The sequence below is a fragment of the Collinsella sp. LCP21S3_D3 genome (assembly GCF_052118305.1).
GTDB lineage: Bacteria > Actinomycetota > Coriobacteriia > Coriobacteriales > Coriobacteriaceae > Collinsella.
The window spans coordinates 1-53,889 of the sequence record NZ_JBQKHK010000014.1 but is presented as its reverse complement, the minus strand read 5'-3'; the positions used below and the strand labels follow the sequence as shown (position 1 = coordinate 53,889).

The 53,889-nt window shown below is 59.3% G+C and carries 41 protein-coding genes, 1 tRNA gene and 1 pseudogene; 29 read left to right on the top strand and 14 right to left on the bottom strand.

Annotated elements, in window-relative coordinates; translation table 11 throughout:
* Nucleotides 1–205: 205 nt before the first annotated feature.
* The 6 genes from ACTQ1S_RS07315 to metK all read right to left on the bottom strand — a co-directional run bounded on the left by ACTQ1S_RS07315 (nt 206) and on the right by metK (nt 8,858).
* Nucleotides 206–1,420 (bottom strand): ABC transporter permease, encoded by a 1,215-nt coding sequence (locus ACTQ1S_RS07315; protein WP_441547408.1) that lies wholly within the window; start codon nt 1,418–1,420, stop codon nt 206–208.
* The gene (locus ACTQ1S_RS07310) at nt 1,417–2,190 is read right to left on the bottom strand and encodes an ABC transporter ATP-binding protein (RefSeq protein WP_427717357.1); all 774 of its coding nucleotides are present in this window, start codon (nt 2,188–2,190) and stop codon (nt 1,417–1,419) included. The genes ACTQ1S_RS07315 and ACTQ1S_RS07310 overlap by 4 nt, the downstream gene beginning before the upstream one ends.
* Nucleotides 2,190–3,623, bottom strand: coding sequence for an efflux RND transporter periplasmic adaptor subunit (locus tag ACTQ1S_RS07305; RefSeq protein ID WP_441064220.1), 1,434 nt, complete (start codon nt 3,621–3,623; stop codon nt 2,190–2,192). The genes ACTQ1S_RS07310 and ACTQ1S_RS07305 overlap by 1 nt, the downstream gene beginning before the upstream one ends.
* 129 nt (nt 3,624–3,752) lie before the next feature.
* Nucleotides 3,753–5,210 (bottom strand): L,D-transpeptidase, encoded by a 1,458-nt coding sequence (locus ACTQ1S_RS07300; RefSeq protein ID WP_441547407.1) that lies wholly within the window; start codon nt 5,208–5,210, stop codon nt 3,753–3,755.
* A gap of 416 nt (nt 5,211–5,626) precedes the next feature.
* Entirely contained in the window at nt 5,627–7,234 is a 1,608-nt protein-coding gene (gene sdaAA / locus ACTQ1S_RS07295) for an L-serine ammonia-lyase, iron-sulfur-dependent, subunit alpha (RefSeq protein ID WP_441547406.1), read from the bottom strand.
* Between the two features lie 343 nt (nt 7,235–7,577).
* Nucleotides 7,578–8,858, bottom strand: a complete 1,281-nt coding sequence (gene metK, locus ACTQ1S_RS07290; protein WP_427747377.1) for a methionine adenosyltransferase — start codon at nt 8,856–8,858, stop codon at nt 7,578–7,580.
* Between the two features lie 407 nt (nt 8,859–9,265).
* Here metK and gltX point away from each other — a divergent pair, with 407 nt between their 5' ends.
* From gltX to ACTQ1S_RS07265, 5 genes are all read left to right on the top strand, one after another.
* Nucleotides 9,266–10,741, top strand: coding sequence for a glutamate--tRNA ligase (gltX, locus tag ACTQ1S_RS07285; RefSeq protein WP_441547405.1), 1,476 nt, complete (start codon nt 9,266–9,268; stop codon nt 10,739–10,741).
* Between the two features lie 70 nt (nt 10,742–10,811).
* Complete coding sequence (gene priA / locus ACTQ1S_RS07280) at nt 10,812–13,283, top strand: replication restart helicase PriA (protein WP_441547404.1); 2,472 nt, start codon at nt 10,812–10,814, stop codon at nt 13,281–13,283.
* 18 nt (nt 13,284–13,301) lie between these two features.
* The gene (def, locus tag ACTQ1S_RS07275; protein ID WP_118449363.1) at nt 13,302–13,838 is read left to right on the top strand and encodes a peptide deformylase; all 537 of its coding nucleotides are present in this window, start codon (nt 13,302–13,304) and stop codon (nt 13,836–13,838) included.
* 327 nt (nt 13,839–14,165) lie between these two features.
* A complete protein-coding gene (gene fmt / locus ACTQ1S_RS07270) occupies nt 14,166–15,086 on the top strand; it encodes a methionyl-tRNA formyltransferase (protein ID WP_441547403.1) in 921 nt (306 codons plus the stop codon).
* Nucleotides 15,083–16,483 (top strand): RsmB/NOP family class I SAM-dependent RNA methyltransferase, encoded by a 1,401-nt coding sequence (locus ACTQ1S_RS07265; protein ID WP_441547402.1) that lies wholly within the window; start codon nt 15,083–15,085, stop codon nt 16,481–16,483. The genes fmt and ACTQ1S_RS07265 overlap by 4 nt, the downstream gene beginning before the upstream one ends.
* A 460-nt stretch (nt 16,484–16,943) precedes the next feature.
* Here ACTQ1S_RS07265 and ACTQ1S_RS07260 read toward each other — a convergent pair whose 3' ends face one another.
* The 7 genes from ACTQ1S_RS07260 to glgB form a co-directional block, all read right to left on the bottom strand.
* Nucleotides 16,944–17,180 carry an FmdB family zinc ribbon protein gene (locus ACTQ1S_RS07260; protein WP_154518065.1) on the bottom strand — a complete coding sequence of 79 codons (237 nt, stop codon included), beginning with the start codon at nt 17,178–17,180 and terminating at the stop codon, nt 16,944–16,946.
* 88 nt (nt 17,181–17,268) lie between these two features.
* On the bottom strand, nt 17,269–20,565 hold the full coding sequence (locus tag ACTQ1S_RS07255) for a 4-alpha-glucanotransferase (RefSeq protein ID WP_441547401.1): 3,297 nt from the start codon (nt 20,563–20,565) through the stop codon (nt 17,269–17,271).
* A 219-nt stretch (nt 20,566–20,784) separates the two neighbouring features.
* Nucleotides 20,785–23,205, bottom strand: coding sequence for a glycogen synthase GlgA (gene glgA / locus ACTQ1S_RS07250; RefSeq protein WP_441547400.1), 2,421 nt, complete (start codon nt 23,203–23,205; stop codon nt 20,785–20,787).
* A gap of 90 nt (nt 23,206–23,295) precedes the next feature.
* Nucleotides 23,296–24,423, bottom strand: coding sequence for a glucose-1-phosphate adenylyltransferase subunit GlgD (gene glgD, locus ACTQ1S_RS07245; protein ID WP_441030892.1), 1,128 nt, complete (start codon nt 24,421–24,423; stop codon nt 23,296–23,298).
* Nucleotides 24,424–24,427: 4 nt separating this feature from the next.
* Complete coding sequence (locus ACTQ1S_RS07240; protein ID WP_154518056.1) at nt 24,428–25,576, bottom strand: glucose-1-phosphate adenylyltransferase; 1,149 nt, start codon at nt 25,574–25,576, stop codon at nt 24,428–24,430.
* Between the two features lie 105 nt (nt 25,577–25,681).
* Nucleotides 25,682–28,108: a glycogen/starch/alpha-glucan phosphorylase gene (locus tag ACTQ1S_RS07235; RefSeq protein WP_427747385.1), complete on the bottom strand. Its 2,427-nt coding sequence runs from the start codon at nt 28,106–28,108 to the stop codon at nt 25,682–25,684.
* Between the two features lie 94 nt (nt 28,109–28,202).
* On the bottom strand, nt 28,203–30,482 hold the full coding sequence (glgB, locus tag ACTQ1S_RS07230) for a 1,4-alpha-glucan branching protein GlgB (protein ID WP_441031236.1): 2,280 nt from the start codon (nt 30,480–30,482) through the stop codon (nt 28,203–28,205).
* 331 nt (nt 30,483–30,813) lie between these two features.
* On the opposite strand from glgB, the gene ACTQ1S_RS07225 reads away from it, so the two are divergent.
* From ACTQ1S_RS07225 to ACTQ1S_RS07110, 24 genes are all read left to right on the top strand, one after another.
* The gene (locus ACTQ1S_RS07225) at nt 30,814–31,503 is read left to right on the top strand and encodes an HAD family hydrolase (protein WP_441547399.1); all 690 of its coding nucleotides are present in this window, start codon (nt 30,814–30,816) and stop codon (nt 31,501–31,503) included.
* A 9-nt stretch (nt 31,504–31,512) separates the two neighbouring features.
* Entirely contained in the window at nt 31,513–32,154 is a 642-nt protein-coding gene (locus ACTQ1S_RS07220; protein ID WP_441547398.1) for a thiamine diphosphokinase, read from the top strand.
* A gap of 384 nt (nt 32,155–32,538) precedes the next feature.
* Nucleotides 32,539–32,614, top strand: a tRNA-Ala gene (locus tag ACTQ1S_RS07215).
* Nucleotides 32,615–33,403: 789 nt separating this feature from the next.
* Nucleotides 33,404–33,949: an antiterminator LoaP gene (gene loaP, locus ACTQ1S_RS07210; RefSeq protein WP_441547397.1), complete on the top strand. Its 546-nt coding sequence runs from the start codon at nt 33,404–33,406 to the stop codon at nt 33,947–33,949.
* 66 nt (nt 33,950–34,015) lie between these two features.
* Nucleotides 34,016–34,765: a sugar transferase gene (locus ACTQ1S_RS07205; RefSeq protein WP_441547396.1), complete on the top strand. Its 750-nt coding sequence runs from the start codon at nt 34,016–34,018 to the stop codon at nt 34,763–34,765.
* Entirely contained in the window at nt 34,765–35,928 is a 1,164-nt protein-coding gene (gene cps2T / locus ACTQ1S_RS07200; protein WP_441547395.1) for a beta 1-4 rhamnosyltransferase Cps2T, read from the top strand. Before ACTQ1S_RS07205 ends, cps2T begins: the two co-directional genes overlap by 1 nt.
* A gap of 7 nt (nt 35,929–35,935) precedes the next feature.
* The gene (gene rfbA / locus ACTQ1S_RS07195) at nt 35,936–36,835 is read left to right on the top strand and encodes a glucose-1-phosphate thymidylyltransferase RfbA (RefSeq protein ID WP_441547394.1); all 900 of its coding nucleotides are present in this window, start codon (nt 35,936–35,938) and stop codon (nt 36,833–36,835) included.
* 19 nt (nt 36,836–36,854) lie between these two features.
* Nucleotides 36,855–37,913 carry a dTDP-glucose 4,6-dehydratase gene (gene rfbB / locus ACTQ1S_RS07190; RefSeq protein ID WP_441547393.1) on the top strand — a complete coding sequence of 353 codons (1,059 nt, stop codon included), beginning with the start codon at nt 36,855–36,857 and terminating at the stop codon, nt 37,911–37,913.
* A 95-nt stretch (nt 37,914–38,008) separates the two neighbouring features.
* Complete coding sequence (locus ACTQ1S_RS07185; RefSeq protein ID WP_441547392.1) at nt 38,009–39,280, top strand: glycosyltransferase family 4 protein; 1,272 nt, start codon at nt 38,009–38,011, stop codon at nt 39,278–39,280.
* Nucleotides 39,273–40,103 carry a LicD family protein gene (locus ACTQ1S_RS07180; protein WP_441547391.1) on the top strand — a complete coding sequence of 277 codons (831 nt, stop codon included), beginning with the start codon at nt 39,273–39,275 and terminating at the stop codon, nt 40,101–40,103. Before ACTQ1S_RS07185 ends, ACTQ1S_RS07180 begins: the two co-directional genes overlap by 8 nt.
* Nucleotides 40,076–40,840, top strand: coding sequence for an IspD/TarI family cytidylyltransferase (locus ACTQ1S_RS07175; protein ID WP_441547390.1), 765 nt, complete (start codon nt 40,076–40,078; stop codon nt 40,838–40,840). Before ACTQ1S_RS07180 ends, ACTQ1S_RS07175 begins: the two co-directional genes overlap by 28 nt.
* A gap of 8 nt (nt 40,841–40,848) precedes the next feature.
* Nucleotides 40,849–41,901, top strand: a complete 1,053-nt coding sequence (locus ACTQ1S_RS07170; protein ID WP_441547389.1) for an NAD-dependent epimerase/dehydratase family protein — start codon at nt 40,849–40,851, stop codon at nt 41,899–41,901.
* A 2-nt stretch (nt 41,902–41,903) separates the two neighbouring features.
* A complete protein-coding gene (locus tag ACTQ1S_RS07165) occupies nt 41,904–42,491 on the top strand; it encodes a serine O-acetyltransferase (protein WP_441547388.1) in 588 nt (195 codons plus the stop codon).
* Nucleotides 42,492–42,538: 47 nt separating this feature from the next.
* Nucleotides 42,539–43,504 carry a glycosyltransferase family 4 protein gene (locus tag ACTQ1S_RS07160; RefSeq protein ID WP_441547387.1) on the top strand — a complete coding sequence of 322 codons (966 nt, stop codon included), beginning with the start codon at nt 42,539–42,541 and terminating at the stop codon, nt 43,502–43,504.
* A 3-nt stretch (nt 43,505–43,507) separates the two neighbouring features.
* The gene (locus ACTQ1S_RS07155) at nt 43,508–44,500 is read left to right on the top strand and encodes a glycosyltransferase (protein ID WP_441547386.1); all 993 of its coding nucleotides are present in this window, start codon (nt 43,508–43,510) and stop codon (nt 44,498–44,500) included.
* Between the two features lie 10 nt (nt 44,501–44,510).
* Nucleotides 44,511–45,725, top strand: coding sequence for an O-antigen ligase family protein (locus ACTQ1S_RS07150; RefSeq protein ID WP_441547385.1), 1,215 nt, complete (start codon nt 44,511–44,513; stop codon nt 45,723–45,725).
* The gene (locus tag ACTQ1S_RS07145) at nt 45,722–47,125 is read left to right on the top strand and encodes a PIG-L family deacetylase (RefSeq protein WP_441547384.1); all 1,404 of its coding nucleotides are present in this window, start codon (nt 45,722–45,724) and stop codon (nt 47,123–47,125) included. The genes ACTQ1S_RS07150 and ACTQ1S_RS07145 overlap by 4 nt, the downstream gene beginning before the upstream one ends.
* Nucleotides 47,118–47,558 carry a hypothetical protein gene (locus ACTQ1S_RS07140; RefSeq protein WP_441547383.1) on the top strand — a complete coding sequence of 147 codons (441 nt, stop codon included), beginning with the start codon at nt 47,118–47,120 and terminating at the stop codon, nt 47,556–47,558. Before ACTQ1S_RS07145 ends, ACTQ1S_RS07140 begins: the two co-directional genes overlap by 8 nt.
* Nucleotides 47,539–47,898: a hypothetical protein gene (locus tag ACTQ1S_RS07135; protein ID WP_441547382.1), complete on the top strand. Its 360-nt coding sequence runs from the start codon at nt 47,539–47,541 to the stop codon at nt 47,896–47,898. Before ACTQ1S_RS07140 ends, ACTQ1S_RS07135 begins: the two co-directional genes overlap by 20 nt.
* A 41-nt stretch (nt 47,899–47,939) precedes the next feature.
* Nucleotides 47,940–49,421 (top strand): lipopolysaccharide biosynthesis protein, encoded by a 1,482-nt coding sequence (locus tag ACTQ1S_RS07130; protein ID WP_441547381.1) that lies wholly within the window; start codon nt 47,940–47,942, stop codon nt 49,419–49,421.
* Nucleotides 49,418–50,338, top strand: coding sequence for a capsular polysaccharide synthesis protein (locus ACTQ1S_RS07125; RefSeq protein WP_441547380.1), 921 nt, complete (start codon nt 49,418–49,420; stop codon nt 50,336–50,338). The genes ACTQ1S_RS07130 and ACTQ1S_RS07125 overlap by 4 nt, the downstream gene beginning before the upstream one ends.
* Nucleotides 50,335–51,630, top strand: a complete 1,296-nt coding sequence (locus ACTQ1S_RS07120; RefSeq protein ID WP_441547379.1) for a CDP-glycerol glycerophosphotransferase family protein — start codon at nt 50,335–50,337, stop codon at nt 51,628–51,630. Before ACTQ1S_RS07125 ends, ACTQ1S_RS07120 begins: the two co-directional genes overlap by 4 nt.
* A gap of 3 nt (nt 51,631–51,633) precedes the next feature.
* A complete protein-coding gene (locus ACTQ1S_RS07115) occupies nt 51,634–52,353 on the top strand; it encodes an IspD/TarI family cytidylyltransferase (RefSeq protein WP_441547378.1) in 720 nt (239 codons plus the stop codon).
* Entirely contained in the window at nt 52,346–53,398 is a 1,053-nt protein-coding gene (locus ACTQ1S_RS07110) for an NAD-dependent epimerase/dehydratase family protein (RefSeq protein WP_441547377.1), read from the top strand. Before ACTQ1S_RS07115 ends, ACTQ1S_RS07110 begins: the two co-directional genes overlap by 8 nt.
* A gap of 192 nt (nt 53,399–53,590) precedes the next feature.
* On the opposite strand, the pseudogene ACTQ1S_RS07105 reads toward ACTQ1S_RS07110, so the two are convergent.
* Nucleotides 53,591–53,788, bottom strand: a pseudogene (locus ACTQ1S_RS07105) (transposase); the annotation flags it as partial.
* Between the last annotated feature and the right edge of the window lie 101 nt (nt 53,789–53,889).

Genomic DNA, 53,889 nt, shown 5'->3' with positions numbered 1-53,889 from the left:
TTGCGGACAGGGTCGAGGCGGCATAGGATATCAACCGTATTCCAGATTCTGGGACGCCGGGCCGACTCGCTTCGGATCGGGCACTACACCAACTTTCTCGACACTACCGCCTTATCCCCTCCGAGTTGCGGTGAAATAAGGACTGAATAGGCCTTTTAACGGCTAAAACACTCCCTATTTCACCGCAACTCAGGGGGGGATTGCATTACTGGTAGCGCAGGCACTCCACGGGGTCGAGTTTTGCGGCCCGGCGGGCGGGGTAGAAGCCAAAGATTACGCCGATGCCGACGGAGACCGCAAAGGCCAGCAGCACCGTGGCGATCGAAAAACTCGGCGTTATGGTACCGCTGGCACCGAGTTCGCCAAGCGCGCCGGAACCCGCGGCGAACATCGCTAGGCCCCAGGCAAGCAGGTAGCCAATCAGGACACCTAGCAGACCGCCGGTGATGCACAGCGCCGAAGACTCGGCCAAAAACTGTGCGGTGATATCGCGACGGCTGGCACCCAAGGCTCGACGAATACCGATCTCGCGGATGCGTTCGGTCACATTGGTGAGCATCATGTTCATGATGCCGATACCGCCCACGAGCAGCGAAATGCTGGCAACGGCGCCCATGATGAGCGAAAACGCGCCCATAAAGGAGTTGAGGGCGTCGATGGCGCTTTTCATTGAGGTCGCCGACACGCTGTCATATTCGTCGTCATCCGCGATGTCCTTCATGCTGCGCACCTTGGATTCAATCATCTTGCACAGCTCATCCATGTCCGTACCCTCGGCGGCGAGCGCCGTTACGCTGGGAAAAGACGGGTTCTCGTCGCCAAAGAGGCCCGAGATGGTCTCGCGCGGCATGTAGAGCGTGAGTGAGCCCATGGAGTCGCTGCCGCCGTCGATAACGCCGATAATCTGCACCTCGCCGTTCGACACCTTGATGGTCTTGCCGAGCGCGTCCTGTTCGTTGCCGTACAGCTGGTCCGCGCCGCCGCGGCTGATGAGCGCCACGCGTGCGCCAGATTGGGACTCAGCCTGGGTATAGGTGCGCCCCGCGACGAGCTTGCTGGCTCCCACTGCGTCGAGCATGTCGCTATCGACGCCCTGCGCCATGACGTTATAGCTTTTGTCACCGGCCTTGTACTCGGTATAGGCACTGTCCACGATACCGATCTGCTCGATCTGCGGCACCATCTTGCGAAGCTTCTCAACGTCCGACTCGGTGAGCTCTTGCGACGAATAAATCTGCACCATACGCGCGGCGTTGAGGCCCAGGCTGTTGACCAGGCTGTTTTGGATACCGCCGATAAGCGAGGTCATGGCAATGACGGAGGCGATGCCAATAACAATGCCCAGGATGGTGAGTAGGCTGCGTCCCTTGTTGGCCTCGAGGGAGTGAAGGGCTTCTTGGATAAGGTCGCACGTGCTCATGCCTTCACTCCTTTCGTCGGATTGGCGTGTGCGGAAATCATGGGCAGGTTATCAATGGCGCCGTGCAGGGTCTGCGGTGCGTGCGCGATGTACGCGCCGTCGTGGATTCGGCCGTCGCGAATGGTTACGGCACGGTCGGCCTCGGCGGCGATACCGGGATCATGCGTGATGAGCACAATGGTCTTGCCACGTTCCTGGAGTTTGTGGAAGGTCTCCATCACGAGCGCTCCGGTGGCGGAGTCCAGGTTTCCCGTCGGCTCGTCCGCCAGGATGATGGGCGGGTCGTTGACGAGGGCGCGCGCGATGGCAACCCTCTGCATCTGTCCGCCTGAGAGCTCGGAGATGCGGTGGTCCCAGTGGTCGACCGGCAGCGTGACGGCTTGCAGCGCATGAACGGCGCGCATCTCACGCTGAGCCCGCGGCACGTTGGTGTACGACAGCGGCAGCATGACGTTTTCGATGACCGATAGGCGCGGCAGCAGGTTAAAGCTCTGAAAGACAAAGCCGATGCTCAGGGCGCGGACTTCGGTGAGCTCGTCATCGTCGAGCTCCGCCACGTTGAGGCCCTGCAGGTAATAATCGCCTGCCGTTGGCTTGTCCAGGCAGCCCAGGATGTTCATGAGCGTTGACTTGCCCGAGCCAGAAGGGCCGGTAATGGCCACGAATTCGCCGGGATTCACTGCCAGGCTCACGTTATGCAGGATATGGGCGCAGCCGGCCTCGCTCTCAAAAATGCGATGCACGTTGCGGATGTTGATGACGGGACGCATTACAAGCCCTCGTCGGCAGACATGCTGCCAGAGTCGTCGCCGTCGGCCGTCATGCCTGCGCCGGTGTCCACGATGAGGGTGTCGCCGTCGCGCAGCTTGGTAACCGGTACGTCTGCGTTGATCTCATTGCCCTGGTCGTCGCGCTTGACCTGCGTCTTGCCGACCACGGCGTCGTTTTCGTTTTGCGTCACAATGGTCACCTTCACGCGGCGCATCTCCTTGCCTTCACCGTCGGTTGCCACGTTGACGTAATAGTGCTCGCCATCCTCGGTCATGAGCGCCATGGTCGGCACCATCACCACATCGTCGAGCTGCTCGGTTACCACCGAGACCTCGGCGGTCATGCCCGGCTTGAGGCGCGCGTCGGGCGCGTCAATCAAAATATCGACGTTATAGGTCACGCTACCGCCGCCACCGTAGGTGGAGTCGGAGTTTGCCACCGAAGCGATTGTCGTGACCGTTCCCTGGCTCACGATATCGGGAAAGGCCGGATAGGTAACGTTGGCGCTCTGGCCCACTGCGATCTTGGCGATATCCTTTTCGCCCACCTGAACGGTGACCTTCATCTTGGAGAGGTCAGCGATCTGCATGCACTGCTTGCCGCCGGTCGTATCGCCTTCGCCCATAATCATGCCGCCCGTCACCGTGGCGCCGACCTTGGCGTTGAGCTCGACGATGCTGCCCGAGCTGGGCGCGGTCACAGTGCGCTCGGCGGCTTTGGCGTTGGCCTGGTCCAGGGTCGCCTGGGCCGAGGCCAGGTTACGTTGGGCGCTCGAGATGGCGCTCGTGTCGGCACTCGTGCCGGTGCTACCGCTGGCGCCACTTGCGCCTGCCGCATCTGTGTCAGTCGCCGGAGCGGCTTGGGCGGCAGCTACCGCTTTCTGCGCGTTGGCGAGGTCTTCCTGTGCCGCCGCCACCGCGCGCTGCGCCTCGGCAACGTTGCGATCGAGCTCGTCATTTTTAATGGTCATGAGCACATCGCCCTCGTTAACGGACTGGCCGGCTGATACGTTGATCGATGCCACCGTGCCGTCGACAGAAGGGGAGACCACCGAAGCCGAGATAGGCTTGAGCTGGCCTTTAGCCTCGACGGTGGTCGTAAATGTACCCTCGGTGACCATGTCGGTCACCGGCCCGTTGGTACCTGCGGGCCGTGCGTTAATGACGAAGGTTACGACAACGGCGATGAGCACAATGGCGGCCACGACGCCGGCCGCAATGCCGCGTCGGATGAGCTTTTTGCGCCGACGCTCGGCACGCTTCGCCTTGAGCTTGGCGTAGGCCTCTTCGTCAGAAATCTCGGTTGCATCGCTTGTGCTGCCGTTTTGCTGTGTGGCGCGCATGTTTGTTATGAGGGGAAGCGTTTCGGTGGCACCCTCGGGCGCTCGCTCGGTATCATTCGGTCCCGGGGTGATGGTGGGGACATTCGACATGGCGTCTCCTTTATAGAAAGTTCTTCGATAAGTATATGCGCCCGTCGCGAGAAGCGGGCGCATATGGCGGATTCTTTCGGAACTGTTAGATTGGAGCGTCAGTTCCCCGTTGTGCGAAGGCGTGTTTCCCTACGAGTGCACGACCACGCATAGGCCTACGTTGATGCAATCGTGGAGTGCCTTGGCATCGGCCAGACGCAAGTTGATGCAACCGTGGCTGCCGCACCATTTGTAGGAATTTGGGTCGTCAAAGCTCTGATCGTTTTGCCATGTTGCATCATGGAAACCAACCATGTTGCCTTCAAACGGCATCCAATACGACACGGGGCTTTCGTATTTTGGTTTTCCGGTCTTTGGGTCTTTGGCACCGATGAGCTTGCTTGCGCCGTCATTGCTATTGATCTGCCAAACGCCCTCGGGGGTGGCATCCTCTCCCGGTTTGCCCGAGATAAAGTTGGCTTCCCAAACGATATTACCGTTCTCGTCATAGTAGCGCGCGTGCTGCTCGGACAGGTCGACGTCGATATACGCCTTCCAGTCGGGCTCTCCCTTTGCGGTATAGGTGTCGGCCTTCTGGGAGTACTTAATCTCGATTTCGCCGGTCTGCTTGTTGTTAATGGCGTCCTCGACCTGCTTGGCGAGTGCGTCGCTATCGACGGACCAGCCAAAGTCACCGCCCTCGACGGCACATTCTTTGCCGTCGGCACGCGTCCACCAGCGGGTGGTGCCCACGGTATTAAAGCCGTTGGCGAGCTCGGCTGCCCAGCTACCGATCTGCGACGTATCGAGTGTGGGGTTGGCCGGATCGGCAAAGCTGATCCACTGCAACACGGAGCTGCCGTCGACCTTGCCGGCATCCTCGCCGTTGAGCTTGAGGGTCACGTTGACGCCCAAGAAGTTGTTGGCGGCATCGCATGCGGCCTGAATCTGATCATTGGTCAGCGTTTCATTGAGCGGCTCATAGGCATCGTTGCCGAGCTTGGAAAGATCTACGGTCTCGGCCAGCGAGGCAAGCTCGAGCTCGGCATACTTAATGACATGCTCGCGGTTGAGTTTTTCGTTGGAGCGCGCCTTCTCGACGGTAAACTTGCCGGCTTGCTCGTCATAGGAGCTATTGGCCTCGAACGTACCCGAACGGCCCTCGTTAAACTCGTCAATGGCGGCGCCCAGATCCTCCTCAAACTTCTTTTGGTCAAAGGTGTCAGAGAGCATGGACAGGTCGACGTCTTGTTCAAGATCGACTTCGTTGGAGGTAGCGGTTGTTTTGGTCTTGCCGCTTAAGGATTCCACAAGGCGGACCGGCCATATAAAGGCTTCGTTGCGGCTGATGATTTCTTTTGCGGCAGCTTCGCCGTCGACGATGGGTTCATCGGACTCGGGCTGATAGGTCCAGTTAAAGTCATCGCCTGCCACGGTGAGCTTATAGTGCTTCCATGCCGAGTTGACCTTGGTGGCAGCAGACGAAGCGTTGGAGAACGAGACGTCGACGCCGGCAATAGTGGTGTTGGGGTAGGCTACCTGCGAAAATGCGACAACGCCAACAATGTAAACGACAACAATGAGGCCCAGAGCAACGAAAAGGGTCATTTTGGCCCCGGATTTTTTCCCGTTGGCGTGGTTCTCTGACCCACGGGGGCCCTTGTGATGGATTTGCGTGTGTGAAGGCGCGTGCTTAGTCGCTTTATTGCTCTGACGCTGCTGATACGCATGAGGGTTCTGGCGCTGTGAGGTGTTTCCCGAACCATGCTTTGTGCTACGCGTTGGCGTAATGGGGCGCGGCGACTGGACGCCGCCGGTAGGCCTAGAAGGCTGCTGCGGATCGGGAATCAGTTGGGTGCGGTCGTTTTGCGACATCGTATGCATATCCTTCGAATTTCGCCTTGCGGCTCATCGTGTTTTTACTGGGCTTGCATTATAGCGATTACCTAGTTGTTTGTGGTATTGAAACGGTGGCATTGGCAAGAGGTTGGACATTTGTCCCACCTCTTGTTTTGGACTGCTCTTTATCCGCACACACCGCATTTTGCACAGGCCGAAAGCGCGGCCGGAGCCTGCGCGATGCCGCCCTTGGCCGTCTCGCGCAGCGTGGCCGGCAGCGCGTGGCCCACCGAGAGCATGACGTGTGCCATCTGGTCAAACGGCACCAGGCTCTTAATGCCTGCAAGGGCGAGCTGCGCCGAGCTAAATGCGGCCGCCACGCCGATCGCGTTGCGGTTTTGGCATGGCACTTCGACAAGGCCGCCCACGGGATCGCATACAAGACCAAGCAGATTGCTCAGTGCGATAGAGCTAGCGTCGAGTGCCTGCTCGGGCGTGCCGCCCAGCATCTGGACTAGCGCGGCAGCGGCCATGGCGGCGGCGCTGCCCACCTCAGCCTGACATCCGCCTTCGGCACCGGCGACGCAGGCACTTGTGGTGAGGTTGAGACCAATCGCGGCAGCGCAGTAGAGTGCGTCCATGACCTGTTCGTCATCGAGCTGTAGATGGTCGGCGAGCGCCAACACGCAGCCGGGCACGACGCCCGCAGAGCCGGCCGTGGGGGCGGCGACGATGACGCCCATGGTGGCAGAGCGCTCAAGCACGGCCATGGCGCGGGCTACGGCTTCGGTTTGGACGGCGCCCATCAGGTTTGTGCTCAGATCGTTGCGGCATGTGGCGTCGACGAGTTTTGCCTCGCCGCCGATAAGCCCGCCGAGCGAGCGCTGCGGTGCGGCGATGGGCGCCGTTGTCTCCTCGCGCATGACCTCGAGTACGCGGCGCATGGCGGCGACGGCGTGCTGCTCGCCGGTCAGGCGGGCTTCGCGTACGGCCATGACGGCGCCAATGTTGAGGCCCAGTTCGGCGCAGGCGTCGAGGAGCTGTTCGCCATCGTCGAAGATTTCCTTGGCGGAAACGCCGGGGGAGAGCGATGAGGCCGAGCCGGGAAGCTCAATGAAGGTGGCGTAATCGACATGGTCGAGCATGCGTAGCATGGGAACGACGATGTCATCGGGGGTGCCGTCAGTCTCAAAGACGGAATAAGCTTGGCCGCCCACCTCGGTGCGGTAGGTGCGGCAGAAGGCAATGTTTACGTGTGCGTAGGCGAGCTGGTTCGTGAGCGCGGCGAGAACGCCGGGGACGTCCTGGTGCGCCACAAACAGGGTAGAATACATGCCCGAGATATCGACGCCGACGCCGTTGATGCGGCTGATGCGCATCTTGCCGCCGCCAAGGCTCTCGCCGCGGACCTGCGCCGTGGCGCCCGTGTCATCGACCATGTCGATGTCGACGGTGTTGGGGTGGATGGAGGCGTCGTCGCCCTTAATGTCAAAGTGATAGCTGAGGCCCCGCTCGCGCGCGAGGTCAAAGGCCTGCTTGATGTTCTCGTCGTCGGTGTCGAGGCCCAAGATGCCCGCGACGAGTGCGCGGTCGGTGCCATGGCCGCGGTAGGTGTGGGCAAAGGAGTTCCACAGGCCAAAGGTGACCTTGGTGATGCGGCCTTCCAGCAGACTGGCGGCAACTTGGGCGCAACGCAGGGCGCCGGCGGTGTGCGATGAGCTGGGGCCGACCATGATGGGGCCCAAGATCTCGAATGCCGAGGTCGTAGCTAGTGTTTGCGGCTTGCCTGCCATGGCTGCTCCTTTTCTATCCCGTCGTCCCGAGGGGCGGGGCAAACGCTGTCCCGTCGTTCCGAGGGCTTTAGTATTTGGTCGCCTGCTCGGACAGTCCTGCTCGCACGGAGAGCACATTAAGTGCTCTCCGGCTCGTGCGGAACTCGCGATCGACCAAATACTAAAGTCCTCGGAACTTAGGATACATTGTTGGAGTCGCTCTGCTGCAAAATTTATCGGCCTGTGACCTATTCCATGTCCCAGGTCGGCTCATCTTCACCACCTTTAAATAAAAAAGAGGTACCGGTTGTTCCGGTACCTCTTTTTGGTGCGTTTTTATTTGGATGTGGCTTTTCTCGTTAGCTTACAGGCCGCAGGCTGCTTTGAGTTCGTCGATGCGGTCCGTTTTCTCCCAGGTAAAGTCGGCGTCTTCGCGGCCAAAGTGACCGTAGGCTGCCGTCTTTTCATAGATGGGGCGACGCAGGTCCAGGTCGCGGATGATTGCGCCCGGGCGCAGGTCAAAGGTCTTCTCCACGGCCTCGACGATCTTGTCCTCGGCAACATGCGCGGTGCCAAAGGTGTCGACCATGATCGACAGCGGCTTGGACACGCCGATGGCGTAGGCCAGCTCGACCTCGCAGCGATCGGCCAGACCGGCGGCGACTACGTTCTTGGCGACCCAGCGAGCGGCGTACGCGGCAGAGCGGTCGACCTTGGTGCAGTCCTTGCCGCTAAAGGCGCCGCCGCCGTGACGGCCGTAGCCGCCGTAGGTGTCGACGATGATCTTGCGGCCGGTCAGGCCCGTGTCGCCCATGGGGCCGCCCACGACAAAGCGTCCGGTGGGGTTCACATAGATATCGGCGCCATCCCACGGCATGTTCTCGGCATCCATGACGGGTGCGATGACATGCTCGATGAGGTCGGCCTTGATCTTGCCCATGTCCTCAACTTCGGCAGCGTGCTGCGTGGAGATGACGATGGTTGTGACCTCCACGGGCTTTCCGTCCTCGTAGCGCACGGTGACCTGGGTCTTGCCGTCGGGGCGCAGATAGGGCAGGGTGCCGTCGTGGCGCACGGCGGACAGGCGTTCCGCCAGGCGGCTTGCCAGGTAGTGCGGCATGGGCATGAGGGTCTTGGTCTCGTTGGAGGCGTAGCCAAACATCATGCCCTGGTCGCCGGCACCGATCAGGTCGATCGGGTCGGTGGTGGCGCCGGTCTGGGTCTCAAATGACTCGTCGACGCCCTGGGCGATATCGGGGGACTGCTCGTGGATGAGGCTCATGACGCCGCAGGTATCGCAGTCAAAGCCAAACTTGGCGCGGTTGTAGCCGATGCGGCGGATGACGCCACGGGCGATTTCCTGCACGTCGACGTATGCCTGGGTGCGAATCTCTCCGGCGACGATGACGGTGCCGGTGGTCACGAGGGTCTCGCAGGCGCAGCGGACGTTTTCAACGTTGGCGGGCACGCCGTTGGGCGCAATATAGCCCTGCTCCTGCAGCTCTATTTCTTTGGCGAGGATTGCGTCGAGGACGGCATCGCTGATCTGGTCGGCGATCTTATCGGGATGGCCTTCGGTCACCGACTCCGACGTAAACACAAAAGACCCCTGCTGGGGCGGGATGGAACGAAGCTCTTCTGACATGATTGTCCTTTCGAATACCGTGTCCCAGCGACCGTTACCATTCCGCTGGGCTCTGTATGCAGGGGCACATCATAGCGCGTAAATCCAACATTCACACCCTTTCCGCACCTACTCATTGGGTAGCTAATTTGTGACGGGGCTTTTTTAGCTACCCCGGCTGATTGTTTGCTGGTTTAGCCGATAGCCTGCCGGGGCAGCTAAAAAAGCCCCGTCCCAAATTAGCTATTAGCTACCCCGGCTGATTGTTTGCTGGTTTAGCCGATAGCCTGCCGGGGCAGCTAAAAAAGCCCCGTCCCAAATTAGCTACCCGGCTTCGATGACTGGGTCGGTGCCCTTTGTGCGGAGGTGGGCATTGTTGCTTTATACTGGTACGGTTAGACATCCATCCTGCAATCGAGGAGATTTCCATGGCATCAGACGTTCGCGTCCGCTTTGCACCCTCACCGACGGGCAAGCTGCACATCGGCGGCGCCCGCACCGCTATCTATAACTGGGCTTTTGCCCGCGCAAACGGCGGCACGTTCATCCTGCGCATCGACGACACCGATCCCACCCGCTCTACCGACGAGAACACGCAGATCATTCTGCGCGCTATGCGTTGGCTGGGCCTGGACTGGGACGAGGGCCCCGAGGTTGGCGGCGACTATGGCCCCTATGCCCAGACCGAGCGCCTGGACCTGTACAAGCAGGCCGCCCAGAAGCTTTGGGACGAGGGCAAGGCCTATCCCTGCTTCTGCACCAAGGAGCAGCTCGAGGCCGACCGTAAGGCCGCCCAGGAGCGTAAAGACCCCTTCCAGGGCTATCAGCGCCGCTGTCGCGATCTCGATCCCGAGGAGGCACGCCGCCGCATCGAGGCCGGCGAGCCCTACGTCCTTCGCATCAAGGTGCCCGAGGACCGCGGCGATGTCGTCATCCACGACGCCGTCCACGGCGAGGTGACCTTCGACGCCAAGGAGCTCGACGACTTTGTCATCTTTCGCTCCGATGGCACGCCCACGTATAACTTCGCGACCGTCGTCGACGACGCCATGATGAAGATCACCCATGTCATCCGCGGCGACGACCATCTGTCCAACACCCCGCGCCAGGTCATGGTTTACGAGGCCCTCGGCGCCCCCGTTCCCACGTTTGCCCACATCTCCATGATCTTGGGTGCCGACGGCAAGAAGCTCTCTAAACGCCACGGCGCCACCTCGGTGGAGGAGTACCGCGACGCCGGCTACCTGTCCGACGCGTTCGTTAACTACCTGGCGCTGCTCGGCTGGTCGCTCGACGGCGAGACCACGATCATCCCGCGCGATGTTCTGGCCCGTAAGTTCTCGCTCGACCGCATCTCTAAGAACCCGGCGACCTTCGACCCCAAAAAGCTCGACTGGGTCAATGCCGAGTATATCAACAACATGTCCGACGCCCAGTTTGCCGACGAGATCATGATCCCCGAGCTGCACGAGGCCGGTATGATCGAGGGTAACATCGAGTACGGCGAGGACTGGATCGATGCGCTTGCCGCCATCGTCAAGCCGCGCACCAAGATGCCGGTCGACGCCGTGACCGTCGCCGCCCCCATCTTTGCCAAGGCCGAGACGCTCGAGTATGACGAGAAGTCTGTCAACAAGGGTCTGGCCAAGGAAGGCATGGGCTCCATTCTGGATGCCGCCAAGGTCGCGCTCGAGGGCGTGGATGAGTGGACGGCTGCCAACATCGACGCCGCGCTTGAGCCGCTGCCCGAGCAGATGGACCTCAAGAAGCGCGTGGTGTTCCAGGCTGTGCGCGTCGCCGTCTGCGGTAACATGGTGAGCCCCCCGCTGGGCGAGACCATGGCGCTCGTCGGCCGCGACGACTGCCTGGCGCGTATCGACCGCGCCCGTACGATGGCGCTGTAGCAGCTGCGTAAGCGCATGTATCCGAGCCCCGTTCACCCGAGCGGGGCTCTTGTTTCTAAAGACGTATGGGATGGGAGGTACAGAGACCATGGCCGAGCAACTGTCGCTGTTTGGTTCGCCGGAACCTAAGGAAGCTCCGAAGTCCGCTGCCCCTGCCGCCGCCCCGGCGCAGCCCGAGCTCGCACCCGAACCCGTCTCCGCCTACGCGAGCGTGGTTCTCGACATCCCGACCCGTGCGCTCTCCGAGCCATTCGACTACGGCATCCCGCAGTCCCTTGCCAACGATGCCCTGATCGGGTCCACGGTCCTGGTCCACTTTGGCAACCGTGCGGCCGCGGGCTATATCGTCGATATCGCGCCCGAGCTGGGCGACCTGCAAGGCAACGACACCCTCGACCCCTTGCGCATCAAGCCCATCGAGGCCATCCTCAGCAAGCCGCTCTTTACCGCCGAGGCTGCACGCATTGCGCGCTGGATGAGCCACGAGTACGTCGCGACGCTTTCCGAGTGCCTGCGTCTGTTCTTGCCTCCGGGCGGCAGTCCGCGTGTCGTGAAGGGCGATGACGGCGTGTGGACCGTTGAGCGCCCCGCCGTAAAACCCATCCAAAACCGTTGGGTCATGCTCACACCCGAGGGTTTCGACTATACGCCGCCCAAGACAGCGGTCCGTCAGCGTCAGCTCATCGACGCGCTCCAATGCGGCCCGGTCACGACGCGCGACCTCAACCTGCTCTACAACAGCATGTCGGCGACCATTAAAGCGCTCGAAAAACGCGGCGTCGTGGTGGTGGAGGAGCGCCGCGCCTGGCGTGGGTGTAGCGAGCAGACCACGTTGTCCTCGGCATGCGGCAAGGCGCCGGTTTCTCTCACCAACGGCCAGCAGCAGGCGCTCGCGCAGATTGAACGCGCCCGCCTTGATGCCCATGGCGACGTGGTCCTTGTCGATGGCGTCACCGGTTCCGGTAAAACCGAGGTTTACCTTTCGGCCATTGAGCGCGTGCTGGCGGCCGGCCGTTCGGCCTGCGTGCTCGTGCCCGAGATCTCGCTGACGGCCCAGACCGTCGGCCGCTTCCGCTCGCGCTTTGGCGAGACGGTCGCGGTCTTCCACTCGCGACTTTCGGCCGGCGAGCGTCTGGACCAGTGGGATATGGTTGCCAGCGGTGCCGCGCGCGTGGTCGTGGGCGCCCGCTCGGCGCTCTTTTGCCCGCTCAGCGATCTTGGCCTCATCATCATCGACGAGGAGCACGAGACCAGCTACAAGCAGGGCTCCAGCCCGCGCTACCATGCGCGCGAGGTGGCTGCCGAGATGGCGCGCCGCTATCGGTGCCCGCTCGTGTTGGGCTCCGCCACGCCCTCGGCCGAGGCCCTCGACCGCTGTCGCCGCGGTATGTACAACGGTGCCACCTGGACGCGTGTCGAGATGCCCGAGCGCCCGGGACACGCCGTGCTGCCCACGGTCCGCATTGCCGACCTACGCCGCGAGTTCTCGCACGGCAGCCGCTCCATGTTCTCTAAACCGCTGATGGACGGCTTGGAACGCGTGGTCGAGCGCCGAGAGAAGGCCGTACTGCTGCACAACCGCCGCGGTTTTGCGCCGTTTTTGATGTGCCGTGAGTGCGGCTGCGTCCCCACCTGCAACCACTGTTCTACCGCGCTCACGTACCACGAGCGCACGCACACACTGCAGTGCCACACCTGCGGATCTTCCTGGCGCGTGCAGCCCTATCCGGCGCCCACGAGTCGCTGTCCCAAGTGCGGCAGCCGCTACCTGGCAAAAATGGGGCTGGGTACGCAGCAGATTGAGGACGCCCTACACCAGATACTGCCCGAGGATGTCGCCGTCATTCGTATGGACGCCGATTCCACACGCGGCAAGGATGCGCACAAAAAACTACTCGAGCAGTTCGATGCCGCCGATTGCGCGGTGCTGCTGGGCACCCAGATGATTGCCAAGGGCCTCGACTTTCCCGAGGTCACGCTCGTGGGCGTGGTCAATGCCGACTTTGCGTTAAAGCTGCCCGATTTTAGGGCGGGGGAGCGCGCCTACGATTTGCTGGAACAGGTCGCCGGCCGCGCCGGTCGCGGCGATCGTCCCGGCGAGGTTATCATCCAGACGTATCTGCCCGAGGACCCGGTCATTCGCGCCGTCGCCGAGCACGATCGTTCGATCTTTACCGACTACGACCTGGACCAGCGCCGCGACGCGCTGTACCCGCCTTTCGTGCGTCTTGTCAACATTTTGGTGTGGTCGGCGAATCGTGATAATGCGCAGGACTACATTGGGCGCATCGCAAAGCTCCTCAAGCGCCGCTGGCATGCCGCCGCGCCTGACTTTTTGCGGGCCGGAAGCGCCGTGCCCCAGGTGCTGGGCCCGGCTTCGTGTGTAATCGAGAGAGCCAAAGACCGTTACCGCTTCCATCTGCTTGTAAAGTCGCCGGTAGGGTACCATGTCTCTGATGATATCGACGCCTGCCTCAAAGAGGTGGGCTCCGTGCGCGGCGTGAGCGTGAGCGTTGACGTCGACGCCTATGATTTGATGTAACAACCCGAAAGGATGGCCATGGAAGCCAACGGAATCGTACTTTCGCCCGACCCTCGTCTGCGCCAGGAGTGCGCCGTCATCGAGGAGATCACCCCGGCGATCGAGGCGCTTGCCGAGAAGATGAAGAAGATGATGTTCGACAACGGCGGTTGCGGCCTGGCTGCCCCGCAGATCGGCGAGCTCATCCAGCTCGTCACCATCGACTGCGACTACACCGACAAGAACGACTATGACCCGTACGTGCTCATCAACCCTGTCATTGTTGAGCAGAGTGACCATCTGGTGCCGTTTAGCGAGGGCTGCCTTTCTATCCCTGGCATTAGCTGCGAGATCGAGCGTCCCGACCATGTCGTTGTCGAGGCATACGATCTGGATGCCAACCTGATTCGCTATGAGGCCTCGGGCGACCTGTTCTGCGTGTGCCTGCAGCACGAGATCGATCACTTGCACGGCAACACCATGTTCGAGCGACTCAAGCCGATGCAGCGCATCAAGGCCGTCAAGGAGTACCAGGACGCCCTGGCCCGCGGCGCTCGACCGGGCGAGACTGAATAAGGTCGTCCGTCCCTGGGGCTGGCCGCCTATATATCGTCCCGCGCGCAGTTTCGCAGCGCAGCGAGAATGTTTGAGCACGGGATGATATATAGGCGGCCAGCCCCAGGGACTACTAGTTCTTGGCTCGGTTCGCCCGGGTGCCGTCGGGCCAGGGAGGGGCATCTTCGCTGATAATTGCTTTGTTGGAAGAGCTGCTTTTATTGCGGCTCTTTCTTTGGTTTTGGGTATATTTGTTCTTGTTGAATTGTTATTGCGGATGGGCTGGTGACTTGGCTTTCCGCTGTTATTTGGAGCCGTCTCGGTTTTGTTTGAGGGGAGACGTTCTTGATGCGTATTGTGTTTATGGGTACGCCCGATTTCGCGGTGCCGTCGCTGACTTCGCTTGTTGAGGCTGGGAATGAGATTACGCTGGTAATTACGCGTCCCGATGCTGTTCGCGGGCGTGGTAAAAAGCTGGAGCCGTCTCCTGTTAAGGCCAAGGCGCTTGAGCTTGGTCTGCCCGTTGTTGAGGCAAATCGTATGACGCCGGATGTTATTGATCGGCTTAAGGCTGCTGATGCCGATATTTTCTGTGTGGCTGCCTATGGCTGCATTTTGCCCGATGAGGTGCTGCATATGGCGCCGCTCGGTATTGTGAATGTTCATGCTTCGCTGCTGCCGCGTTGGCGTGGCGCCGCTCCCATTCAGCGTGCCATTCTTGCTGGTGACGAGGTTGCTGGCGTTTCCATTATGCGCATTGGGCATGGTGTGGATACGGGCGCTTATTGCGCCCAGGTGTCGACCTCGGTTGCCGGTAAACATGCCGAGGCGCTCACGATGGAGCTTGGTGAGCTGGGCGGTAAGCTGCTTGCCGATACGCTTCCCTCGCTAGCCGAAGGCTCGGCTGTTTGGACTGAGCAGGATGAGTCGCTCGTCACGCATGCTGCCAAGATTTCCAAGCAGGAGATGCGTCTGGATCCGCAGATGGGGGCGCTTGATTGCGTGCGTCATGTGCTTGCCTCTTCCGACACCGCTCCCGCTCGCTGCGTGATTGCCGGCAAGACCGTGCGCGTCCTCGATGCCGCGCCGGCAGATGTATCGCTTGGCGAGGGGCTCGTCGCTGTTCAGGCCAAGCGCGTCTACCTGGGCCTGTCCGATGGCGCGGTCGAACTGCTCGAGGTTAAGCCCGATGGTAAGCGTGCTATGGCTGCTTCTGCCTGGGCTGCCGGCCTGCAGGGTGCGGATCTTTCGTGGGGTGTTTTGTCATGAGTAAGCTTTCCCCCGCGCGCAAGCTCGCGCTTGATGTTTTGATGGAGGCCGATCGCCGCGGCATGTACGCGCGTGACGTGCTCTCGTCCCGCGCCTCGGCCAAGGCCATCGACCAGCGCGATTCTGCTTTTGCCGCTCGTTTGGCACTGGGCGTTGCAGCCACCCAGGGCATTTTGGATGAGCTGCTCGACCAGTTTCTCGATAAGCCCAAAAAGGTCGCGCCTCGTGTGCGCATGGCACTACGTATCTCGGCCTTCGAGATGCTCTACCTGCATACCCCGGGTCGTGTTGCGGTGAGTCAGGGCGTTGAGCTCGTGCGTAGCGGTGCTAAGTCTGCCGCAGGACTGGCGAACGCCGTGCTGCATAAGGTCGCGAACAACGTCGAGGACTTTGCCACTGCGGCGGATGCCGATGAGTCCGAGCGTCGTTTGGTTCGCCTATCTCGCCTGATGGGCATGCCGCGCTGGCTGTGCGCTCGCATTATGGCGTCGTTCGATACACCCGAGGGCGCGCTCGGCTTTGCCGGCAATCTGGCGCCCGCGCCGCTGGCTTTGCACGAGAATGCCTTTGCAACAAAACCCGATCCGTACATTTCGCAGCTTGTGGCACCCGTGTTCCCGGGTTGCCATGCGCCGGTCGACGCGCAGGCCACGGTTGCGTCGGGTGTGTTTGAGCGCGCAGCTGCCGTGGCCTCGGACCTTAACGCCCAGCTCATCGCTACCGCGGCGACCCGTCCCGGGCGTTGTCTAGAGATTGGCGCCGGTCGTGGCACCAAGACCTATGTGATGATGTGCCAGGCCAAACGTGCCGGTTATGACCGCCAGCACACCGCACTCGATTTGCACGACCGCAAGTGCGACCAGAATCTCGCACGTCTGCATAAGGCGGGTATTACGGGTGTTCGTACGGTGTCGGGCGATGCCTGCGAGCTTAATGAGGTGCTCACGTCCTTTGACGCGATGCTTGGCGAGCCTGCCCTGTTCGACACGGTGTTTATCGATGCTCCGTGCTCGGGCACCGGCACCATGCGCCGTCATCCCGAGATTCCGTGGCGTCTGACCGAGAACGACGTTACGACGGAGTTGCCCCGCCTGCAGCTGACGATGCTCAAGGAAGCAGCCGCGCGCGTGGCTGCCGGCGGTGAGCTTATCTATGCCACCTGCTCGGTCTTCGACGAGGAGAACACGCAGGTCGTTGATGCCTTCCTAGCCTCTCCCGAGGGCGACGGCTTTTCCGTGGCGCCGCTCTCCGAGGCGCAGATTCTGCAGCTGCCAGAGTTCGCCCAGGCCAAGAAACTCGTATCGGTACGCCAGAACGACCGTGGACTTTTCCAGAGCGTCCCCGCAAACGCCGACTCCTACGACGGCCACTTCTGCGCCAGACTGGTCCGCAAGTAAAACGGATTCCAAGGGTAGCTAATTTGGGACGGGGCTTTTTTAGCTGCCCTGGCCGCCAGTGGGCCAAACATTTGCGTTATCAGCTGGGGCAGCTAAAAAAGCCCCGTCCCAAATTAGCTAAAGAGTGGGAAAAATAGCCCCGTTTCATACTCGCTGCTATCAAAAGTAGGGCGGATTACGGGGCAAGATTGGTGATGCCTGACCACAGCAAAAATGGCCTAAATAAAACCGCAGGTAGATGGTTTGTTGAAATTTGCAAATGACCGGAATGGATAGAGGTTGCCAATTCGGCCCCGTAATCCGGCAGGGTTTTGAAATGTTACAAACTTAGCATCAGCCCGAAATCCGATCTAAAGAAAAGTTGCGGTGAAATGGATCCTGTTTGGCCCTTGAAAGGGCTGATTCAGGAACTATTTCACCGCAACTCATCAGGAAGCCTGGGTGTCGGGACCGCTTGTCGCTAGTGGTTATGTGGGCAGTCGGCGCAGCAGCCACTGGTGGCGCTGGTGCTGGACCCGCCACTGCGCTGGTCGGTGTTGTAGAAACCGCTGCCGTCGAACTTAATGCCGCTGGCCGAGAACGTCTTGGATGCCGGGGCGCCGCAGCTGGGGCATACGACCTCGGGAGTCTCGGACATGGGGTGCTCAACCTCAAAAACGTTGCCGCAGCTCGTGCACTTATATTCGTAGCGCGCCATAATTCTTCCTTTTCAGCACAAAGCGGGCAGATCGCTCTGCCCGCAAAAATTCAAACAGCTGTAACTGTACCCCATATCGGGGGTTTTATCACGCTTCGCCCCAGAATCTATGGGTGCTGCGCAGGAGCTTCGCAGTTTTCTCTTCGGCCTCCGCAACGTCTGCCTCTTGTGCCTGCCACGTCCAGTTGCCTGTGGCTACACCCGGCACGTTCATACGTGCGTCGTCGCCCAGCCCCAGCACATCCTGCAGCGGCATCATCACCAGGGGGGCGTCGCTTGCGAGCGCGTCGCCCATCAGCTTGGACGCCACCTCAGCACCGCTCGTCTCGTCGCCGCCTGCAAAGGAGCGCGTGCACCAGCCAGCGAGCGTCGAAGTGTCGTGCGTCGAGGTGTACAGGATTTTGCCCGGCGTGGGATGAATTCCGCAGCGAACGTCGTAGTCACTAAACTCCAGTACGTCCATGCCGGGAAAACCGCAGGTCGAAGCCATAGCGCGAACGCCAGGCGTCAGATAGCCCAGATCCTCGGCAATAAAATTGAGCGGACCCAGCTCGTCGTAGGCGGTCTGGAACAGGTCCTTGCCCGGACCAGCAAGCCAGCGGCCGTCGGCACAGGCTTTGCCAGCGGGAATGCTAAAGTAGTTGTGGAAGCCCAGGAAGTGGTCCAGGCGCACGCGGTCGTAGAGCGCGAACGCTCGGCGCAGGCGATCGAGCCACCAGCGATAGCCGCTCTCCTTCATGTGATCCCAGCGGAAGGTGGGGTTGCCCCACACCTGACCTTCGGGCGCAAAGTTGTCGGGCGGCGCACCGGAGATCTCGATTGCCTTGCCGGTATCGGACAGCCAGAAGTTCTCGGGCTCGCTCCACGCATCTGCCGAATCGTCCGATACATACATCGGGATATCGCCGATGACCTCGATGCCCTTCTTGTGCGCATAGTTCATGAGCTCGCACCAAGCCAGGTCAAAGCGGTACTGCATGTAGGCCTGAAGCTCGGCCTCGTCGTGGAAGCGCTTGTCGTCGATCAGATGCTCGTTGTAGCGCGCGACATCTGCCGGCCAATCGTGGCGCGACTCGCCCTCAAAGTATTTCTTAACGGCCATGTAGACGCAGTACTTCTCGAGCCAATCGGCATTGCGATGTTTAAACGCGGTGTACAGCGGGTCGGCATCTTCGCCGCCGCGGGCCTTCCAAGAAGCGAAGTCGGCGGCCAGCTCCTCGTGACTCTCGGGCAGCAGGTCGATGTTACCCGCAAAAGCCGAGGGTCCGGCATAGGGGGAGCGGAAGAAATCCGTCGGGTTGACGGGCAGGACCTGCCAGTAGCGCATGCCCATGGCGGCCAGGTGGTCGATAAAGCGGCGCGTGGGTGCGCCGATCGTACCCGGCTTGCCATCGTCAGTCGGCACCGAGGTGATGTGGCACACGACGCCCGCACCATGATCGAGCGGCTCTTGCAGGCGCCTCTCGGCATGGTGATAGATGATCGAAGAGCCCAGTGGGTACAGGTCGAGCGTAACCGTGCCGTTGTGGATCTCGCACTCGTGGCCGCTGATCACGTCACTCGCGCATTCACCGAGCGCCGGAATCGTCACGCGGTGCGAATTGCGTAGGCTGCGATTGACGATAACAGTCGCGGACTCGCCGTCTTTGCCCGTGCGAGTGTAGGCTAGGACGTCGTCGTTAAGCGCGAAGGCCTTGATCTCGCCGTCAACCATAAAAGGCAACGCGCGGCGTAGGGCGGATGCGTTCTTCACGATGGCCAGCGTATCGAAATCGTGGAGCTGGTCCTTTGTCGGCAGGGTACGGCGGTTGCCCGGATCGGTGAGGCCCTCCAGGCCGTACTCATCGCCATAATAGATCGAGGGCACGCCGGGGAAGGTCATCTGCATGAGCGTCGCCAACCAAAAGCGCCTCTTGGCCAGGTCCATGGAGTTCTCGTCCAAGCGCCATTTACTACGCTCGCTCTCGGGTAGTTGCGACTCGTCGGGACCACCGCCGAGCACCGAGATAATGCGCGGACGGTCGTGGCTCGAAAGCAGATTGAGCGCGCAGGCCAGTGCCTCGCGCGGGTAGTTCTCGCGCAGTGTCTCGATGTCCTCGGCAGCCTGATAAGCATCTCTGTAGCCCATCAAAAAGCCGATGACCATGTCGCGGAAGGGGTAGTCCATGGCGGAATCGAGTTCGGAGCCCTGCAGATAACGGCGCAGATGGCCATAGCTGATCTTGTTGGAAGCGTCCTCCCAGACTTCGCCGAGCAGCAGCGCATCGGGCTTCTCTTCGAGCACGGCGGCCTTGATATCGGCCAGGAAGTCATCGGAAAGCTCGTCGGCCACATCGAGTCGCCAGCCGTGGGCACCGGCGCGCAGCCACTTGCGAATGACGCCGTCCTTGCCCAGAAGCTTTTTACGCACGAGCTCGGAATTCTCGTTGAGGGCGGGCATGTTGCTCACGCCCCACCAGCAGTCATACGTGCCGTCCTCGTGGAAGGTAAACGCATCGCGCCACGGGGAGTCCTCGCTCTGCCACGCGCCGACGCCGGGATAGTTGCCGTAGCGGTTAAAGTAGATCGAGTCGTCGCCCGTATGGTTGAAGACGCCGTCCAGGATGATGGAAATGCCGAGCTTCTCGGCCGCCTCGCATAGCTCCGTAAAGTCCTGCTCGGTTCCCAGAATCGGGTCGATCTTGGTGTAATCGGCCGTGTCGTAGCGGTGGTTGCTCGCGGCCTCAAAGATCGGGTTGAGGTAGATGGCCGTAAAGCCCAGCTCGGCGATGCGGGGCAGGTCATTTTGGATACCCTTGAGAGAGCCGCCGTAAAAATCCCAGGTCTTGATGGATCCGTCCTCGGCACGCTCGTACACGGGCGGCTCGTTCCAGTCCTCGACCATGCGACGCTGGATTCCGTTACGCGGTTTTTCGACCTCGGCCAGCGTGCGTTCGCGCCAGTTTTCGTCGCGGGCGTAGCGGTCGGGGAAGATCTGGTAGACCATGCCGTGCTCGTACCAGGTGGGACGGTTCTCGCGGTGCTTGTAGACGGTAATCTGGAAGGACGGAACCTCGGCGTAGTCGTATACAACGCCCTCGCCGCCGGTGCGACCCTGCGGCGCACCCAAGCGGACCTCGGACTGGCCTTCGATATTGCATATAAAGCTGTACCATACAAGACAGGGCTCGGCGCAGTTGAGCTCACCGGTAAAGATGCCATCGCCCTTGTGCTCCATGGGGATTAAGGTCTCTCCGATGCCGTCGACCCAGGTGCGCAGGGTGAGCGTTGCCTGGTTGGGGTCGGCATCCTCCAAAATCACCGAAAGCGAAACGGAAGTTCCAGTGGTCACAGCGCCAAAAGGAGTGCGAAACTGCGTCAGGCGGCTGTTGTGTATCAATCTCATAGTACGGTCCAGTTCTATACAATCATGGCCAGCGGGTCATGGGCTTAACGCACAGTGCATAAGTATATCCGTTGCACTTTAGTTGTATAAACTACAGTCGCTCACTATCGGCGAACGGTTGTCCTAGAGAATCGTTTTACCAACTATCTACAGAGAAGGGGCGCCCGGTTGGAGCGCCCCTTGTTTAGGGTTTTTATTAGGTTTTAGATCGTCTGTGGGCTAGTGGCGCTTGCGGGTGGCCGTTGCCTTGCGGACGGAGGTCTTCTTGGTCGGAGCCTTTTCCTCGGCTGGAGCGGCGGGGGAGACCGGGGCCTTCTTGGCGGGTTCAGTCTTTGCCGTAGCCTTCGGAGCGGTCTTGACCTCGGCGGCCTTCGGTTCCGGCTCGGCCTTTACTGCGGGTTTGTCCTTGGCTTTAGCCTCTGCCTTGGGAGCGGCTGTCTTGGTCGTAGCCTTTTTGGCCGTTGTCGTGGCGCGCTTGCGTGTGGTGGTCTTGGCGGCCGGCTTTGCCTCGACCGTTGCCTCGGCCTTGGGCTCGGAGGGCGCCTCCTCGACCTTGACGGCGGGCTTTGCAGCAGCCTTCGGGGCCGTCTTCGCGGCGGCCTTCGTCGTAGCAGTCTTGGTCGCCGGCGACTTCGCAGCCGTGGCCTTCTTGGCGGTTGCGGTCTTGGTTGCGGTCTTGGTCGCGGTCGTCTTCTTGGCAGCGGTCTTGGCCGGAGCCTTTGCCGCGGTCTTAGCCTCGGCAATGGTAGCCTCAGCGGTGGCCTCGGCCTTTACCTCGGGAGCGGCCTCGGCTTCGACAGCCTTCTTGGCAGCGGCGGTCGTACGCTTACGCGTGGTGGTTGCCTTGGAAGTAGTGGTCTTGCTCGTAGCGGCCTTCGTGGTCGTGGCCTTCTTAGCCGTTGTCTTGCGGGTCGTCGTCTTCTTGGCGGTAGGCTTCGCCGTGGGCTTTACCTCGCCGTCGTCAGCCGGCTTCTCCTCGGCCTTGGGCTCCTCGGCAGCAGCGGGCTCCTTAACGGGTGCCGCAGGCTCGGCCTCGGCAGCAACGGGCTCCTTAACGGGTGCCGCAGGCTCGGCCTCGGCAGCAGCGGGCTCCTTAACGGGTGCCGCAGGCTCGGCCTCAGCAGCAGCGGGCTCCTCCACAGCCGCAGCAGCCTCCACTGCCACCGGCCTCTCAATCTCCGGATGCATAAAGAAGTACAGGTCCAGATACTTATCGGCCGAACGTGTCCAGCTAAAGTCCTGGCTCATGGCCTGCGTGACCAGCTGATCCCAGGCCTTGCGGTTATCCCAGAACAGGCGAGCCGCGCGGAACACCGCGTCGCCCATCTCGTCGCCGTTAAAGTGACTAAATGAGAAGCCCGTGCCCTCGCCGGTAAACTCGTTGTACGGTTGCACGGTGTCCTTCAGGCCACCGGTCTCGCGCACAATGGGCAGGGTGCCGTAGCGCATGGCGATGATCTGCGACAGGCCACAGGGCTCAAACTTCGAGGGCATCAGGAACATATCGGCGGCGGCGTACATGCGCTGCGAAAGTGCCGGGTCAAACTCGATACGCGCCGCCATGGTGCCGGGGTATTTGCCCTGGAAGTAGCGCAGGCCGTCCTCGTAGTCGCGGTCGCCGGTACCCAGCACGGCCACCTGAACGCCACCGGACAGGATGCGGTCGAGCGCGTACATGACTAGGTCCATGCCCTTCTGTCGCGTCAGGCGCGTGACCATCACCATAAGCGGGCGGTCGTTGCGAATCTCGAGCCCCAACTCCTCCTGCAGTTTGGCCTTGCATACGGCCTTCCCCGCACGGTCATCAACCGTGTAGTTGGCGGCAATGCGCTTGTCGGTCGCCGGATCAAAACCCACAACGTCAATGCCGTTGAGGATACCCTGCAGAGCGTACGAACGCTCGCGCAGCACGCCGTCCAGGCCCTCGCCAAACTCGGGCGTCTGGATCTCGCTCGCATAGGTGGGGCTCACCGTGGTGATGGCATCGGCATAGTGCAGCGCGCCCAGCATATAGTTAATGCTGCAGGCGTCACAGCGCAACTGCGTGGCGGCTGCCGGAATATGCGCCATACCCAGTATGTCTTCCATCACGGTGTCGCTAAACTGGCCCTGGAACGCCACATTGTGGATCGAGAACACGGTCTTGACGCGGTCGTACAGCGGCAGGCCTTGGTAGAACTCTCGCAAGAACACGGGCGCCAGCGCCGTCTGCCAGTCGTTGCAGTGCAGGATGTCGCACTCAAAGCCTTCGGGCAGGTGCTGCAGGCTCTCGGTGATGGCCTTGGAGAAAAACGCGAAGCGCTCGCCATCGTCAAAGAAGCCGTAGGGATAGTCGCGCGCAAAGTAGTGCTCGTTGTCCACGAACATATAGGTGACGCCGTCGTGCTCGAGCTTCTCCAACCCGCAGTACTCGTTGCGCCAGCTCAGGCTCACGTAAAAGTCGGCAAAGTGCTCCATCTGCGCCTTGTACTCGTCCTTGATGGTGGCGTACTTGGGCACCATCACAATGACTTCGGCGCCAGCGCGCACGAGTGCCGCAGGCAGCGAGCCCGCCACGTCACCCAAGCCGCCGGTCTTAACAAACGGCGCGCACTCGGCCGAGGCAAACACGATCTGCATCTTTTTGCTGGTTTGTGCCATTATGTCTCCCATGTTGCAATTCGAGAATAGCCGCCTGGCGCTAACCGGGCGACTATTCTACAAGTTTCGTGCGATTATGTGGTGCCAACGTTAACGAGCGATGGTGGTATCGGAAGTTAACGGAGCCTTGCCCAGCACCAGGATGTTCTCGGGCGTACCGCGAAGCTCGGTGTTGGTGGGAACCACGTTGTTCTTGTCCAGGATGGCGTTCTCAACACGGGCGCCGCTCTTGATGATGCAGCTCTGGTTGATGATCGAGTTGGTCACCGAGGCGCCTTCCTCGATCACAACGCCGCGCGACAGGATCGAGTTGCGCACGGTGCCCTTGATGATGCAGCCGGCCGAGATGATCGAGTTGCAGGCGTGGCTGCCGGTCGCGTAACGCGAAGGCGGCACGTCGTGGGCCTTGGTCAGGATCGGGCGCTCGGGGTCAAAGAGCCGATCGGCCACGGTCTGGTCGAGCAGGTCCATGCTGCGACGATACAGCGACTTCTCGCTAAACACGCCCACGACCTCGCCCTTGTACTTGTAGCTGCACACGTCGATGTTGCCAAAGTCGCCCTGGAGTGCCTCGAGCAGGTCCAGATAGTCGGCGGCCTGGTAGTGGTCGATGATCTCGAGCAGCGTCTCGCGGTTGACGATGCAGCAGTCCATAGAGGCGTTGTCGCCGTACGCGACGCCGGCGCTTACGCCCGTCAGGCGGCCGTTCTCGTTGATATCGAGCTTGGTCTCGTCTTCGACGTTGTGCGTGGCCTTGCAGTACACCACGGTCATCTGGGCACCGGATTTCTCGTGCGCCTCGATGATGGTGTTGAGGTCCATGTTAAAGATGACGTTGGTGCCCATCATCACAACATAGGGCTTGTCCGAGCGCTGGAACAGCGTCTTGTTGGAGATGATGTCGCGGAGCAAGAAGCGCATGCCGCCCTTGGTGGTGCCATACGCGTTGCCGGGCACCATGAACAGGCCGCCGTTCTTGCGGTCCAGGCCCCAGTCCTTGCCCGAGCCCACGTGGTCGATCAGCGAGCGGTAGTTGCCCGGCATGACAACGCCGACGGTCTTAATGCCGGCATTCATCATGTTGGACAGCGGAAAGTCGATCAGGCGGTAGCGGCCCAAAAACGGAACGGACGCGATGGGGCGATCCTTGAGCAGCACGCTGCCGTAGGTCGAAGAGTAGTTAGCGGTGATATAGCCGATGGCCTTGCGATTGATCATCGGATCATTCCCCCTTCCCGACAACGACGTCATTTCCAACGACGGCCGTATCCTTGGTGGTATCGACAGAGCCGAGCTTCACGCCCTCTTCGACCGTGGAGTTCTCGCCCAAAATAGCGCGGCAAATGTGCGCGCCGCTCTTAACATGCGCACCCGGCAGCAGCACGGAGTCCTCGACCACGGCGCGCTCCTCAATGATGACATCGGTCGAAAGGATCGAGTGGCGAGCGGTGCCGTAGATCTTGCAACCATTGGAGACCAGGCAGTCGTCCAGGCGACCGTCCGGGCCAATGTAGTGCGGCGGACGCGTGGTGATGTTGGACATGATGGGGAAGCTCTTGTCAAACAGATCGAACTCGGGGTTGTTGCCCAGCAGGTCCATCGAGGTCTCGTGGAAGCTGGCGATGGTGCCAACATCCTTCCAAAAGCCGTGGAACTCGTAGCTGTACAGGCGCTTGTCCTCGCCGAGCAGCTTGGGGATGATGTCCTTGCCAAAGTCGTGGCTCGAGCGCTGGTCCAGAGCGTCCTCCTCGAGCGCCTTGACCAGCACGTCGGCCGAGAAGATGTAGATGCCCATGGACGCGAGGTTCGAATCGGGCTTCTCGGGCTTCTCCGTGAACTTGGTGATGCGGCCGTCCTCGGGGTCGGTGGTCAGGATGCCAAAGCGGCTGGCCTCCTCCCACGGCACGGGCATAACGCTCACCGTGAGGTCGGCGTTGTTCTCAATGTGCGTCTTGAGCATCTTGCGGTAGTCCATGCGGTACAGATGATCGCCCGAAAGAATCAGGACGTATTTGGGGTCGTTGGACTTGATGTAGTCGAGGTTCTGCGTGATGGCGTCGGCCGTGCCCGCATACCATGCGCCACCGGTTTGCGTTTCGTACGGCGGCAGGATCGACACGCCACCGTCGCGGCTGTCCAGATCCCACGCCTCGCCAGAGCCCACGTAGGCATGCAGCAGGTAGGGACGATACTGCGTCAGAACGCCCACCGTGTCGATGCCCGAATTGGAGCAGTTGGACAGCGAAAAGTCGATAATGCGGAACTTGCCGCCAAAGCTAACCGCCGGTTTAGCGATCTTTTGGGTGAGTGCCCCCAATCGACTGCCCTGTCCTCCTGCGAGGAGCATCGCGATGCATTCTTTCTTACTCATCGGTTTCTCCTTCTGTCATCGATGTTCCTAAACCCATTAGCGACGGGCGCGGCGCTCGGTCGCGCCCGTCGAGTAATGCCGTGCGGCAAAGGGAACTCGCGGCCTTTAAGCGTGCCAGATCTCGTCGCGGTACTCGCGAATGGTGCGGTCGCTCGAGAACCAGCCGCTCGAGGCGGTGTTGAGCAGCGCCTTGCGGTTCCAGGTCTCCTGGTCGCCATAGCTGCCCGTGAGCTTCTCCCATGCATCCACGTAGCTGCGGAAGTCCGCCATGACCAGGTCGGGGTCGTTGTTGTTCATAAGCTCGTTGTAGATGCTCTCAAAGTTGCCCGAAAGGCCGGCAAACGTGTTGTCCTTGAGCTCATCCATCACGCGGCCCAGACGTTCGCGATCATTGTTGAGCGTATCCCACGCAAAGTAGCTGTTCGATGCCCAGAGCTGCTCGACCTCGGGAGCGGTCAGGCCAAAGATCGCCTCGTTCTCGCGGCCGGCCAAATCGGCGATTTCGATGTTGGCACCGTCGAGGGTGCCCAGCGTAATGGCGCCGTTCATCATGAGCTTCATGTTGGACGTGCCCGAGGCCTCCTTGCCAGCTGTGGAAATCTGCTCCGAAATCTCGGCGGCGGGGTAGATGAGCTGTGCGTTGCTCACGCGGAAGTTGGGGATAAAGCAGACCTTCATGACCTCGTTGACGCGCGGGTCGTTGTTGATGACCTCGGCCACCGAGTTGATCAGGCGGATGGTCTCCTTGGCAAAGGTGTAGCTCGAGGCAGCCTTGCCGCTAAAGATAAAGGTCGTCGGTGTCACGTGGAAGTTGGGATTGGCGATGCGACGGTTGTAGATGTCCATCACCTTCATGATGTTCATGAGCTGGCGCTTGTAGGCATGAAAACGCTTTACCTGAACATCGAAGACGGTGTTGGGGTCAATAACCAGACCGGTCTCTGCCTTAACGTAGGCAGCAAGGCGCTCCTTGTTGGCGCGCTTGGAGGCACCCACGGCCTTAAGGAACTCGGTGTCGTTCTGAAAACCTTTAAGTTTCTCCAGCTCAAAGGCGTCCTTCAGCCAGCCGTCGCCAATGGCCTCGGTCACGAGCTTGGCGTAGGTGGGGTTGGCCTCGGCAAAGAAGCGACGGTGCGAGATGCCGTTGGTCTTGTTGTTGAACTTCTCGGGAGTCAGGGCATAGAAGTCCTTGAGCACATTGTTCTTGATGATATCGGAGTGAATCTTGGCCACGCCGTTGACGCTGTGGCTGCAGATCACGGACAGGTTGGCCATGCGAACCTCGCCGTCCCATAGGATGGCGGTCTGGCGCAGACGCTCCTGCCAGCCCTCCTGCGTGGTATCGAACGACTCATGCCAACGACGGCTGATTTCGTCGATGATCTGGTACACACGGGGGAGGAGCTTGGAGAACGTGCCGATGGGCCACTTCTCCAGGGCCTCGGGCAGGATGGTGTGGTTGGTGTAGCTCACGACCTGCGTCACGATGTTCCAGGCGTCATCCCACTCGAGCTTCTTCTCGTCGATGAGGATGCGCATGAGCTCGGGGCCGCACATGGCGGGGTGCGTATCGTTGGTGTGGATGGCCACAAACTGCGGCAACAGCTCCCAGTTCGCGCCGTGCTCCTTCTCAAAGGTGTCGAGCAGGCTATAGATACCGGCCGAGACAAACAGGTATTCCTGCTTTAGACGCAGCAGACGGCCGTGCTCGCCGGCGTCGTTGGGGTAGAGGATGGCGCTGATGGCCTCGGCCTCGGCGCGCTCGGCGTCGGCCAGGGCGTAGTCGCCGCGGTTGAAGGCCTCAAGGTCAAAGTGCTCCTCGACCGGCTCAGCGGCCCAGACGCGCAGCTTGTTGACGGTCTCGCCGGCATAGCCCACCACGGGGATGTCATAAGGGACGGCCAGGATGTCCTGCGTGTCCACGGTTCGATAGAACGTGCGGCCGTTCTCCTCAAAGCCCTCGACGCGTCCACCAAACTTAATGGTCACGGCCTTGTCCTGACGACGGACCTCCCAGGGATAGCCGTTGGTGAGCCACTCGTCGGTGGTTTCGACCTGGCTGCCGTTGACGATCTCCTGTTTAAACAGGCCGTAGCGGTAGCGCATGCCGTTGCCGTAGCCGGCAATGCCCTCGGCTGCCATGGAATCCAGGAAGCATGCGGCCAGACGACCCAGGCCACCGTTGCCCAGCGCCGGATCGGGCTCCTGGCTCTCGATGACGGACAGGTCAAGCCCCATGTCGTCGAGCGCCTCGGCGACCATGTCGCGCACGCCAAAGTTGAGCAGGTAGTTGTCGAGCAGGCGGCCGATCAAAAACTCGATCGAGAAGTAGTACACCCGCTTCTTGCCCTCGGCGGTGGCGCGGGCGTCGCTCTTGGTGGCAACGGTGCGGGCCTTTTCGGCCACGAGCTTGGCCAGGGCGTTAAAGCGATCTAGGTCGCTGGCGGCCTCGACGCTCTTGCCGCTAATGCTCATGACGGCATCACGATAGAGCTCGGTAAACTCCTGCTTGTTGTCGAAGATCTTATTCATACGTTCCTTTCCCCCGGGGATGTTTCTCCCGGAACGGTTGTGACTTGTATCCTACGCCCCGCTGGGACGGGTAATTACAGCTGTAACGGCTTTGTTACGCATCCTTAGGTGACGACTTAACAGAGGCAGACTTGGCTTTGGTAGCGGCCTTTTTGGCAGCCGGCTTCTTGGTCGCGGTAGCCTTGGCAGCGGGCTTTGCGGCGGCCTTAGCCTTGGCCTTGGTCGTCGTGGCCTTCGCCTTGGCCGGAGCCTTCTTGGCGGCCGCTGGCTTGGGCTTCACCGAGGACGCACGCTTGCGGGTCGCCTTCTTGGGCTCCTCGACCACGGGCGGCTTATAGCTGCTGGGGCCGCGACGCTTAAGCACCACGCCTGCCAGGCTGGGCACCTTAATCTCGATAGAGTCCATCTGCCCGTTCCAGGGATAGGGCTCGCTCGAGCAGGTGTAGGGCTCCTCGCCAGCATAGCCGCTGCCGCCAAACTCGGGACGGTCGGAGTCAAAGATGACCTCCCAGTCGCCCTCACGCGGCACGCCCACACGGAAGCTCTCGTAGGCCGCCGGGTCAAAGTTGATCAGGATCACGAGGTCGTCATCGACGTCCTCGCCCTGACGCACAAAGCTCACGATGGACTGCTTGGAGTTGTCCGCGTCGATCCAGGTAAAGCCATCGTCATTGTAGCCGCGCTCGTACAGGGCGGGCTCGGCGGTATACAGGTGGTTGAGCGCCTTAATGAACGCCTGATGGTGTGCATGGGTCTCATACTGCTCAGTCAAGAACCACTGAATAGATTCGTAGTAGCGCCACTCGATAAACTGGCCGATCTCGTTGCCCATAAAGTTGAGCTTGGCACCGGGGTGCGTCATCTGGTAGAAGGCGAGCGTGCGCAGGCCGGCAAACTGGCGCCACCAGTCACCCGGCATGCGGCCGATGAGCGAGCACTTGCCGTGCACGACCTCGTCGTGGCTCAGCGGGCAGATAAAGTTCTCGGTAAAGGCGTACATGATGGAGAACGTGAGCAAGCCGTGATTGCCGGGGCGCCACGGAAAATCGGTCTGCATGTAGTGCAGGGTGTCGTTCATCCAGCCCATGTCCCACTTGTAGTGGAAGCCCAGGCCGCCGTCCTGCGGCGGATAGGTCACAAGCGGCCACGCGGTGGACTCCTCGGCCATCATCATCACGTCGGGGTAGTGCGCCTCAACAGCGCAGTTGACCTGACGGATAAACGCGCTGGCGTCCAGGTCCTCCTCGGTACCGTACTTGTTGAACTTCTTTTGGCCAGGATCGTCAATGCCAAAGTTGAGGTACAGCATGCTGGACACGCCGTCCATGCGAATGCCGTCCACATGGAAGTTCTCGATCCAGTACAGCACGTTGGAGACCAAGAAGGAGCGGACCTCGCCGCGGGCGAAGTCAAACTTGTGCGTGCCCCAGTTGGGGTGAATCTCGTGCTCAAACAGCATGTGGCCGTTAAAGGTGGCAAGGCCGTGGGAGTCGGCGCAAAAACCGCCGGGCACCCAGTCCATGATCACGCCGATGCCCGCCTCGTGGCACGCATCGATAAAGTGCATGAGCTGCTGCGGGTTGCCGTAGCGCGACGTGGCGGCAAAGTAGCCGGTCGTCTGATAGCCCCAGGAGCCATCGAAGGGGTGCTCCATAAGCGGCATGACCTCGATATGCGTGTAGCCCATATCGCGCACGTAGTCCACGAGCTCCACCGACAGGTCGTCGTAGGTGTAAAACTCGCCGCGCTGCGCAGGGAAGGGGTCCATGGGACCGGGGTAGTTGCCGTACTCGTCCGGCTCGCCCTGTGGCTCGTCTCCGTGGCGCTTCCACGAGCCAATATGCACCTCGTAGATGTTGAGCGGCTGCGACATGTGGTTGTGGCCGGCGCGGCGCTTGAGCCACGCGGCGTCGTTCCACTGGTAGCCATCGAGGGTCCACAGCACGCTCGCCGTTCCCGGAGGGCACTCGGCCTTAAAGGCGTACGGATCGGCCTTGTAGAGCTTTTCGCCCTCGTTGGTCTCGATGAGGTATTTATAGAGCTGGCCCTGCTCGGCGCCAGGAATAAAGCCTTCCCAGATAGCGCTCGTGTGTACGGGCACCAGCGGGTTGGCTTGTTCGTCCCAATTGTTGAATTCACCGATAACGTGGACGCTCTTAACGTCGGGCGCCCAAACGCAAAAACGCCAGCCGCGCGTGCGCTGCTGCGTGTCGGGATGCGCGCCCATCTTTTCCCAGCTGCGCTCCCACATTCCAATGCCAAACAGATAGACATCGTCCTTGGTGAGCTCCGGTGCGTGCGGGGCGGCTTTACGGGTAGCGGGCTTTTTGGTTGCTGGCTTTAGCTTTGTATCGCTCACGTTTGATCCCATCATGACGCGGCAGCGTGTTGCCTTGGTGACTAGATGCGAAAGGTCCAAGGCTGCACGAATCGAAGGGACGGCGATAGCTCTATGAGTCGTCCCACCTCGCGTGCACGGTGGAACTTTCGGCAAAAACCACAATAACACCTGTCCGTTACTTTTATGGACGAAAGTGGATTTACGGTGGCGTTTAATCGGTGAGCGCCATGTTTATGCCACTGACAGAATTGCGATGGTAAAACTCTTGACAGTTTTACCAATTAGGGTTTCAAGATTTTTAGATTTACGTTTGGTAAAACGTTTTTAGCAGGTTGTTTACCATTTGACATTGAAAGGTTTGCGAATGAACCACACAGCCGCCTCTAATGTTGCTTTTATTTTTGATTGCGACGGCACACTGGTAAATAGCACCCCCGTTTGGGGCTATGCGCAGCCCGAGTTATTGCACCGTCACGGCATTGATGTAACGGTCGACGATTTTGCCCAGTTTGAGCATTTGTCGCTCGAGGACGAGTGCCAGGCCTATCACGACACGTGGGGCATTGGCGCAAATGGCGAGGAGCTGTATCGCGAGCTGAGCGACATCCTGATCGATGGCTACTCCAAGGTGCCGCCGCGCGAGGGGCTCCGGGCATTTTTGGAGCAGGCGAAATTGGCCGGCATTGCTATGTGCGTGGCCACGTCCACGCCGGCCAAGCTGGTGCAGTCCGCACTCGTGGGTGCGGGGCTCGACGCCTACATGGAGTTTATTACTACGACGGGCGAGGCGGGCCGCTCCAAGCAGTTCCCCGATGTGTACGAGCTGGCGCTGTGCCGCCTTGAGGAGCGCCACGGGCATAAGTTTGAGCGCGCGTGGGTGTTTGAAGACGCCGTCTTTGGCCTTAAGAGCTCTGGCACTGCAGGCTTTAAGCGGGTGGGCATTTATGACCCGCACGGCCGTATGGAGCGCGACGAGGTTCGCGATAACTGCGATATCTTTATCGATAGCTATGAGGACCTGGATCTGGCCCGCGTGCTTGCGTTTAAGGGCTAGGCGAGGGCCGTGGCTTGTAAGGTATTAGTTGTTTGCGGCTCGCCGGTGGTGGCGAGCGCGGATCTGTTGCGTCGACTAGCGGGGGAGTGCGACCACGTTGTCGCCGTGGACTGCGGGCTCGACGCGCTGCTGGGTGCTGGCCTGGGTTGCGACGTGTATGTAGGAGATGCCGACACGGTGAGCGACGCTGGTCGCGCGTTGGTCGATACCGCCGAGACCTTTGAGGTTGAGCGCCACGACCCCTACAAGGACTATACCGATCTGGCGCTGGCGCTCGATTCCGTCCGACGTCGCTGGCCGGGTGCCGAAGTGGTTGCGACCTGCGCCACCGGCGGTCGCCCGGACATGGCCCTGTCTGTGTTAGGGCTACTGGCAGGCTATGCGGACGCCCCCGTCTGGATCGAAGAAGACGAAGTGACGGCCAGAATCCTGCACCAAGACGAGACCTGGACCATTGAGGGCTCCGAGGGCAAAACCTTCTCCATCATCGCCATAGCCCCTGGGACAGTAGTAAGCGAACACGGCCTAGAATGGGAGCTAGATCGGAGCTCGCTGGGCCTGTTGGCCGACACCGGCATCTCTAATGTCGTAAGGAAAACTGCCAAGATTCAAGTCCACCAAGGAACGGCAATCGCCTACCTCTACAAGTAAGGTGCCGCCGCGTGAGGGTTTTATCGGGACGGTGGGCGAGTAGGCAATCGCCGCGTGAGGGTTTTATCGGGACGGTTGGCGAGTAGGCATTCGCCGCGTGAGGGTTTTATCGGGACGGCGGGCGAGTAGGCAATCGCTGCGTGAGGGTTTTATCGGGACGGTGGGCGAGCAGGCAGTCGCCGCGTGAGGGTTTTATCGGGACGGTGGGCGAGCAGGCAGTCGCCGCGTGAGGGTTTTATCGGGACGGTGGGTTAATTAGCTGGTTTTGGCTAAGCCAAAACCAGCTAATTCAGCCCCGTCCCAGGAAAACCCGTAAGTAAGAAGATCAATCCAAAAAACTTCTTGCACAACCAAGGATCTTCCCCTATAGTATCTCCTCGTCACGGGGGCGTAGCTCAGCTGGGAGAGCGCTTGACTGGCAGTCAAGAGGTCAGGGGTTCGATCCCCCTCGTCTCCACCATCGTGAATGCAAAGGCCTTCGGAAAACCGAAGGTCTTTTTTCATACGTGTCCACACTACAAACCAGAGTGACGCTCGCATCAACCTGTAAAAAGTTGCGCAATTACCTCCCCGTTTTGTACAAAGTTTGTTAGCCAAACATAATAGTTTGAGCAATTCACGCCGCCAGTAATACAACTCAGGCAGTGCTCACCAACCCACACACCCCCATAAACCTGCGGCAATGTGTGCAAGGCGGCACAATATCCCCCATAACCACGGCAAGTAACCAATATGTTGCTAAACACACCCCAAAACGTATGGGCTATCTGCTGTGCTAGGATAAATAACGTTACATGGGTTCAACTGTGCTCACGGCTCCAGCAAGCCGCAAAGCGCAGGGTCGATCAGCATCCGGCCGTAACGGCGGTGCCAGAAAAAACCACGAACTCCAATAGCGTCGTCATGCGTATCGCATCGAAAGGCTTTGTTTTTGTCTATGTGCAAGCTGTTCTCTCGATTCGATATTTCATGACTCATCGCAGCAGTCCTACAGCTGTTTGCGTGCGATCCAGTTTTGTTCCCGCTTGACTGGATCGCACGCAGCTAGCTGGGGTCGTGGTCATTTTGCGATACACGTCCGCGTCTCTAGCAACTGCACTTATACATACCGTTCACGGTGGGGCAGAGCCACGCGCTTGTCTAACTGGGCTCAGGGTTTGAATATGGAGCGCCTTCGCGCACAAGCGCCCTGGCGAAGCCATACCTAAACCCCGTGAGCCACACGTAAGACAGCAAGGGGGTGGTGCTCGTGTGGTATGTGATCCAGGTCATTAATGGTCGCGAAAATGTAATGCGCGAGCGCATTGAGCGAATGGTGCCGGCTGGCACCATTCAGGAGCTCTTTTATCCCCAATTTCAAACCGAGATAAAGGTACACGGCGAATGGGTCAACACGACCAAGCCGCTCTTTCCCGGTTATCTTATCTGCGACACGGCAGATCCCCGCATCGTGCAACAGTACTTGCTTCGCATGGACGACTTTGCCCGGGTGCTATCCCAGGACGGTCAGTTTGTGCCGCTGGCAAAAGAAGAGGTCCAGCTTATTGGCGGCTTTACGCATAAGGGAGACCGCGTTGTGCCCATGAGCGAGGCCTTAAAAGACGGCGACCAGGTCGTAGTGACGGCAGGTCCGCTGCTGGGCCACGAAGGCCTTATCAAATCCATTAACAGACGCAAGAGCACTGCTTATTTGGAGCTCGACCTGTGTGGCCGACGCGTAACTACACGCGTTGGCCTTGCCGTGCTTTCAGCCGAGCAGCGCGCAATGCGAAACCTAAAAAGGGCGATCGCCTAGCTGCTGGCGATTTTCTCGCAAAACAGGGAGGATCCCCGATCTGGGGACGAAGTCTTGGAAGAAAACGTGTCGGATAAAACAGAATTTGCAACGGATGCGCCCGTGGGGGCGGCGCTCATCGCTCAGGCCATGGAACGGCGTGAGTGCGCCGGTCGCTACAAGGCCATGCAATCCATCATAGACTGGGATCGCTCGCGCCTGGCCTACCGTGCCGTCAAGCGCGCCTTCGACATTGCGTTCAGCGGTGCCGTGCTCGTCGTCATCGCTGTACCCAGCCTTGTGCTCGCCGCGGCCATCCGTCTGGAGAGCGAGGGCAACCCGTTCTACAGCCAGATTCGCGTGGGCCAGTCCCGCCCCGACGGCAGCCTGACCACGTTCCGCATGTGGAAGTTTCGCTCCATGTACAGGGACGCCGACGATCGCCTCGCCGAGCTCAAGGATCAGAACGAGATCGCCGGCGCCATGTTCAAGATGAAGGAGGACCCCCGCGTCACCAAGATCGGTAGGTTCATCCGCAAGCACTCCATCGACGAGTTCCCGCAGTTCCTCAACGTATTCCTGGGGCAGATGTCCGTCGTCGGGCCCAGGCCGCCGTTGCCGAATGAGGTTGCGGAGTATACGGAGTACGACCTGCAACGTTTGGCCGTGAAGCCCGGGATCACCGGACTCTGGCAGGTTACGGAGCGCAACTCTACCGGTTTCGACGGCATGGTCCGCCGGGACCTCGAGTACATAGCAAAACGCGGAATCGTTATGGACCTCAAAATCGTCCTCCTCACGGTTCTGGAGGTCTTCAACGGGAGCGATGCGTACTAATGCAACATGTTTTCATCATCGGATCCAAGGGGATTCCGGCAAACTACGGCGGCTACGAGACGTTCGTGGAGAAACTGACCGAGAATCAGGTATCGCACGACATCAAGTACCACGTGGCATGCGCCGTGGACTCCGCCGAGCAAGTCGGCGAGTTCGAGCACAACGGGGCGCACTGCTTCAACGTGCTGCGCAGGCCCGTCGGCGCCGCGAGGGCTATCTTCTACGACATCGACGCCCTCAAGTGGTGCATCGCCTATATCGAGGAGCACCGAGTCCAGCACCCCATCGTCTACGTGCTGGCCTGTCGCATCGGGCCGTTCTTCGGCAGGTACGTGAACAGGATCCACGCCCTTGGCGGCGAGGTCCTCGTGAACCCCGACGGGCACGAATGGAAGCGCGCCAAGTGGAGTGCACCCGTCCGAAAGTACTGGAAGCTCTCGGAGCGCGGGATGGTCAAGCACGCCGACCTGATGGTGTGCGACTCCAAAAACATCGAGAAGTACGTTCTCGAGGAGTATTCCGACCTGCACCCCGAGACGACCTTCATCGCCTACGGGGCCGACATCAGGCGCTCAGCGCTCGCGGACGACGACCCCAAGTTCACTGGATGGCTCTCCGAGAAGAGCCTCGAGCCCTTCGGCTACTACCTAGTTGTAGGGCGCTTCGTGCCTGAGAACAACTACGAGACCATGATCCGGGAGTTCATGGCTTCCGAATCTAAGCGGGATTTCGCGCTCGTGACGGGAGTGGACGACTCCTTCCTCGCAGAGCTCGAGCGGAAGACGCACTTCAAGTCCGACCCACGCATCAAGTTCGTCGGGACCGTCTACGACCAGGAGCTCCTGAAGAAGATCCGTGAGCAGGCTTACGGCTACTTCCACGGCCATGAGGTCGGGGGCACCAACCCGAGTCTTCTGGAGGCGCTGGCGTCAACGCGCCTCAACCTTCTTCTCGACGTCGGTTTCAACCGCGAGGTCGCTGAGGACTCGGCCCTGTATTGGGGCAAAGAGTCCGGAGACCTGGCTGAACTTATTAACCGTGCGGACATGATGGACTGGAATTCGATCGAGGAGCTTGATGCGGCCTCGACCTCCGTTATCCGCGACCGGTATTCGTGGCGGTTCATCACCGACAGCTACGAAGGCCTTTTCCTCGGAAGGTAATGGCGCTATGAAAGGCATCATCCTCGCCGGCGGGTCCGGCACGCGCCTGTACCCGCTCACGCTCGTGACCTCCAAGCAGCTGTTGCCGGTCTACGACAAGCCCATGATCTACTACCCGCTTAGCACCCTCATGCTGGCGGGCATCCGGGACATCCTGGTCATCTCCACCCCGACGGACCTCCCCAACTTCGAGCGCCTGCTCGGGGACGGCTCGCGCTACGGCGTGAACCTCTCCTACGCCGAGCAGCCGAGCCCCGACGGCCTGGCGCAGGCGTTCACCATCGGCGAGGACTTCATCGCCGGCGAGCCGTGCGCCCTCGTGCTCGGCGACAACATCTTCTACGGCAACGGCCTGTCGCGCCACCTGACGCGCGCCGTCCAGAACGCCGAGTCGGGCCGCGCCACGGTCTTCGGCTACCACGTGGACGACCCCGAGCGCTTCGGCGTTGTCGAGTTCGATGCGCAGGGGAGGGCCGTCTCCATCGAGGAGAAGCCCGCCGAGCCCAAGAGCTCCTACGCCGTCACCGGCCTGTACTTCTACCCGGGCGACGTGGCCGCCAAGGCGCATGAGGTCAAGCCGTCGGCCCGCGGCGAGCTGGAGATCACCACGCTCAACCAGATGTACCTGGAGGAGGGGACGCTGTCCGTCGTCACCCTCGGCCGCGGGTACGCGTGGCTGGACACCGGCACCATGGAGAGCCTGCACGAGGCGGCGGAGTTCGTCCGCGCCGTGGAGCACTCACAGGACCTGCCCGTGTCCGTCCCCGAGGAGATCGCCTGGGAGAACGGCTGGATCACGACCGAGGGGCTCAAGGGGGCCGCGGAGGCCTACGGCAAGTCGGTCTACGGCCGGCACCTGAAGAAGGTCGCCGCCGGCGAGATCGTCAACAGCCCGCGCGAGTACTAGGAACTGAGGAGACATACATATGGCAGAGGAGACCTTCTCCCCCAAGAACATCATCGTAACGGGCGGCTGCGGCTTCATCGGCAGCAACTTCGTCCACTACGTGGTCAACAACCACCCCGGGGTGCACGTTACCGTCCTGGACAAGCTGACCTACGCCGGCAACCCCGAGAACATCGCCGGGCTGCCCTCCGACCGCGTGGAGCTCGTCGTGGGCGACATCTGCGACGCCTCGCTTCTCGATAGGATCGTCCCGGGCCACGACGCCATCGTGCACTACGCCGCCGAGAGCCACAACGACAACTCCATCGCCGACCCCGAGCCCTTCCTGCGCACCAACGTCGAGGGCACCTTCCGCCTGCTGGAGGCCGTCCGCAAGTACGGCATCCGCTACCACCACGTGTCCACCGACGAGGTCTACGGCGACCTCGCGCTCGACGACCCCGCCAAGTTCACCGAGGAGACGCCGTATAAGCCGAGTTCTCCGTACTCGAGCACCAAGGCGTCCTCCGACATGCTCGTGCGCGCCTGGACCCGCACCTACGGCCTTCGCACCACGATCTCCAACTGCTCCAACAACTACGGCCCCTACCAGCACGTGGAGAAGTTCATCCCCAGGCAGATCACGAACATCATCGACGGCGTGCGCCCCAAGCTCTACGGTAAGGGCGAGAACGTCCGCGACTGGATCCACACCGAGGACCACTCCTCGGCCGTCTGGGACATCCTCACGAAGGGCCGCATGGGGGAGACCTACCTCATCGGCGCCGACGGCGAGAAGAACAACATCACGGTCCTGCGCATGATCCTGGAGGCGATGGGAAAGGACCCCGAGGACTTCGACTGGGTCGCCGACCGCCCCGGCCACGACCGCCGCTACGCCATCGACTCCACCAAGCTCCAGCGCGAGCTGGGCTGGAGGCCGGCCCACACCGACTTCGCCGAGGGGCTCAAGGCCACCATCGACTGGTACGTCGCCAACGAGTCCTGGTGGCGCCCGGCCAAGGAGGCCACCGAGGCCCGATATAAGGCCCAAGCAAGCATGTCTGATGTTGAAGCTATCGGTAACCAGTGTGGTTGAGTTTGATTCGCGTGATTTGGAAGGGGAATTGGCAGCGTGTCTAGCCGGGTTAATTTGCCTGGGATTTGTTTCCTTTGGGGGAGAGAGGGTGAATTATGAAGATAATCCTCGTTAATAAGTTTCATTATATTAAGGGCGGATCTGAAACCTATTACTTTGGTTTGGCTGACGGCCTTGTCAAAATGGGTCATGATGTTCATTTTTTCTCAATGAGAGATGAGCGCAATTTCCCCTGCGACGATGCTGATTTCTTCGTATCCCCTAAAGACTACAATTCGCCTACCGCTTTTGCTGATAAAGCAAAAGCGGCTGCTACTTTGATTTATTCCCAAGAATCTAAAAGGCGTTTTCAAGCACTTTGCGAGAGCGTGCGACCTGATGTTATCCATTTAAACTTGGTTCACCGACAGATAACGCTTGCCATTCTTGATGCGCCTTACATTAGGGAGCATCGAGTCCCTGTAGTGTTTACTTCGCATGACTACATACTCGTTTGTCCGAACTACGTGATGCTTGATGGCAACGGTACTGTCTGCGATGCATGCCTTGGAGGCCATTTTCTCAATTGCTTTAAAAATAAATGTGTTAAGGAATCATCGACAAAAAGCCTTCTTGCCTGCATGGAGGCTGAATTTCTTAAGGTGACAGATGCGTACAGTAAAATTGACCATATTATTGCTCCATCGATATTTATGAAATCAAAGCTCATCGAAAGCGGTATTTCTTCGGCAAAAGTGTCGTTCATGCAGAATTTTGTTAGCGATCATGTTCATGACTGTGCTGAAGATAGCTCTGATTACACCGATAGATATAACCCTTACATCCTGTATTTCGGACGGCTCTCATGTGAAAAGGGAGTTGACGTGCTGATTAAAGCAAGCTCAGTGCTTCCAGAAGGCTGGCGCCTTGTTATCGCAGGGGACGGGGCTGAGCGCAAGTCCTTGGAGGCTCTATCTTCTTCAAGCCGCAACAGAGTTGAGTTTTTGGGCTATAAGGCAGGCGCCGAGTTGGTTCAATTGGTCGCCGGCGCCGCTTTGTCGGTTGCTCCATCCCGTTGGAGGGAAAACATGCCCTACTCCATCATGGAATCCTTTGCTTACGGCACTCCTGTTATCGGTACGACGATTGGTGGCATACCCGAGCTTGTTTTAGAAGGAGAAACGGGATTCCTCGCGGAGCCCGATGACGTTGATTCGCTGCGACAGGCGATAACAGCTGGCGTACGCGCATTTGACGATCGAGGTCAATACGAGGCAATTCAGGCGAAGTGCAAGTCTTATGTAATTAGGCGTTGCTCTCAGGATTCTTATCTGCAACGTCTCGTTTCTCTGTACCGAATTTTAATTGAAACGAAGTGCGATGAGTAAAAAGCAGTATTTAACTCTAGAAGAGGTTAAAGCGGAAGAGCTGAAAATCCTTAATGCGTTCGCGGCGTTCTGCAAGATGCATGAATTGAAATACTCTCTCGCGGGGGGCACTCTTCTGGGGGCGGTCCGGCATAAGGGTTTTATTCCATGGGACGATGATATTGATGTCTTAATGGGGCGACCTTGGTATGACAGGTTCTTGTCTTTTCGAGACAAGTTTGAATCCGAGCACGGCTATCGCGTCGTTGCATATCGAGGCACAAGAATCGATGCAACCCCCTACATCAAGATTGTGAACGACAGCATTCTGGTCAAGGCGGATATTGAGAGCTCGGTTCAGAAGCTGTGGATTGATGTCTTTCCTGTCGACGGGTTACCCGAAGATGAAACGGATCTCGAGTGTTTGTATTCGCGGGCGAGCCGTTTGCGCAAGGCGATTATTGTCTCTGGGGTAAACCCAAGCTCCGGAAGCACGAAGGCGAAAAAGATCGCGAAAGTCGCTGCACGAGTCTTTCTTTCGGTTCCTGGGGTTGTAGCTGAGGCAGGCGCGAAGCTTGACAGGCTGGGACGGGCTATTCCCTATGGTTCGACTCCCTATGTAGGCGGACTGACGTGGGGTCTTTACGGATCTGGCGAGCGTGTTTCGTATGAGGGGTTTGAGAACCAGATTTCTCTTCCTTTTGAGAACTATGAATTCACTTGTATGTCTTGTTGGCGCGAGTATCTGACTGGTCTTTACGGCGATTACATGAAGCTCCCGCCTGTGAACATGAGAGTCAGCCATGATGTTACAGCATGGCGCGTAGAGGATGGTGGCATCTAATGGAGAGCTTCCCAAGGGTTGTTGCGGTTATTTTTGCGGGCGGTGTAGGTTCCCGGATGCACTCGAAAGACCTGCCAAAGCAGTTTCTGCGTATTCACGGTGAGCCCATAATTGTGCGGACTGTTCGACACTTTCAGGAGCACCCGATGGTGGATGCCATTGTGGTGGTGAGTGGTGCGGACTGGCTTGACTATTCTCGCGATCTTCTCGAAGAAAGTCATATGTCTAAGGTTGCTGCGGTGGTTCCAGGAGGGCCTACTGGGCAGGAGTCGATTTTCCATGGGCTGCTTGCAGCAGATGAGCTCAGTGGGGGCGCGCGGACTGTCGTGCTTATTCACGATGGGGTTCGCCCACTCATAAACTCGCAGGTAATAACTGACAACATCGAGACGGTCTGCAGTACCGGTTCCGCGATAACCTGTGTGCAGGCTAAAGAAACAGTGCTCGTGATGGGAGCTGACGGCGGTGCCGAATCAATTCCCGATCGTTCTACCCTCAGGCTTGCTCGTGCTCCTCAGAGTTTTTGGCTCGATGAGATACTTGCTGCCCATCGCGAAGCCGATTCCGCTGGTAGGCATGACTACGTGGACTCCGCTTCGATGATGTTCGAGCGCGGATACTCGCTGACGCCTGTTGAGGGTCCTGATGAGAACATCAAGGTAACTACTCCGGGTGACTTTTTCTCTCTTCAGGCGATTCTCAACGCCCGCGAGAATGAACAAATCTTTGGAATTTAGGGGAAAACGTGAGATCAAATATTCTTGACCAACAACTCAGCGCGTTAAGTGACGACCTCTTTGAGCCCTTCAGGGGCAAACGCGTTCTCGTTACCGGGGCTACGGGACTCATTGGTTCCCTTATTTGTAAGGCGCTTCTTCTTGCAAACTGTAGGCTCGGGATCGGTTGCTGCGTCTTGGCTGTCGTTCGTAGCCGTCAGAAAGCCGAATATATTCTCGGTGATTATGCTTTATTCGGTGGCCTTAATGTCATAGAATGCGACTTCTCCTCCAACACATTGCCGCCTTGCAAGGTCGACTATATCCTGCATGCAGCTTCGATTACTAAATCGAAAGTTATGGTCGAGCGTCCTGTCGAGGTTATTGAGACGTCCCTGCGCGGCACTGGCAGCATGCTTAACTTGGCGCGTTCTTGCGAAGCTCGTATGGTCTACGTCTCCTCGATGGAGATGTATGGCACGCTTGCTGAGGGGGAGGTCGCTGACGAGGATACTTTGGGCTGGATAGACTTGACCTCGCCCCGCAGCTGCTATCCTGAATCGAAGAGGATGTGTGAGTGCCTTTGCAATTCCTACGCCGCCCAGTATGGAGTTCGTGTATGCAGTGCGCGCCTTGCCCAGACCTTCGGTGTCGGTGTGCTCCCTGGTGAAAATAGGGCCTTTGCCCAGTTTGCTCGCGCCGCTATGTGTGGTGAGAACATTGTCTTGAAGACCAAGGGGCTTTCCGAAGGCAACTACGTGGATTCCGTCGATTGTGTCGCTGGCCTCCTTGCCCTTCTCGCGTGCGGTGAGGCCGGACAGGCTTATAACGTCGCTAATGAAGAATCACATGGAACTATTCGTGACGTCGCAGAGCTTGCCATCGATGTTTTGGGAAACGGCCTGCCGAAGGTTGTAATTGATTACGATGAAACCAACTCTGCTGGCTATGCGCCGGATGTGCACCTGAGGCTTTCTTCTTTGAAACTCAGGACTCTTGGTTGGACCCCCCGTTTCACCCTTGCCGATTCCTTCTCGAGTTTGAGGGCGTATCTGGTTGAGCAAGAGGCTGCGTGGGTTTAGGCATGGATGGCAAGAAAGTCTGGCACGTGGTTAAGCGCGTCATATGTGGAAAATACAACGACGCGACATTTTGGCACGTCAGGCATGCGCTCTGCGAACCCGGCAGCATCGGGCCGCTAAAGAAGATGATTTATGCGCAATACTACGAGCGGATGATGCGCCGTTACTGCGCCGATATCCCTGTCGGCTGGAATGACGATAGTTCGATGATATGTGAGAACTTCGCTGGTCCTCCCAGTATCACTGACCACGGTATCAACGGAATCGTCATTGCGGGCGGGGCGAAGATCGGGAAGAACGTTGTCATCTCGCACCAGGTGACTATCGGTCGTAGCCGTGGGCTTGCCCCCGTGGTCGGCGATAACGTTTACATCGGGCCCGGGGCTAAGATTTTTGGTGGAATACGAATCGGCGACAACGCGAGAATCGGGGCTAACTGTGTTGTATTCCAGGACGTTCCCGACAATGCGACCATCGTTCTTGGCAAGCCGAGAATCATCGAACACGATGGCCCCGCCGAGTACTACGCCGGTGGGTCCTACGAATGGAAGCATAAGTGCTGGCCTGAAGACGGGGAAGATAACCATTGAGAGTATTGATTCTGGGGGATGCTGCGGGAAACAGTGGACCCTCTAACGTGCATAGAGAGTTTATTAATCACTGGCCTGAGGAAGACCAGATTGATTACGTTCGTGCTAACAACAAGATTGGTTTCATCCGTGAAGGAGTTACCAAAGGCATGAAATGCGACGTGATTTTATCGCCATTGGTCAATTTCCCATGCATTGCCGCACAAGATATTCTTCATGTTTTAGGGAAACCGATTGTGAGCTTCAACCATGGTTACGTTCCGTATGAGAACGAGATAAATGGAATTGGCCACTCTCAATGGTGGATACGCCGCTATGTCGCAGCCTTACGTAGTGCAAACGTTGTTGTCGCTAATTCAATGTTTCAAAAGAATTTCATTCTTCGTTTTCAACCTGAACTCGTGGGGCGAATCCAGAGCGTAGCTTTGGGTATTGACCATTTTTCTCAACGGATTACAAATGATCGTGGTAAACGCCCAACTGTGGTAGTGAGCGGGGGTACTCGAAAGGTAAAGGGCAACGATGTTGTTGCTCGAGCTGCCTCTCTTCTTCTCGAGCGTGGAACCGACCTTAGTCTTAGGGTTTATGGCCGCAAATATGATGATGGTGGGTTTTTGGCCAATGCGCTCCCGGATGATATCGGCGAAGAGTGCATGCTTGGCCATGTCGACCACGACGAATTTCTTAAGTCGCTTAACGAAAGCCGTCTTTTTGTGATGAATTCTAGGCATGATTCGTTTGGCATGAGCATTTTCGACGCGCTTAAAGAGGGGTGCTCGGTTCTTATCTCTCGTGAATGCGGGGCCCTTGAGGCTCTTGAGGTCGAGTCTTGCGACGTCGTTGAGGACTGCGAGGATGTTCAGGAGGTCGCGCATAAGATGTCGTATCTGCTGGAACATCCAAATGCCGAGCGCCTCTATAAGAGCATCGATTTTGCTAAATACAGTTGGGACAATCAGACTGCACGGCTGCGTGAGATTTGCGCGGACTGCTGTCTTCAAGCGCAGGGGTGAGAAGTGATTAAGGCCGAAGAAAAACCAACTCTTTCTGTGATAGTTCCCGTCTACAACGTGGAGCCGTACTTACGTGCATGCGTTGACAGCATTTTGGCTCAGACGTTTCGTGATTTTGAGTTGATTCTTGTTGATGATGGCTCGACAGATGGCTGCCCTGCGCTTTGCGATGCCTATGAGGGGCAAGATCCACGCGTGAGGGTCATTCACAAGGAGAACGGAGGCCTTTCCTCGGCCCGCAACGCGGGCATGAGATCGGCGCGGGCGGAGCTGCTTTCGTTCATCGACTCCGACGACTTTGTTCATCCTCAGATGTTTCAGACGTTGGTGGCCCCGTTGCTTGTCGACGCTTGCATCGGGATCTCTATGTGTACATACCAGCGCTGCGTCGGAGAAGACGAATGCGATTTGAGGATGAAAAAGCTGTCCGATCCCGAAGTCATTGACGCTGTTCGCGCCCTGGAGATGGTATATGCGGATGTTGTGCCCAACATCACATTCGTGGCGTGGAACAAGGTGTACCGCCGTGAGCTGTTCGAGAAGTCTGGCGTGGAGTACCCCGAAGGCAAGCTCTACGAGGACGGGTTCACCACGTACAGGCTGCTCTACGAAGCCGAGAAGGTCGCGCTCGTGGACGAACAGCTTTACTTCTACCGCGTGCGCCCCGGCAGCATAGTTTCGAGCAAGAAGCGGGTCGACGAGCGCCGCATGGACGAGCTTGACGCCGACATCGAGGCGTGGGAATTCTTCCGCGACAAGGTGCGAAGCCTGGCGACCGCCTCGACCAAGGCGCTGCTTCGCACCTGCATGTGTATTTGGAGCGATGCGGGTGAGGATGGATATGGGCCCGCTGCCAAAAAGCGGGCCATGGACGTCTATAAGGACGTTTGGCGCGCCAGTTCAAAGACGCTGCGAGGTGAGCCAAGCAAATGGCTGGCTTATGGGCTTTTCCCCTATATTCCGCGCATGGTCGGTCGCGTGATTATTGGCTTGTGAGGATAGATGTATGAATGTACAGGCTGAAAAGAGCCACTCTCTAGAAACGCTGCTGCTAGTTCTGATTCTTGTGCCGTTGTTTAAGCCAACTGGACTAGGGCAGATAGCGTTATTTAACACGCTATTCCAGCTAGGGAAAGCCGTGTCCCTATGTGTCATCCTGTTTCTTTTTCTTGGAAGCTTGAGAAAGATCAAGGTAACAGCGTTAGAGGTTTCGCTGGCCGTATTTTGGGTTGCTTACACGATCGGGTGCTACCAAAGCTGTGCTGGTTATGAGACGGTCCTAAATTACTCGCTTACTTCGCTGGCCTTGCTGCTCCTCTTTAAAATCGAGGCGATGGAAGGTAGGGTGCGAGAGCTCATCAACGCCTTATGGTGCCTCTTTACTGTGTTGATTCTCCTGCAGGTCGCAACGGTGTTTATCGTGATGCAAGGTGCAGTGCTCTTCCCCGGCGACTACACACGAATGTACTTGTTCGGCGAGGACAACTACTCTGCGTTTGTGATGCTGCCAATGACTGCAATCGTCTTATATGCGGACGCGGTTAATGAAGACGGGACGAGGTGGAAACACCGAGTCACTGTCGTGTCGTATTTGCTGGCGCTCGCATCCTATATCTACGTGCAAAGCGTAGCCGCCGCGCTCGGGTTCTTGCTTTTGGGCATTTGCTACCTAGGCAAAGGAAGACTGAATTCTTTCGTTCATAAGCTTACTTTGAAGAAAATCGCCGTCGCCTTCATCGTGCTTCTCCTCCTCGTCCTCGTCTTCCATATCCAAGACTTCATTGGCGGCATTGTGTCTACCTTTTTGGACAAAGACATCTTCACCTTGAACAGCAGAACCATTATATGGAAGCAGGCCGAGGGGCTTATTGCCGATAAGCCCCTATTCGGTTGGGGGGACGGGCTAACTGAGGCTATGATTTGGGGCGGTCACGCACATAACATATTTCTCCAGCTTCTGACTATCAGCGGCGTTGTGGGGACGATTGCCTTCTTCTGCTATATAGGCCGCGCTTTCGTCGATGCCGGGAAATCAATCCTCAGTAATTCCGGTTCGATTCTTATCGGTGCTCTTGCGGCCATGGCTTTGCTGACCTTTTTCGATTTCTATATCGGCATATCCGCGCTGTTCTGTTTCGTGGCGTTCGTCTCCGTGGTGCCGGCCTCGTTGACTTCTAGGGATTCGCAGCTTGAGGTAGTGGACGGCGGTGCAGCACAATGACGGATCTGCACGGCGTCCTCATCCTGGTTCCGCATCAGGATGACGAGGTTAACATTGCCGGGCAGATCATCCCCTCCATCGTCGAGGAGGGGTTGGAGTGCCGAATATGTTTTACCACTAACGGTGATTTCCGTGAGGAAGACGGGCCTGTTCGGGCCAAGGAGGCGCTCACCGTCGCTGAGTTTCTGGGGGTGACTCCGGAAAACGTCGTGTTCTTGGGGTACCCCAATTACGACGAGAAGCGTCACTTGCACGATTGTCCCAACGAGTCCATGCCCTCCTTCGGGCACGACAAGACTTACGGGTACCTTGACGGACGGCCCTGCTGGTCTGCGCGGAGGGCAGAGGGGCCTCGGGCCATTGCGGGGGAATCGACGGTTGCCGACATCGCCGACGTCGTTGCGAGCTTTATGCCGGACGTCATTCTGTGTGTCGACTTCGACGCGCACCCCGATCACCGAGCCCTGTCGCTCTTCTTCGACGAGGCAATGGAGCGGGTCCTGTGGGTAAAGCGAGGGTATGCGCCCCTCGTGCTGAAGTCGTTCGCCTACGCCATGAGTTGGAACGGCCCACGCGACTACTACGAGTTTGCGGAGACGGTCCGCCCCTCTGGCTTCCCCGAAGCCTGGCCGTTTGAGCTGGAGAACCCCAACTACCTGTGGGACGATCGTGTGCGTCTGGCCCCCAATCCGAGAACGCTAACGCCCGGGCGCAGGGGAAATCTCGTGTATGAGGCATTCAGACGCTATCCGTCACAGGTGGCCTGGCCGCATTACAGGAGCGTATGCAACGCCGACGTAGTTTGCTGGCCGAGGAGGACCGACAACCTGCTCTTCTGCGCCGAGGCGTCCGCTTCCTCAGGGGATGCGCGGCAGCTCGGGGGGTTTAGGCGGTTCGACGTCAAGAGTGTCTGCGCGCCGCTGGAGGACATCGAGTTCATCCCAATCGGCTGGACACCTGACGCTGCGGACGAGGCACCATTTTTCAAAATCGTGTTCTCGGAGCCTGCAAAGCCCCGACTCGTCCGCGTCTGGTGCTCGCCCGGGAATATTCCTTGCGGCGTAGTGCGCTGCACGAGCGATGCCGGGAAGGCTTCCCTGGGCCGGTTTGGCAGAAACGCCGGGGTTACCTTCGACCTTGGCGGCGGGGTTGAGGCCTCGTCGCTGACGCTCGACTTCGGTGGATTGGAGCGCCCGTTCAGCATCGCGAGCGTTGAGGTACTCGGCTGCGAAGACTCGCATTGGGAGCCCCTCCTGGGCTTCTCCGAAATGATCGCGCGCCACGGTGGGGCTATCCCGAAGCCGGGCCGTTTCGCCAAGGCCAAGTCGCTGATGGCAAAGTTGCGCGCGGCGTTCTATTACAGGGTCGAATGCAAGATCGGAAAGGACAGACATGTCTAGATATTTGACGCAGGGAAAGCGCTTCTCGAACCTGCAGGTGTGGTTCGAGGACGAGGCCCCGACGAAGGGCGAGATGCGCGGCGCGGACACTCTGTGCATGCACGCCAGCGGATCGCCGCGCATCACGGTGTGCGGCAAGCGCGTCGAGGGGGTGCCGCAGCACACGCTGCTGACCGACTTGACCAAGGGCGAGGACGAGCTCTACCTGCTTTTGGGGAAGACCGTGCGCAACGAGGTGAATCGCGCGAAGCGCGAGGAAGTGAAGGTCGACGGACTCGGCGACCTGGCCGCGCACCCGGGCATGCTCAGCCTTATGGAAGAGACCTACAACGGTATGTGTCGCGAGAAGGGCCTGGGCTGGGGCTTCCCGCGAGCCGAGGTTGCGTCCTATGACGCGGGGGGGGGGTCTTCTGATGAGCGTCGCCTACGCTAACGGGAAGCCCGCCGTCTTCCACACCTATATCCTCGCGGGGAAGACGGCCCGTCTCTACCAGTCGTGCAGCGAGTTCCGCTTCGATGGAAACGCGCACCGAAACGCCATCAGCAGGGCAAACCGTTTCCTGCACTGGCGCGACATGCTCGAGCTCAAGGGGCTCGGGTTCGATACGTACGACTGGGGCGGTGTGGGGTCGCTGGACAACCCCGGCGGCATCGACAAGTTCAAGATGGGCTTCGGCGGGAAGGGCGTAACGTTCTACAACGTCAAGGTGCCGGTGTCCCTCAAGGCGAAGGCGTGGAAGCTCGCCTGCGGCCTGCGAGGCCGCGAGTTCTAATCAACCATTGTTTGCAACTGCGGTTTTGACTGGGAGTGGTCGTGATATCTGACAGCAGCACAACTAAGAGCAAGGTGTTCTCCGGCGTGATATGGACGGTGCTCGAGCGCTTCAGCGCGAGCGGTGTCTCCTTTGTCGTCTCTATCGTCCTGGCCCGCGTTCTCATGCCGAATGACTACGGCCTGGTGGCCATGGTAATGATTTTCATTACGCTGGCGGACGTCTTTATCAACAGCGGCTTCAACACCGCGCTCATACAGAAGAAGGACGCCGACGAGCTGGACTTTTCGACAGTGTTCTGGTGCAGCATGGCCATGTCCTTGTTCATCTACGCCGCGCTGTTCTTCTGCGCGCCCCTGGTGGCGGACTTCTACGGCGAGGCGGCGCTGGTGCTGCTGCTGCGCGTTTTCGCGCTGCGCATACCCATGGCGGTGCCCAACTCCATCCAGCACGCCTACGTGTCGCGCAACATGATATTCAAGAACTTCTTCTTCTCGACGCTCATATCGACCCTGGCTTCGGGCGCTGTGGGCATCGCCATGGCGTTCATGGGGTTCGGCGCTTATGCCCTAATCGGGCAGTACTTTACCAAGACCGTCTTCGACACCGTGGTGCTGGTATTCATCGTGGACTGGAGGCCGCACCTGCAATTCTCCTGCGAGCGGGCCCGCGGCCTCATGCGCTATGGCACCGCCGTGCTGGCTGCGGACCTGTCGGGTCAGTTCTTCGACCAGCTACGCGGGCTGATTATCGGCAGGTTTTACACGTCGGCTGACCTGGCCTTCTACAACCGCGGCCAGCAGTTCCCGCAGTTCATCACCTCGAACGTGAGTTCCGCGATCATGACCGTGCTTTTCCCCGCGATAGCGAACGAGGCCGATGACATGGTCAGGGTACGCACCATGACTAGGCGCGCGCTAAAGACCATGGGCTTCGTGTTCTTCCCCCTGATGATTGGCCTGGCCTGCGTGGCCGGCCCCTTGGTGGACGTACTGCTGACCTCGAAGTGGGAGGGCTGCGTCTTTTTCCTGCAGGTGCTCGCTATCTCGAATGCGCTTGGGTTGTGGGGCAGCGTCTCCCTGGACAGCCTGAAGGCGATCGGCAAGGGCGGCGTCCTGGTGAAGCTCGAGGTCGTCAAGAAACCGGTGTACGTGATGCTGCTCGTAGCCGGCGTGTTGGTGAGCGTTCAGGCCGTTGCCGTGACCATGCTGCTCTATGGCATCTACGGGGCGCTTATAAACATGCGCGAGCTAAGCAGGCACACTGGTTACTCCATCAAGAGGCAGCTTTTGGACGTCGCGCCCGAGGCTGGGATGGGCGTGGCCATGGGCGCGGTCGTGTACGCCCTGAACGCGCTACCCGTCCCGAACCTGGCGAAGCTCGCGGTGCAGATAGTCACCGGCGTTGCCGTGTGCGTGGTCATCGCGCGCGGGGCCCGCATGGAGAGCTGGGAGTACGCTGCCGGGCTCTTGCGCGGAAAGGCGAGGCGCAAGGGCGGCGACGAGACGGGAGGCGAGGCATGAGGATAGACCCGAGGCTTATCGAGGTGAAGCACCGACTGGGGGACGTGCGGCGCAGCCTATGGCCGCGATACAAGGAGCTGCGACTGCACCGGCTGGGCGACCAGGACGCATGGTGGCGGGAGCGCGCTCACGAGGTTTACCTCAAGTACCAGCGCGGGTACTCGGACCTTATCGAGGAGGGCGTGCAGACCGCGGAGCGACGACCGTCCGACCGCATCTGGGTGCTCTGGCTGCAAGGGATGGGCAACGCGCCCGAGCTCATCCGGGCGTGCCACAACTCGCTTTTGGAGCACCTCCCCGACAAGCGGGTGACGGTGCTCTCTGCTGAGAACATGGACGACTATATAGACCTGCCCGGCTTCTTGCGAGACAAACATGAACGGGGCATCATCCCCATGGCACAGTTCTCGGACCTGATACGGGCGAATCTGCTGATGAACCATGGCGGGACGTGGATGGACTCCACGGTACTGCTGACCGGTGACGAGTTGCCCCGCTATTCCATGGAGCAGCCGCTCTTTTGCTTCAAGGAGCTAAACGTGTCCAACAAGGACGCAGCGCCCATCGTCGCGTCGAATTGGTACATTTCGGCATATTCTGGATCGAGCATCCTCGGTCTGACCCAGAAGCTGCTTTGGCAATACTGGAAGACGAACGACAAGCTCGAGCAGTATTTCATCTTCCATATCTTCTTCGCGCTTGCGAGCAGACGGTACCCCGACGAGTGGGCGGCCGTGCCCCTGTTCAACAACACGACGCCGCACGAGCTGATGTTCGAGCTCGGCGATTCGTATTCCCCTGAGCGCTGGGGACAGATATGCCGCGCCACCGACGTGCACAAGCTCCAGAGATACGACACCTTCGGCGCGGGAACGAACTACCGGCACATCATCGACGAGTGGGGAGGTGCCCGATGAGCGCGGCCGGTGCCCTGAAGGACGCCCTGCGCCCCGTTTGGCGCAGGGTTAAGGCTTTATGGGAGAGCCTTTCTTCCAAATGCAAGTGGGCCTACGGCAGGAGGCTCGCCCGCGAGGCGACCGTGAAGCCGAACAAGGTCGTGCTCTCGTGCAACTTCGGGCGCGGATACCTTTGCAACCCCAAGTACATCGCCGAGGCGCTCGAGCGGTTGTACCCTGGCAAGTTCGATTTGGTGCTGTTGGTGAAGGAGCGCGATAACGGGCTACCGGGTTACCTGAGGCAGGTCAAGTACGGGAGCCGGGAAGCCCAGAGGGAGCTCGCGACGGCGAGGTTCTGGGTTTATAACTTCCGAAACGACGAGAAGTTCGTACCGAAGAGGGATGGGCAGATCTATATACAGACATGGCATGCTTGCCTTGGGCCGAAGCGCAGCGAGGGGGACGTTGCAGACCAGCTCGGCGACTCCTATCTTGCCGCCGCTCAATACGATGGCTCAATCACGGATTTTATGATTGCCAATAATCAACTTGAGGCCGAAAAGTACCAGCGGGCGTTCTGGTATTCCGGTCCCGTTGTAAGGGCTGGCGTCCCGCGCAATGCTCCGCTGATTCGGCCAGCCGAAACTCTTGGGCAAAAGATGCGGCGAGTGCTTGGTGTGGATGAAGGCGTTGCAATTTGTCTCTATGCCCCTACATTCCGCGCCGATTGGTCTTTTGAGCAGTACGAGTTTGACTTCCAAGCCGTTGTCGAGGCCCTTGAAGCGCGTTTCCAACGACCGTTTGTCTTCGCGTATAGGCTTCACCCGAATCTCGCATCGAAGCCGCGACCGAACTTTTTCCTGCAGCACATAGATGCGACCGATTACGAGGATACCCAACAACTGCTCGCTGCGACTTCCGTGCTGATTTCTGATTACTCCTCCATTATGGAGGACTTTCTGCTGACGGGTCGACCTGGGTTTCAGTACATCCCCGATTTGGCGGAATACATGGACGATCGAGGTCTCTATTATCCGCTTGAGCGCAGACCTTACCCCATAGCGTCAAATGAAAAGGAGCTTTTAGCGGCTATCGAGTCGTTTGACTTTGAAGTATTCGAAAAAAGGGGTCGTTCGTTTTTTGAATACGCAGGCTTTGTTGAAGACGGTAAAGGCGACGAGAGGATTGCAAACCTAATGCATGACCTGGCTTCACCCGGGTCTTCCGCCTCATGCGTTTTTGAGCCTGGCGAGATCTGGGATCGAACGGTGACCGCATATGACAATCAACATACGAAAATGCGAGAGGATTAACTTATGAACGTAGCAATCATCATTGCGGGCGGCGTGGGCTCGCGCATGGGGCAGGAGATCCCCAAGCAGTTTATCAACGTGGGCGACAAGCCCGTCATCGCTTACACGCTGGAGGCGTTCCAAGAGCACCCCCTGGTGGACGCCATCGAGGTCGTGTGCCTGGAAGGCTGGGAGCAGGCCCTTCGCGCCTACGCGCGGCAGTACAGGATAGACAAGCTGAAATGGGTCGTGAAGGGCGGTGCGTCGGGCCAGGAGTCCATCCGTAACGGCGTGTACAACCTGAAGGACGAGCTTGCCGAGGACGACGTCTGCATCATCCACGACGGAGTGCGCCCGATGCTCGACCCCGAGGTCATCACCGACGTGGTGCGCGTGGCGGAGGAGCGTGGCAACGCCGTGACGAGCATGCCCTACAACGAGCAGATATTCCTCGTGGATGAGGAAAATCCCGGCACCACCACCCAGTACATTCCCCGCGAGACCCTGCGACGCGTGTCCACCCCGCAGGCCTACCGCTTCGGGCTTCTTGACTCCAAGTACCACGAGGCGTTCGAGAAGGGCGTGGGCATCGACGGATCGAACTACACGAACACGATGATGGTACAGCTGGGCGTGCGCCTGAACTTCGCAGCCGGCTCGGACCGCAACATCAAACTCACCACGCCCGAGAACCTCGAGTTCTTCCGTGCGTGGGCCGCAGAGAGGGAGGCGAAAGGTGAATAGGCTGGACTGCCCCCGCTACGTCACTGACCTCGACGCGGTGTGCGCCCTCGACCTGCCGTGGGGCATGCTCGCGGGAAAGACCGTCGTGATCTCGGGCGCCACCGGGATGATAGGTGCGTTTCTCATCGACGTACTCATGCGCAAGAATTCAACCGAGGGGCTTAGTTGCAAAGTCGTGGCGCTCGGCCGAAGCGCGGTGAAAGCCAAGGCTAGGTTGCCATACTTTGGGCGGGACCACTTCTCGTTCGAGGAGGGCTTGGTCACAGCGTCCGGCTACCGGCCCGTCGCCCCGGCGGACTACGTACTGCACCTGGCAAGCTCCACGCACCCGCGCCAGTACGCGACCGACCCCATTGGTACTATTCGCGCCAACGTCGACGGCCTTCAGAACCTACTGGAGTACTCGGCCGGCTGCGGGGCGAGGTTACTGTTTGCTTCGTCGGTGGAGGTGTACGGCCAAAATAGAGGGGATGTGGAGCGCTTCACTGAAGGCTACTGCGGCAACATCGACTGCAACACACTGCGTGCCTGCTACAACGAGTCGAAGCGGCTAGGCGAGGCCATGTGCCAGGCCTACCGCTCTCAGAGGGGCGTGGAGTCCGTGATAGCCCGCATCGCCCGGGTTTACGGACCGACGCTTCTGCCTGACGACTCTAAGGCGCTGTCGCAGTTCATGCACCACTCGCTTGCGGGCGAGGACGTGGTGCTCAAGAGCGAGGGAACCCAGCGCTTCTCGTACCTGCACGTGGCGGACGCCGTTTCAGGTCTGCTGCACGTACTGCTGTTAGGCGCTGACGGCGAGGCCTATAACCTGGCCGACGAGGGGTCCGATGTTGCGCTCAAGGACCTTGCGGCGCTCGTCGCTGAGGTCGGCCAGGTGAAGGTCGTCTTCGACCTGCCCGACGCCCAGGAGGCAGCCGGGTATTCCAAGGCGACGCTGGCGCTCATGGACGGATCGAAGGCAAAGGGCCTCGGCTGGATCGCTTGTTACGGAATTGCTGACGGAATACGTGCGACCATGGAGCAAATGAGCCAGGCAGGTTAGCCCCCTTTAAAAGATATATTCGAATTTTCATAAGGCCCGGTCGAAAGACTGGGCCTTATATTTGAGCATCTAGGCCTACACAGGCATTGGCTTTTGTTGTTCTCGGTTAATTAGACCGCCGAGAGCAGCCAGCGCTGGGCGGCGGTGCCTTGGTAACGTTAAGGATCTGTCGCAAATTGATTTAGTCTTCTTCTAGCCCTCCACCTTTCCCTTCAGTTCGTCCATCTCCTTCAGTTTGGGCATATCCAGGTACATCCTCTTGCCCCATTCGTGCTCCACTATGCACTTCAGCCTCGCCGTTACCAGCATGAGGGCCGAGTTGCCGTCTGGGAAGGTCCCGACGGCCCACGTCCTCCTCCTAATCTCGCGGTTGATGTGCTCGATTGTGTTTCGTCAAGAGGATTTGAGCAAAAAGATCATCGGAAATTGAGCAGCCTGAGCATCGGAAGCGCGCACGCTTTTTGAGCGGCTAGCCCTCCTGCATGAGGGCA

Bases quoted from the DNA above. Each gene is read 5' to 3' on its own strand.
- ACTQ1S_RS07145 (WP_441547384.1), top strand. From the start codon at position 45,722: ATGACGGATCTGCACGGCGTCCTCATCCTGGTTCCGCATCAGGATGAC.
- ACTQ1S_RS07140 (WP_441547383.1), top strand. From the start codon at position 47,118: ATGTCTAGATATTTGACGCAGGGAAAGCGCTTCTCGAACCTGCAGGTG.
- rfbA (WP_441547394.1), top strand. From the start codon at position 35,936: ATGAAAGGCATCATCCTCGCCGGCGGGTCCGGCACGCGCCTGTACCCG.
- ACTQ1S_RS07315 (WP_441547408.1), bottom strand. From the start codon at position 1,420: ATGAGCACGTGCGACCTTATCCAAGAAGCCCTTCACTCCCTCGAGGCC.
- ACTQ1S_RS07165 (WP_441547388.1), top strand. From the start codon at position 41,904: ATGGATGGCAAGAAAGTCTGGCACGTGGTTAAGCGCGTCATATGTGGA.
- rfbB (WP_441547393.1), top strand. From the start codon at position 36,855: ATGGCAGAGGAGACCTTCTCCCCCAAGAACATCATCGTAACGGGCGGC.
- sdaAA (WP_441547406.1), bottom strand. From the start codon at position 7,234: ATGGCAGGCAAGCCGCAAACACTAGCTACGACCTCGGCATTCGAGATC.
- glgA (WP_441547400.1), bottom strand. From the start codon at position 23,205: ATGGCACAAACCAGCAAAAAGATGCAGATCGTGTTTGCCTCGGCCGAG.
- ACTQ1S_RS07310 (WP_427717357.1), bottom strand. From the start codon at position 2,190: ATGCGTCCCGTCATCAACATCCGCAACGTGCATCGCATTTTTGAGAGC.
- ACTQ1S_RS07235 (WP_427747385.1), bottom strand. From the start codon at position 28,108: ATGAATAAGATCTTCGACAACAAGCAGGAGTTTACCGAGCTCTATCGT.
- ACTQ1S_RS07135 (WP_441547382.1), top strand. From the start codon at position 47,539: ATGAGCGTCGCCTACGCTAACGGGAAGCCCGCCGTCTTCCACACCTAT.
- ACTQ1S_RS07115 (WP_441547378.1), top strand. From the start codon at position 51,634: ATGAACGTAGCAATCATCATTGCGGGCGGCGTGGGCTCGCGCATGGGG.
- ACTQ1S_RS07125 (WP_441547380.1), top strand. From the start codon at position 49,418: ATGAGGATAGACCCGAGGCTTATCGAGGTGAAGCACCGACTGGGGGAC.
- ACTQ1S_RS07120 (WP_441547379.1), top strand. From the start codon at position 50,335: ATGAGCGCGGCCGGTGCCCTGAAGGACGCCCTGCGCCCCGTTTGGCGC.
- ACTQ1S_RS07305 (WP_441064220.1), bottom strand. From the start codon at position 3,623: ATGTCGAATGTCCCCACCATCACCCCGGGACCGAATGATACCGAGCGA.
- ACTQ1S_RS07225 (WP_441547399.1), top strand. From the start codon at position 30,814: ATGAACCACACAGCCGCCTCTAATGTTGCTTTTATTTTTGATTGCGAC.
- gltX (WP_441547405.1), top strand. From the start codon at position 9,266: ATGGCATCAGACGTTCGCGTCCGCTTTGCACCCTCACCGACGGGCAAG.
- ACTQ1S_RS07255 (WP_441547401.1), bottom strand. From the start codon at position 20,565: ATGAGATTGATACACAACAGCCGCCTGACGCAGTTTCGCACTCCTTTT.
- fmt (WP_441547403.1), top strand. From the start codon at position 14,166: ATGCGTATTGTGTTTATGGGTACGCCCGATTTCGCGGTGCCGTCGCTG.
- cps2T (WP_441547395.1), top strand. From the start codon at position 34,765: ATGCAACATGTTTTCATCATCGGATCCAAGGGGATTCCGGCAAACTAC.
- ACTQ1S_RS07150 (WP_441547385.1), top strand. From the start codon at position 44,511: ATGAATGTACAGGCTGAAAAGAGCCACTCTCTAGAAACGCTGCTGCTA.
- ACTQ1S_RS07260 (WP_154518065.1), bottom strand. From the start codon at position 17,180: ATGGCGCGCTACGAATATAAGTGCACGAGCTGCGGCAACGTTTTTGAG.
- glgB (WP_441031236.1), bottom strand. From the start codon at position 30,482: ATGATGGGATCAAACGTGAGCGATACAAAGCTAAAGCCAGCAACCAAA.
- metK (WP_427747377.1), bottom strand. From the start codon at position 8,858: ATGTCAGAAGAGCTTCGTTCCATCCCGCCCCAGCAGGGGTCTTTTGTG.
- ACTQ1S_RS07240 (WP_154518056.1), bottom strand. From the start codon at position 25,576: ATGAGTAAGAAAGAATGCATCGCGATGCTCCTCGCAGGAGGACAGGGC.
- def (WP_118449363.1), top strand. From the start codon at position 13,302: ATGGAAGCCAACGGAATCGTACTTTCGCCCGACCCTCGTCTGCGCCAG.
- glgD (WP_441030892.1), bottom strand. From the start codon at position 24,423: ATGATCAATCGCAAGGCCATCGGCTATATCACCGCTAACTACTCTTCG.
- ACTQ1S_RS07265 (WP_441547402.1), top strand. From the start codon at position 15,083: ATGAGTAAGCTTTCCCCCGCGCGCAAGCTCGCGCTTGATGTTTTGATG.
- ACTQ1S_RS07185 (WP_441547392.1), top strand. From the start codon at position 38,009: ATGAAGATAATCCTCGTTAATAAGTTTCATTATATTAAGGGCGGATCT.
- ACTQ1S_RS07175 (WP_441547390.1), top strand. From the start codon at position 40,076: ATGGCGCGTAGAGGATGGTGGCATCTAATGGAGAGCTTCCCAAGGGTT.
- ACTQ1S_RS07180 (WP_441547391.1), top strand. From the start codon at position 39,273: ATGAGTAAAAAGCAGTATTTAACTCTAGAAGAGGTTAAAGCGGAAGAG.
- priA (WP_441547404.1), top strand. From the start codon at position 10,812: ATGGGAGGTACAGAGACCATGGCCGAGCAACTGTCGCTGTTTGGTTCG.
- ACTQ1S_RS07300 (WP_441547407.1), bottom strand. From the start codon at position 5,210: ATGACCCTTTTCGTTGCTCTGGGCCTCATTGTTGTCGTTTACATTGTT.